Source organism: Streptomyces sp. NPDC052040, assembly GCF_044548405.1.
In the GTDB taxonomy this organism is placed as follows: domain Bacteria; phylum Actinomycetota; class Actinomycetes; order Streptomycetales; family Streptomycetaceae; genus Streptomyces.
Window position 1 is genome coordinate 1,197,089 of the sequence record NZ_JBIUBV010000001.1, and the last position, 54,898, is coordinate 1,251,986.

Here is a 54,898-nt window from a genome sequence, read left to right on the forward strand (position 1 = left end):
CGCCGAACGCCTCGCGGAGGCCGTCGACGCGGCCCGCTACGCGCTGGGCGGTGCCACGGTCACCGGGGACACGGTCGACCTGCTCGACCTCCAGTCCACCCGGGACTGGGCGAACCATGTCGAGAAGGACTTCGGGCGGGTCGACGGGCTGGTGCACCTGGTCGGCGGCTGGCGCGGCAGCGAGACCTTCACCAAGACCAGCCTCGACGACTGGGACTTCCTCGAACTGCTGCTGGTGCGCACCGTGCAGCACACCTCCCTCGCCTTCCACGAGGCGCTCCAGCGCAGCGACCGCGGCCGCTATCTGCTGATCAGCGCCTCCGGCGCGACCAGGCCCACCGCGGGCAACGCCGCCTACGCCGCCGCCAAGGCCGCCGCCGAGGCGTGGATCCTGGCCATGGCCGACTACTTCCGCAAGGCCGGGGGCGAGGAGGGGCCGACGTCTGCGGCTGCGATCCTGGTGGTCAAGGCGTTGGTGCACGACGCGATGCGCGCGGACCGCCCCAACGCGAAGTTCGCGGGCTTCACGGACGTGAAGGACCTGGCCGAGGCCATCACCGACGTCTGGAGCAAGTCCGCCGCGGAAGTGAACGGAAAACGCCTGTGGCTGACCGAGCAGCCGTGAACCCTCCCAAGACCGACGCGCACCGCCGTCACGATCCGGAGGTCCGCGGTTTCGCCAGTGACAACTACGCCGGGGCCCACCCGGAGGTGCTTGCCGCGCTGGCCGCGGCCAACGGCGGGCACCAGGTCGCCTACGGCGAGGACGTCTACACCGAGAACCTCCAGCAGATCATGCGGAGCCACTTCGGCGCCACGGCCGAGGCGTTCCCGGTGTTCAACGGAACCGGCGCGAACGTCGTCGCGCTCCAGGCCCTCACCGACCGCTGGGGCGCGGTGATCTGCGCCGAGAGCGCGCACATCAACGTCGACGAGGGCGGCGCCCCCGAGCGGATGGGCGGTCTGAAGCTGCTCACCGTGCCCACGCCCGACGGCAAGCTCACCCCCGAGCTGATCGACCGGCAGGCGTACGGCTGGGACGACGAGCACCGCGCCATGCCGCAGGTCGTCTCGATCACCCAGAGCACCGAGCTGGGCACCCTCTACACGCCCGACGAGATCCGTGAGATCTGCGAGCACGCCCACGCCCGTGGGATGAAGGTGCACCTGGACGGCTCCCGGATAGCCAACGCGGCGGCCACCCTGGACGTGCCGATGCGGACGTTCACCAACGCGGTCGGCGTCGACATCCTCTCCCTCGGCGGGACGAAGAACGGCGCGCTGCTCGGCGAGGCCGTCGTGGTGATCAATCAGGACGCCGTCAGCCATATGAAGCATCTGCGCAAGATGTCCATGCAGCTGGCGTCGAAGATGCGCTTTGTGTCCGTGCAGTTGGAGGCCCTGTACGCCAAGGACCTCTGGCTGCGCAACGCCCGTCATGCCAACGGGATGGCGCAGCGGCTCGCGGAGGGCGTGCGGTCGGTGCACGGGGTGGAGATCCTCTACCCGGTGCAGGCCAACGGGATCTTCGCCAAACTCCCGAACGAGGTGAGCGAGCGGCTCCAGCAGCGCTTCCGCTTCTACTTCTGGGACGAGGCCGCCGGTGTGGTGCGCTGGATGTGCGCCTACGACACCACCGAAGACGACGTGGACCGCTTCCTGGCGGCGCTCAAGGAGGAGATGGCGCGCTAGGGCCTCTCGTGTGGATCATGCCGGGCTCGCGGGGTCTGGCACCGCTCCCTGATCCGGCCCGATCCAACGAAAGACCCCAGGCGCGGATACGCATGAGTGAGGGGGCGTGGACCTCGGTCCACGCCCCCTCACTCATGCGCTCACAGCGCCTCGGCGGTGCGCAGCTGCTCCGGGGTGGGCGCCGTGCCGCCGAGGTGGGCCGGCATCCACCAGGAGTCCTCGGGCCCCTTGGGGCGCACGGGATAGGCGCGCTGGGCGGCGTCCAGCAGCTCCTGGACGCGCTCGCGCAGCTGGCGGGTGAGCGCGCCCGCGTACGAGTCCCGGGGCGCCTCCATGGGCTCGCCGACCCGGATGGTCACCGGGGTGTGGCTGCGCTTGAAGTTGCGCGGGTGGCCCTTGGTCCACAGCCGCTGGGTGCCCCACAGCGCCATCGGGACCAGCGGGACACCCGCCTCCTGGGCCAGCCGCACCGCACCGGACTTGAAGCTCTTCAGGGTGAAGGACTCGGAGATCGTGGCCTCGGGGAAGACCCCGACGACCTCGCCGGAGCGCAGCGAGTCCAGCGCGTGCGCATAGGCGGCCTCGCCCTGCTTGCGGTCCACCGGGATGTGCTTCATCGCGCGCATCAGCGGGCCCGAGATCCGGTGCCGGAAGACGGACTCCTTGGCCATGAACCGCACCAGGCGCTTCTGCGGCAGGGCCGCCAGGCCGTCGAAGATGAAGTCGAGATAGCTGATGTGATTGCTCACCAGCACCGCACCGCCCGAGCGTGGGATGTTCTCCGAGCCCTTGCAGTCGATCTTCAGGTCCCACGCCTTGAACATCGTGAGGGCGAGACCGATGACGGGACGGTAGACGAGCTCAGCCATGGACGGTAAGGACCCTTCTCTCTGCCTGGGAAGGGGCTCTCCCGGCGGAAGTTACGCAGCCGTAGGTGTACGGCGTCTCGCAGATCGTGCCCCAAGAACGGACAAGGGGCCAGTCCTGGTGCCTCCGCGCGGCGAGATCCTCATCACGTCGGAGGTATGCCCGTGATGGTGCTTTCGCTGCGTCATATTCCTTACGGACCTGCATGTGCTGTATGAGCCGGTTCGGCACGCTCCCGGGCGGGACGGCCCGGGCGTTCGGGCATCCTGTTCGTCATGGCCGGGCCCGTGGCGGCGGGAATCCCCGCGGCGCCCCGGGCGCTGCACGGAGGGACGGGCGGATGGGCGGCCGGCGGGCGCCCCCCGCGGGGCGCGCGTCGGCGGATGCCGCGGTGGCGGGAGAATCGGTGGATGCCGCGGTGGCGGAGGACCGGGAGAACGGGAGAGCTGGTGTGCGGGTGCGGGACGGCGGAGAGCGGCTCGGGGCGGCCGAGTTGGGCCGGGAACCGGGGGAGCGGGCGACACTGGTCCAGTTCTCCAGCGCCTTCTGCGCCCCCTGCCGCGCCACCCGGCGCGTTCTCACGGAGGTCGCCGCGATGGTGCCAGGCGTGGCCCTGGTGGAGATCGACGCCGAGGAGCGGCTCGAACTCGTCCGCGCGCTCGGTATCGCCAAGACCCCGACCGTGCTCGTCCTGGACGCGGACGGCCGTGTCGTACGGCGGGCGACGGGTCAGCCCCGCAAGGTCGATGTGATCGCCGCTCTCGGCGCGGCCGTCTGAACACCCCGGCGGGGGTGTGGGGAGCGGGGGAGAGGACCGTGAAAAGGCGGGTGACACATCTCCCGGTTGCCGGGACCCACTTGACTGCGCCCACCACCTATCGTCAGTCTGACCGTATGCCCCTGGAACTCCTTCTCTTCGAGCGTGTCCACGTGGACCTGGCCCGCGCCGCGAGCGCCCGCTGTCCGGCCTGCTGAGCAGCCGCGGTTCCCGACCCCACGCCCCCTCGAAGAAGGACATCTCCATGACGGCAACGCCCGGTCTCGGCGCCGCCCGGCTCGCCTCCCCGGACCTCTTCCGCGCGGTCTTCCGCCGGCACGCGGCGGGCGTCGCCGTGATCACCGCCCGCGGGGACGGCGGCCCGGTCGGCTTCACCGCCACCTCCCTCACCTCCGTCTCGGCCGAGCCCCCGCTCGTCTCGTTCGGCATCGGCACCGGTGCCTCCAGCTGGCCCGCGGTCGCCGCGGCCGGGCATGTCGGCGTGCACATACTCGGCGAGCACCAGGAGGGCCTGGCCGGCACCTTCGCCCGCAGCGGCGCCGACCGCTTCGGCGCGCCCACCGGCTGGCGGGAGGGCCCCGAGGGGGTGCCCGTGCTCGACGGCGTCCTCGCCTGGCTGGTCTGCCGGGTGGTGGCCCGGGTGCCCGCCGGGGATCACCGGCTGGTGCTCGCCGAGGTCGTCCACGGCGACCCCGCGGGCACCGGACGGCCCCTGCTGTACCACCAGGGCCGCTTCAACGGGCTGCGTGAGTGAACCTCCTGGACGGTTACGCAGCGTTGCCAAGGTCACAGTTCAAAGCGCTTGCTCAGCGGGCAGGCAGTGGTTGTACTGGCGAGTAATATTTCGTTCGGAGCGCGGGGTCGCCCCGACCGGGATCGGCCGCTTCAGGCGCCTATGCTGCCTGGAAGAAGGCAGCCCAGAAATAACGATGCAGTAGGAGAGCCGGCGTGAGCTTGAGGATCGTTGTCACTGTGAAGTACGTGCCCGACGCCACTGGCGACCGGCACTTCGCCGATGACCTGACCGTCGACCGGGACGATGTGGACGGTCTGCTCTCCGAGCTGGACGAGTACGCCGTGGAGCAGGCGCTTCAGATCGCCGAGGACGCCGACGACGCCGAGGTCACCGTACTGACCGTGGGCCCCGAGGATGCCAAGGACGCGCTGCGCAAGGCCCTCTCGATGGGTGCCGACAAGGCCATCCACGTCGAGGACGACGACCTGCACGGCACCGACGCCATCGGCACCTCGCTGGTGCTGGCCAAGGCCGTCGAGAAGGCCGGTTACGACCTGGTCATCTCCGGCATGGCCTCCACCGACGGCACCATGGGCGTCGTACCGGCACTGCTGGCCGAGCGCCTGGGCGTACCGCAGGTGACGCTGCTGTCCGAGGTGTCCGTCGAGGACGGCACCGTGAAGGGCCGCCGCGACGGCGACGCCGCCTCGGAGCAGCTGGAGGCGTCCCTGCCCGCCGTTGTCTCGGTCACCGACCAGTCGGGCGAGGCGCGCTACCCGTCCTTCAAGGGCATCATGGCGGCCAAGAAGAAGCCGGTGGAGTCCTGGGACCTTTCCGACCTGGACATCGAGGCCGAGGAGGTCGGCCTGGAGAACGCCTGGACCGCCGTCGAGGCCGCCACCGAGCGCCCGGCGCGCACCGCGGGCACCATCGTCAAGGACGAGGGCGAGGGCGGCAAGCAGCTCGCCGAGTTCCTCGCGAGCCAGAAGTTCATCTGAGGCTCCTCAGCCCGACCGCCCCTGACGCCGCAATCCGCAAGGAGATCCATTCCCATGGCTGAAGTTCTCGTCTACGTCGACCACGTGGACGGTGCCGTCCGCAAGCCCACCCTGGAGCTGCTGACGCTGGCCCGCCGCATCGGCGAGCCCGTCGCCGTCGCCCTCGGCAAGGGCGCCGCCGACACCGCCGCCGTGCTCGCCGAGCACGGCGCCGTGAAGGTCCTCACCCACGACGCCTCCGAGTACGCCGACTACCTCGTCGTGCCCAAGGTGGACGCCCTCCAGGCCGCCCACGAGCAGGTGTCCCCGGCCGCCGTCCTGGTCCCGTCCTCCGCGGAGGGCAAGGAGATCGCGGCCCGTCTGGCGCTGCGCATCGGCTCCGGCATCATCACCGACGCCATCGACCTGGAGTCCGGCGACGAGGGCCCGGTTGCCACCCAGTCGGTGTTCGCCGCCTCCTTCACCACCAAGTCCCGTGTCGCCAAGGGCACCCCGGTCATCACGGTCAAGCCGAACTCGGCCGCCGTCGAGGCCGCCCCGGCCGCCGGTGCCGTCGAGGAGCTGGCGGTGACCTTCTCCGACAAGGCCACCGGTACCAAGGTCACCGGCCGCACGCCGCGCGAGTCCACGGGCCGCCCCGAGCTGACCGAGGCCGCGATCGTGGTCTCCGGCGGCCGCGGCGTCAACGGTGCCGAGAACTTCGCGATCATCGAGGCGCTCGCCGACTCCCTCGGCGCGGCCGTGGGCGCCTCGCGCGCCGCCGTCGACGCCGGCTGGTACCCGCACACCAACCAGGTCGGCCAGACCGGCAAGAGCGTGTCGCCGCAGCTGTACATCGCCTCCGGTATCTCCGGCGCGATCCAGCACCGCGCCGGTATGCAGACCTCGAAGACGATCGTGGCGATCAACAAGGACGCCGAGGCCCCGATCTTCGACCTGGTCGACTACGGCGTGGTCGGCGACCTGTTCGAGGTCGTCCCGCAGCTGACCGACGAGGTCAAGACCCGCAAGGGCTGAGCGACAGCACGGCCGAGCAGGCCCCCGGAACCGCCACGGCGGTCCCGGGGGCCTGTTGCTGCAACGGGCGCGAACAGGGCGCCCCGCGCCCCCGGAAGGTGTTGACCCGTGGCGGAAGCCATGGATAGCGTCCTTCAACAGATTGTTGATTCATGGATGGTTGATTCCATGCGGCGGACAGCGGGAGGGCACGGGATGGGCGAGGACCGGCAGGAGCGGGTGACGACGACCTTCACGCGAGCCGTCAGCGAGGAGGTCGGTGCCTTCCTCGCCCCGGTCGACGACGAGCTGCGCCGCCGCTACCCCGGCGACCCCGGCACCCGCCAGCCCGTCCACACGGTCTACGTACCGGGCGACACCTTCGCCGCCGACACCGTCCGCTCCTGGGGCGCGACAGCCCTGGCCGCCCTCGACGAACACGCCCCGGACGCCGCCGCGCTGGCGGCCGTACTCGGAATCCCGGACCATCTCGCCGAACCCGTCCACGACCGGGTGCGCGCCAAGCTGGAGCGGGAACCGGTGGAGGACCTGCGCGTCGACTTCGAGGACGGCTACGGCGCACGGCCGGACGACGAGGAGGACCGGGCGGCCGCCCACGCGGCGCGGCTGGTCGCCGAGACCGTCCGGGACGGAACGGCCGTGTTCAGCACCGGCATCCGGATGAAGTGCCTGGAGGCGCCGGTACGCGACCGGGGCATCCGTACGCTCGACATCTTTCTGACGGGCCTGATGGACGCGGGCGGCCTGCCGCCGGGCCTGGCGCTCACCCTGCCCAAGGTGACCTGCGCCGAGCAGGTGACCGCCATGGTGCGACTGCTGGAGGAGTTCGAGAGGGCGCACGGACTCCCGTCCGGCCGGATCGGATTCGAGATCCAGATCGAGACCAGCCAGGCCATCCTGGCCGCCGACGGCACCGCGACCGTCGCACGCATGATCCAGGCCGCCGGGGGCCGCGCCACCGGACTCCACTACGGCACCTTCGACTACAGCGCCTGCCTCGGTGTCTCCGCCGCCCACCAGTCCAGCGACCACCCCGCCGCCGACCACGCCAAGGCGGTCATGCAGGTCGCCGCCGCGGGCACCGGAGTGCGCGTCTGCGACGGCTCCACCAACGTCCTCCCGGTCGGCCCGACCGCGAAGGTCCACGAAGCCTGGCGGCTGCACTACGGCCTCACCCGACGGGCCCTGGCCCGCGCCTACTACCAGGGCTGGGACATGCACCCCGGCCATCTCCCCACCCGGTACGCCGCCGTCTTCGCCTTCTACCGCGAGGGCTTCGAACAGGCCGCGGCGCGCCTGGTCCGGTACGCGGACCGGACCGGCGGCGATGTGATGGACGAACCGGCGACCGCGAAGGCGCTGAGCGCCTATCTGCTGCGCGGCCTGGACTGCGGAGCCCTCGGCATCGCCGAGGTGGCCCGGGCGACCGGTCTGACCCGGGCGGACCTGGAGGCCTTCGCGGGTCCGCGCCGGGGGGCTCTGGGCGCGCCGCCGCAGTGACGGGAGCTGCGCGGTGAGGGTGGCACCGGGGGAGGAGAGCGGGGGTTTGCGGTGAGGGCGGCTTCGGGCTGACGCGAGCGTCATGGTGAAGGGAGCTTCGGGGCGGGGGCCGGGCGGGGCAGCGCAGCCCGGCGCCCGTAGGCCGGTGGCTCCCGCCGTCGGCACCGTGGCCCACCGGTCAGTCCGCGGGCGGCAGTTCCCCCGAGCCCCGGGTGATCAGGCGGGTCGGCAGTTCGATGCGCTCCGGGGTGAGCAGGGTGCCGTCGAGCTGGCGGAAGAGCCGTTCGGCGGCCGTACGCCCGAGAGCCGCGGAGTCCTGGGCGACGACCGTGACACCCGGGTCCAGGAGATCGGCCAGCTCGAAGTCGTCGAAACCGACCAGGGCGACCGGACGCCGGTGCTCCGCGAGGACGCGCACCACGGTGACGGTCACCCGGTTGTTGCCCGCGAAGACCGCGGTCACGGGGTCGGGACCGCGGAGCATCTCCTCCGCGGCCCGCCGCACCCGCTCGGGGACGGTGACCCCGAGGGACATCCAGGAGGGCTCGACCGCTATCCCGGCTTCCTCCATGGCGGCCCGGTAGCCGCGCAGCCGCTCCGCCGCGGTGTGGATCCGGGGCATGTCGCCGATGAAGCCGATCCGCCGGTGGCCGTGCGCGATGAGATGGGCCACCCCGTCGCGGGCGCCGCCGAAGCTGTCGGTGAGCACCACGTCCGCGTCGATCCGCCCGGCCGGACGGTCCACGAACACCGTGGCGACGCCCGCCTTCAGTTCGGGCTCCAGATAGCGGTGGTCGTCCCCGGCCGGGATGACGACCAGCCCATCCACCCGGCGTGCGCACAGCGCCAGCACCAACTCCTGCTCGCGCTCGGGGTCCTCCGCGCTCGAACCGTTGATCAGCAGGGCGCCATGGGCCCGGGCCACCTCCTCGACCGCGCGGCTCAGCGGCCCGTAGAAGGGGTCCGCGAGGTCCTCCAGGACCAGGCCGATACTCGCGGTGCGCCCCTTGCGGAGCACCCGCGCACTGTCGTTGCGGCGGAATCCCAGGGCCTCGATGGCCTCCTGGACCCGGCGCTCGGTGTCCGGAGTGACTCCCGGCTCCGCGTTGACGACCCGCGAGACCGTCTTCAGGCCTACTCCGGCTCGCGCCGCCACGTCCTTCATCGTCGGACGATTGCCGTAGCGGTTACCGGAGATGCTGTCTCCCCGGCGGGCGGTCTCGGGCACGATGCGCTGTCCTGTCCTGTCGTCCACGGGGATGCGGCGGTCCCTGAGGTGGTATGAGGATGTGGCGTCGAGCATAGAGCCTGGACAACGTTGTCAGATGCGGGAGAGACTGTCCACCGAAATCTCCGGCCCGCGCCTTCCCTCAGGGGCGCCCCCGCCATACCCCAGCCGGAGGCCCGGACCCCGCGCGGCCGCCGCACCGCGCCGGGTCCGACGCGCCTCCGGTACGCCCTCAGCCTTGGGAGATCTGACTCTGATGCACACCGACCTCGTGGCCGCGCTCGACATCGGCGGCACCAAGATCGCCGGGGCGCTGGTGGACGGCCACGGCCGGATTCTGCTGCGCGCGCAGCGCGCGACGCCCGCGCAGGAGGACGGCGACACCGTGATGGACGCCGTGGAGGAGGTCGTCGCGGAACTGACGCTCTCCCCGCTCTGGTGCCGGGTGCACTCCGTGGGGATCGGCAGCGCGGGCCCCGTGGACGCCTCCGCGGGCACGGTCAGCCCCGTCAACGTGCCGGGCTGGCGTGGTTATCCCCTCGTCGAACGGGTCCGCGCGGCGACCGGCGGTCTGCCCGTCGAGCTGATCGGGGACGGCGTGGCCATCACGGCGGCCGAGCACTGGCAGGGCGCCGCACGCGGCCATGACAACGCGCTCTGCATGGTGGTGTCGACAGGCGTCGGCGGCGGTCTGGTCCTGGGCGGCCGACTCCACCCGGGCCCGACCGGCAACGCGGGCCACATCGGGCACATCAGCGTCGATCTGGACGGCGACCTCTGCCCCTGCGGCTCGCGCGGCTGCGTCGAGCGCATCGCGAGCGGACCGAACATCGCCCGCCGCGCCCTGGAGCGGGGCTGGCGGCCGGGCCCGGACGGCGACACCTCGGCCGCCGCGGTGGCGGCCGCCGCGCGCCGGGGCGACCCCGTGGCCGTGGCCTCCTTCGAGCGGGCCGCACAGGCCCTCGCGGCCGGGATCGCCGCGACCGCGACACTGGTGGAGATCGACATCGCGGTCATCGGCGGGGGAGTGGGCAAGGCGGGCGAGATCCTCTTCGGCCCCCTGCGCAGAGCCCTGTCCGACTACGCCACGCTGTCCTTCGTCCGGGGGCTGACCGTGGCGCCCGCCGTGATGGGCACGGACGCGGGACTCGTCGGCGCGGCCGCGGCGGTCCTGGGCGGCCGCGCCGACAAGCGGGTGGCGGGAGTGGCGACCTGACCGCACGGGAGCCACGGGGCGGGACGGCGAGCGGTGCGGGGGCAGTGGCCCTGGAGCGGTGGCCGGAAGACGCGGCTCCGGGAGTCGCAGTCCCGGAGCGGCGGCCGGGAGGCACGCTCCCGGGATCCGCAGTCCTGGAACGGCGTCCGGGAGTCGCAGTTCTGGAGCGGTGGCCGGGCGGTGCGGCCCCGGGATCCGCAGTCCCGGAGCGGCGTCCGGGAGATACGCTCCCCGGAGCCGCAGTCCTCCGGACTCAGGACGCGGACCGGCACCTGAGCCGGGCGTCCGCCCAGTCCGCATGGTCGGAGTCGATGCCGTCGCCGCCGTCGGTGACGACCAGGCGCACCACGTGGGCCCCGCTCACATCCGCGCTGAGCGGTGCGGCGGGCATCGTGTTGGTCAGCACCCCGGTCCCGGCGGCCCTCCTGCCGTCCGCGAGGATCTCGAAGGCCACCGTGCCGTGGCCGCCCTTCTCGTCGTCCACGCCGACGTCCGCGGTGACCCGGTCGCACGCTCCGCCCGTGTAGTAGGCCAGTTCGCTCTCCGCGTGGACGCCGAGCCCCTTGGCGTACACGGTCCCGCCGACCGTGAGCGGATGCCCGTCGCCCGCGGCGCTCTCCCCATTGCTGCGGTCCCGCTCGGCTGGTCCGAAACCGTTCGCCGCCGACACCCACGGCAGATCGCTCAGAAACGACTCCCCCGGCGGCGGAGGAACGACCACCGTCGCCGTGACCGGCAGTGTGCTGTCCGCCCGCACCCCCGACGGTGCCCGGTAGTCCACCCGCAGGGTCAGCCCGTACGACCCCGTCGGAGTCCCCGGGGGCGCACTCAACTCCCAGGAGGTGCGCAGGGTCCGGCCCGTACGGAGCGCGCGGGCCGTCCGTGGTGACGCCGCCCGGACCGTCCAGCCCTCGGGTCCGGACAGGGACACGGAAACCTGCCGGGCCGTCGTACGACCCAGGTCCGCAGCCGTCGACGTCAGGGGAACGGTCCTCCCGGCGACGGCCAAGGGGTCCCCGTCCAGGCCGGGTTCGACGGCGGGCGGATGCGCGGCCCAGCGCCGGTCGGCCGTGACCCGGAGGAGGACCGTGCCGTGCGCGGGAACCGTCGCCGCGACGGTGCCCGCTGTGTTGTAGCCGCGGTGCTGCCACAGGTCGCGCAGCGTGTATCCGGCCGTCCCCGGCAGGCCCAGGGCGGAGGCGTCGGTGGCGATCCGCTGGGCGCCGCCCGTCTCGTTGAAGAGGGCCACCACCCGGCTGCCGTCCTTCATCGGCTTGACGACCACCCAGCGCCCGCCCGACGAGGACACCACGGTGCCCTGGCGGCCCAACGGGTCCTGGTCCACGGCGATGACCTCCCGGTTGCCGAGGATGTCGAAGGTCGCCTGTGAACCCTTGCGCAGATCGGAGCCGACGAGCAGCGGCGCCGCCATCATCGACCACATCGAGAAGTGGGTGCGGTACTCGGTGTCGGTCATACCGCCGTTGCCGACCTCCAGCATGTCCGGATCGTTCCAGTGCCCGGGTCCCGCGTACGCGGCGAGCGGCAGGTTCTTCTTGAGGATCGACAACATCGAGCCCCAGCTGTCGCCGATGTCACCCGTGGTGCGCCACAGTTGGCCGAGCGCGGGTGCCCACTCCCAGGGCCGGTTCTGCCCCCATTCGCAGATGCTGTAGACGATGGGCCGGCCGGTCGCCCTCAGGGCGTCCCGCATCGCCGTATAGCGCTGCCGGGCGTCCTGCCCCTGGTTGTTGCAGTTGTCGTACTTGAGATAGTCCACCCCCCAGTCCGCGAACTGCCGTGCGTCGCTGCTCTCATGGCCGAGTGCGCCGGGAAAACCCGCGGTGTCGCAGGTCTTCGTTCCCGCGCTGGTGTAGATCCCGAGCTTCAGCCCCTTGCCGTGGACATAGTCCGCCACCGCCTTGATGCCATGGGGGAAGCGCACCGGATCGGGCACGAGTCTGCCGTCAGCGTCCCGCTCGGGCAGCGCCCAGCAGTCGTCCAGATTGACGTACCGGTAGCCCGCGTCCTTGAGCCCCTTGGCAACGAGGAGATCGGCGATGCCCTCGACCATGGTCTCGTTGAACTCCGCCCGGCAGTGGGTGGAGTTCCAGTTGTTGAAGCCCATGGGCGGGGTGAGGGCGAGCCCGTCCGCCGTGGTGGAGGCGGGCGCGGGCGGGGACGCCGGGGCGGGCGGCGGCAATCCGGGCGTGGACAGCGCCGGGTCCGGCGGTGATCCGGGCGCGGCCACGGCGGACGCGGTGAGGCCGGTGCACATCAGGCCCGCGGTCAGTACCCCGACCGCACTCCACCGGAGCGCATGGGCAAGAGGGTGACGCATCGTTACGTTCCTCCATCCCTGAACAAGACTGCCTGTACAAGACTGAGTGTCTGCGTGCTGGTGCCACAGGTGCGCGCTTACGGTAGGCAGTGTTCGACTGTGGTGGAAGATGCACGGCGCAGGCTGGCTGATATCCCACCAACCTCCTTGGATTTCGCACTCCTTGGGGGTGAGGTCCGGCCTTTGTGTTCGGTTCTGTTGGGTCGGGCGAGCGGGCCCGGCGCCCGCGTGCTCCGCGCGGGAGACTCCGGGGCGTGACCTGCTGCCGTCCGCGGCAGTTGGACCGGTCATGAAGAAGCGCAGCATGCTCGCCCTCGCCTCCCTCGCCACCGGCTTCGTGGTCGCGGCCGTCACCCCCTCCCACGCGGCGGACCACGACACGCTCGGCGGCCTGAACGTCAAGGACACCCTGAGCACCGTGGACCACACCATCGACCAGGACGGCGTCACCGCGGACGACGGCGCCCTGGGGCAGAAGGGCTCCCTGGGACAGAACGGCTGAGGGGGAGCCGGAGGACGCGGCGCCGGTGCCCCTGGACGCCAGCCAGGGGCACCGGCGCCGTGGTGTGCTCCCGGTGGCGCGATGCTTCCCCCCGACCGGCCGTGGACGCACCCTCATCAATGGCGGGTTTCCATGGCAGGGTGGAGCGGGCAAGCCACAGGGGGCCAACAGAAGAAGAGGGGGAACCGTGATCGTCTGGGTCAACGGCGCGTTCGGTGCGGGGAAGACCACCACCGCACGGGAAGTGATCGAGCTGATCCCGAACAGCACGCTCTTCGACCCCGAGGTCATCGGCGGAGCACTCGCGCACCTGCTGCCGCCCAAACGCCTCGCCGAGGTCCGCGACTTCCAGGACCTTCCGATCTGGCGGCGGCTCGTGATCGACACCGCAGCCGCCATGCTCGCCGAACTCGGCGGTGTCCTCGTGGTTCCGATGACCCTGCTGCGCCAGGAGTACCGCGACGAGATCTTCGGCGGCCTCGCCGCCCGGCGGATCTCCGTGTGCCATGTCCTGCTCGCCCCGGCCGAAACGATCCTGCGCGAGCGGATAGCCGGCCGGGAGGTGCCACCCGACCTCCCCGACGGCGAGATACGGATCCGCCAGTGGTCCTACGACCACATCGAGCCCTACCGTGCGGCCCTCGCCTCCTGGCTGGCCGCCGACGCCCACCTCATCGACACCGGCGGCCTCACCCCGTACGAGAGCGCCCTGCGCGTCGCCGAGGCCGTGCGCAGCGGGGTCGCGCCCGTCAGCGACATCGTGCAGACCCCCGAGCCGACCTCCGAGACCCTCGCCGCCGGAGTGCTCCTCTTCGACGAACAGGATCGTGTACTGCTCGTCGACCCGACCTACAAGCCGGGCTGGGAGTTCCCGGGCGGGGTGGTCGAGCCCGGCGAGGCCCCCGCCCGCGCCGGAATGCGCGAGGTCGCCGAGGAGACCGGGATCACCCTGGAAGAGGTGCCCCGGCTGCTCGTCATCGACTGGGAGTCCCCGGCACCCCCGGGCTACGGCGGACTGCGCCTGCTCTTCGACGGCGGCCGCCTCGACGACGCCGTAGCCGAACGCGTCCTGCTGCCCGGACCGGAGCTGCGCGCCTGGCGGTTCGTCACGGAGGAGGAAGCGGCGGACCTGCTTCCGCCCGTCCGCTACGAACGGCTCCACTGGGCCCTGAGAGCCCGTGAACGCGGCGCCGCGCTCTATCTGGAAGCGGGTGTCCCGCTGGGCTGACGGGCAGTCAAGCCATGTGCCGGGGCGAGCAGTTCACGTGTCCGTGGAGTGCCGCACCGGAACGGGGAGCGGGACCCCGTCCGCCGCTGAGGGCCCGGAAGCGGGCCCTCAGCGGCGGCGGAAACGCTCAGCCCGCCGCGTAGTTGCGCAGGAACAGCGCCTCGGCGACCGACAGGCGCTCCAACTCCTCCGGGGACACGCTCTCGTCCAGCGCGTGGATCTGCGCCTCCGGCTCGCTCAGCCCGATGAGGAGGATCTCGGCCCCGGGGTAGAGCGACGCGAGGGTGTTGCACAGCGGGATGGAACCGCCCTGACCGGCGAACTGCATCTCCTCACCCGGATACGCCACCGCCATCGCCTCGGCCATCGCCGTGTACGCCGGGCCCGAGGGGTCCGCCTGGAACGCCTGCCCCTGACCGATCTGCTCCGTCCGCACCCGGGCACCCCACGGCGTGTGCGCCTCCACATGCGCCTGGAGCAGCTTCGCCGCCTCACCCGCATCCACGCCCGGCGGCACCCGCAGGCTGATCAGCGCCCGGGCGCTCGCCTGCACCGACGGGGTCGCGCCCACCACCGGCGGGCAGTCGATTCCGAGGACGGTCACCGCGGGACGGCCCCACAGACGGTCGGCGACCGGACCGGACCCGATCAGCTCCACACCGTCGACCACCTTGGCGTCCTTGCGGAACTGCTCCTCGTCGTACCGCAGCCCCTCCCAGGCCGACCCGCCCGGCAGACCGTCCACGGTCGTCGAACCGTCCTCGGAGCGCAGCGAGTCCAGGACCCGGACCAGCGCGGCCAGCGCGTCCGGGGCCGCGCCGCCGAACTGGCCGGAGTGCAGATTGCCGTCCAGCGTGTCGATCCGGACGCGGACCAGGGCCATCCCGCGCAGCGTGGTGGTGACGGTCGGCATGCCGACCCGGAAGTTGCCCGCGTCGCCGACGACTATGGCATCGGCCGCCAGCAGCTCGGGGTGCTGCTCGGCGTACCGCTCCAGACCGCCCGTGCCCTGCTCCTCCGAGCCCTCCGCGATGACCTTCACATGCACGGGCACCCCGCCGTTCGCCCGCAGCGCCCGCAGGGCCAGCAGATGCATGATCACACCGCCCTTGCAGTCGGCGGCGCCGCGCCCGTACCAGCGGCCGTCGCGCTCGGTCAGCTCGAAGGGCGGCGAGGTCCAGCCGGCCTCGTCGAGCGGCGGCTGAACGTCGTAGTGGGCGTAGAGGAGCACGGTCTTCGCGCCCTCGGGGCCGGGCAGATACCCGTACACCGACTGAGTGCCGTCCGGCGTGTCCAGCAGCTCCACGTCCGTGAAGCCCTCGGCGAGCAGCGCGTCCGCGATCCAGCCCGCGGCGCCCTCGCTCTCGCTCTTCGGGAACTGGTCGAAGTCCGCCACCGAGGTGAACGCCACCAGTTCGGTGAGCTCCTCCTTCGCCCTGGGCATCAGCGCGGCGATGGTCTCGGCGACCGGATTCGGGGACATGGAAAACACTCCTTGAGGCGCGACGGTGCACCGATGGGTACTTCTGTGCAGGTCTGTACTTCTGTGTGCGGGTGGTCATCCCGGGGTACGCGTGTGCCGGTACGCAGTGCGCGTACGTTGCCGATCCTCCCACAGCGGCCTGCGACGATGCCGCCGTAGGATGCGGGGGACAGGTGCGGCAGGCGGCTTGATCGGGAGCAGTAGACCATCGTGAGCAGCGAGAACTCTTCGGCGGACGACGTGCAGCGGGTATGGGACGTCGTCGTGGTGGGCGCGGGACCCGCGGGGGCCTCGGCCGCCTATGCGGCGGCCGTCGCGGGACGCAGCGTGCTGCTGCTGGAGAAGGCGGAACTGCCCCGGTACAAGACCTGCGGCGGCGGCATCATCGGCCCCTCGCGCGACTCCCTGCCCCCCGGTTTCGAGCTGCCGCTGCGCGACCGTGTCCACGCGGTCACCTTCTCCCACAACGGCCGCTTCACCCGCACCCGCCGCTCCAGGCAGATGCTGTTCGGGCTGATCAACCGCCCCGAATTCGACCAGCAGCTCGTTGAGCACGCGCAGAAGGCGGGCGCCGAACTGCGCACCGGCGCGACGGTGTCGCGGGTCGAGCAGCACGGTTCGGCGGTGCCCGACCGGCGCACGGTCGCCGTCGTGCTCCAGGGCGGCGAGACCCTGCTGGCGCGCGCCGTGGTGGGCGCGGACGGCAGTGCCAGCCGGATAGGGGCACACGTCGGAGTGAAGCTCGACCAGGTCGATCTGGGCCTGGAGGCCGAGATCCCGGTCCCGGAGAGCGTCGCCGAGGACTGGAAGGGGCGGGTCCTCATCGACTGGGGACCGATGCCCGGAAGTTACGGCTGGGTGTTCCCCAAGGGCGACACGCTGACCGTCGGGGTGATCTCCCGCCGCGGAGAAGGCGCCGCGACCAAGCGGTACTTGGAGGACTTCATCGCCCGGCTCGGGCTCGCCGGTTTCGAACCGAGCATCTCCTCCGGGCACTTGACCCGCTGCCGCGCCGACGACTCGCCGCTGTCGCGCGGCCGGGTGCTGGTGTGCGGTGACGCGGCGGGACTGCTGGAGCCGTGGACCCGCGAGGGCATCTCCTTCGCGCTGCGCTCGGGACGGCTCGCCGGTGAGTGGGCGGTGCGGATCGCCGAGGCGAACGACGCGGTGGACACCCGCCGCCAGGCCCTGAACTACGCCTTCGCGATCAAGGCGGGGCTGGGCGTCGAGATGAGCATCGGCAAGCGGATGCTGGCGATCTTCGAGCGGCGTCCGGGGCTCGTGCACGCGGTGCTGACCGGCTTCCGCCCCGCGTGGAACGCGTTCAAGGACATCACCCGGGGGTCCTCCTCCCTGGGGGAGATGGTCCGCACCCGTCCGATCATCCAGCGCGCCCTGACCGCGCTGGACCGGACGCCGCCGCCGGTGGCGGACGAGGTCACTTCCGAGGTCACTTCCTGATCGTCGTGATCGCGACGCGGAATACCGGGTGGTCGGGAGCGATTCTGCGCAGTTCCTGGTCCGGGGAGTCGGGGCCGACGCCGTTGAAGAAGACCCCGACCTCCGCCTTCCAGCGCTTGAGGTAGGCCCGCAGCAGCGGGGCCTTGTCGTCGTCGGCGACCTCGCTGGCCGTGAACACGTCCACCCGCTTGCCGAGCCGCAGTTCGCCGCCGCCCGCCGCGCGCATGTTGTGCGTCCACTGCACATGGCCGCGGGGGGCGACCAGGTACTGCCGACCGTCCACGGTCAGCAGGTTCACGGGGGTGATGCGCCACTCCCCGCTCTTGCGGCCCCGCACCGCGAGCAGCCGGGACCCCCAGACGCTGACGCCTCTGTTGGTCATCCAGGCCACGGCGCGGTTGAGGACATGAACGGTGAACCAGCCGGGCTTCCGGACATGCGCGGGCGTGGGCATCGACGTGGGCATCGACGTGGAGACGGGCGTGGGCTGGGGCGTGGACTTGGGCGTGGGCTGGGACGGGGACTTGGGCGTGGACATGGGGGTCGTCCTCCAGGGGCCGCAAAGTGTGAGCAGTGCTCTCGCTGTCGAACAGTGTGGGGGAGGGCGGTGCTCTGTTGCAAGAGCAGTGCTCGCGTTTTGATGCGGTGTTCACGTTCGAGCTCTCCGTCGCGAATATCGCGTTGTGGCTCCGGGGGGCGCCGCATAGGGTCACCGGCATGTCTGTGCGACTTCGTATGCGTCAAGCGCTGCCGGAAGCGATGCGGGCCCGCGACAAGGCCGCGGTGAGCGCCCTGCGCGCAACACTTGCCGCGCTGGACAACGCCGAGGCGGCACCCGTGGGTGAAGCCGAGCTGCGCGGCCTGGCCCTCGAGCAGTCGCCGGTCGGTGCCGGTGCCACCGAAGTGGCACGTCGTGAGCTGAGCGAGCGCGGTGTGGTGGATGTCGTGCGCGCCGAGGTCGCCGAACGGCTTGAGGTCGCGGCGCGGTTGACCGCACCCGCACACGCCGACCGCGCCGCACGGCTTCGCGCGGAGGCCGCCGTGCTGCTCGGCTTCCTGGGCGATCCCGGCGCCGCATAGGGGGCTTCCGGTTCGGTCGCGTCGGTCGTGGGTGGCGGTCGGGGATCGTTTCGCCTGTCCGGGTCCGGGTGGTCGGCTAGGGACCCTGTCCGGAGGGATCGTGGGTGATCAGGTCTCCCGGCTGGCACCGCAGGACCTCGCAGATCCTCGACAGGGTCGAGAAGCGAATGGCCTTGGCTCGCCCGTTCTTCAGTACGGACAGGTTGACGACGGTGATGCCGACCTGTGCGGACAGTTCGGTGAGTGTCATGCCGCGCTCGACCAGAAGGCGGTCGAGGTGGATCCGGATGGCGTGGGCTTCCTCTTCGGGCATCAGATGGTCCCTTCGAGGTCCTCCCGCATGCGCACGCCCTCGCGCATGATCTTCCCCATGATCACTGCGGCGAGACCCGCGAGGATGAGTGCCATGGGACCGGAGGTCGTCGGTCCGGAACCCACGATGGGTGCCATGCTGCTGACGAGCCAGGACTGAGACCATCCGGCGACGAGTCCGGCCAGTGGTGTGCCCGCGGTGACGAACCAGCCGAGCAGGGAGAGTCGTTGGGCCACCGTCTCGGTGAACGGTCCGTTCCGCAGGACCGCCTTGAGCAGCCGGGAGAAGAGCAGCAGGGCGAGCGCGGCGAACAGCAGCCAGGGCAGTTCAACCCCGAGGTCGGCGGCGCGCTGGCCCGCTGAGGGGCTGTCCTGGCAGAGGCGTGTGGTGCTGCCGGACATCTTTACGCCCGCGCTCACCGGCAGGGGGCCCGCCAATGAGGAGTTCCGCCAGAAGTCGGTCTGCACGCAGACCGCCCCGTCATCGGTCCCGTGTGTGACCCCCTTGCCGATGAAGGCGAGCCCGCAGAGCACCGCCAGTGCAAAGGTCACCGAGGCGAGCGTCCTCGTGAGTCGCGTATTCATGACATCCCCCCCTGCCTATCGATTTTCGATATGTTCAAGGTAGCGGAGCATATCGATATTCGACAAGTCCCGGGCTGCTGATGCGCGTCGGCCGATGCGCGCAGCGCTACTTCGTGAGCGCTGCTCCGCCCGGCGGCGACTGCTCCGACCTGCGAGCACTGCTCCGCCCGGTGAGTGCTGCCTCGCCGAGTGTGCATCGTGTCGTCGCGCGAGTGCTGCTCCGTGCTGCGAGCGCCGGTTCGCACTGTGAGCGCCGGTCCGCCCTGTGAGCACTGCTCGGCCACGCGAGCATTGCTCGGCCCTGCGAGTGCCGGTCCGTTCCGCGAGCACCGCTTGGTCCTGTGAGCGCCGCCCCGCCGTGCGAGCATCGCTCGACCCCGCGAGCACCGCTCTGCCCCGAAGTGCCGCCCGGCCCCGCGAGCACCGCTCTGCCCCGAAGTGCCGCCCGGCCCCGCGAGCACCGCTCTGCCCCCGGATCGCTGCCCGGCCCTGCGAGCGGCGCTCTGCCCCGAGAGTGCTGCTCCGCCCCGCGCGCACCGCCCCGCGCGCACCACCCTGCGTGCACCACCCCGCCCCGCGAGCACTGCTCGCCATTGTGTGCACTGCTCCGGATTCATGGCACACTGCGGGGCATGAGCACCCAAGGAGCCCGTGCCCGCGCCCGGATCGAGGTCACCGCCGCCATCAAGGATGAGGCCCGCAGACAGTTGGCCGCCGAAGGTGCCGCGAGGCTCTCGCTGCGTGCGGTCGCCCGGGAGCTGGGCATGGCCTCCTCCGCGCTCTACCGCTACTACCCCAGCCGCGACGACCTGTTGACCGCGCTCATCATCGACGCCTACGACGCCCTGGGTGAGGCCGCCGAGGCGGCGGCCGCGAAGACCGGCGATGTCGCGCCCGCGCGGCGCTGGGTGGCCGTGTGCGAGGCCGTGCGCGCCTGGGCGCTCGCGCATCCGCACGAGTACGCGCTGATCTACGGCACGCCCGTGCCCGGATACTCCGCCCCCGAGGCCACCGTCCCGCCCGCGGCCCGCGTGGGGCTGCTGCTGGCCGGTATCGTGCGCGAGGCGTACCAGGAGCGCGGGGTGGCCCGTAACCGGCTGTCCGCCGAACTGGAGGCCGAGGGTCGCCGTATGGCCGCGGACTTCGCGCCCGATCTGCCGCCCGAGGCGGTGACGGCTCTGGTGGCCGCCTGGGCCCAGTTGTACGGGCTGATCGGTTTCGAGCTGTTCGGGCAGTTCAACAAGGTCGTGGAGAACCGTGAGGCGTTCTTCCGGCATGCGGCGGCCCAACTGGCCCACGGGGTGGGGCTGGTTTTCCCGTAGCCGCGGAGGTTCCGGGGCACCGGCGGCCACGGTGGTCGGCGGCCACGGTGGTCGGCGGCCACGGTGGTCGGTGGTCACGGCGGCGGTCAGTCCGATGTACTCCCCGGGGAGTACCTGTGATCACCTCGTCGGGCTGACGCCGCCCGCCGCCTGCTGCGTCTAGCGTGAAGAGCATGGAGCAGCAGAGCACACCGGGCCCACCGCAGTGGTCCGGACCGCCGTGGTCCGGACCGCCGTGGTGGGGCCGCCCGGGCGACGGGCCCCGCGGCTCCCGGCTGCCCTGGCGCTCCACCCTGCTCCTCACCGTGCTGGTGATCGCCGGTACGCGCGCCGCGGCTCTCGGGCGGCAGGGCGACCGCGCGCACCTGGATGCCCTCGCCTATGCGCTGCTGCTCGTGGCCGCGGGGGCGCTGCTGTGGCGGCAGCGGTACCCCGTGCCCGTGGTGTTTGTGACGGCCATGGCGGCGACGGTGTATCTGGGTGCCGGGTATCCGTACGGTCCGGTCTTCCTCACCGTCGCCGTGGGCTGCTTCGGTGCGCTGGCCGCCGGGCACCGCACGGCGGCATGGACGGCGGTGGGGCTGTTCTGGGCGGGGCATGTCCTGGTGTCGCACTGGCTGTACCGGTGGCTGCCGCCCGCCGGGGACTCGGCCGCCTCCTGGGGGCAGGAACTGGTGATCGCCACCTGGGTGGTGGCGTTCGTGGCGGTCGCGGAACTGGTGCGGGTACGGCGTGAGCAGTGGGCGCGCGAGCGGGTCGAACGGGCGCAGGCCGCACAGCGGCGCGCCGACGAGGAGCGGCTGCGGATCGCCCGTGAGCTGCACGATGTCCTCGCCCACAGCATTTCCGTGATCAATGTTCAGGCGGGGGTCGGCCTGGCGCTGCTGGACTCCGACCCCGAGCAGGCGCGTACGGCGCTCACCACGATCAAGGCCGCCGGGAAGGAGGCACTCGGGGAGGTGCGCCAGGTGCTCGACACCCTGCGGGCGCCCGGTGACGCGCCCCGCGCGCCCGCCCCCGGGCTCGGCCGGCTGCCGGAGCTGGTCGAGCAGGCCGCCAGCGCCGGACTGGCCGTCACGGTCGAGGGCACGGCACCCAGGCTCGCCCCCGGCGCCGATCTCGCCGCGTTCCGCATCGTTCAGGAGGCGCTCACCAATGTCGTACGGCACTCCGGATCGCGCCGCGCCCGGGTGCACCTCGACACCCGGGCGGACGCGCTGCGGCTCCGTGTCGACGACGACGGGCCCGCGACCGCGGCAGACGGCACCGCGACCGGCGCCGGTGCTGGCAGCGGCGGCAATGGACTCGCCGGGATGCGGGAGCGGGCCGCCGCGCTGGGCGGCACCGTCGAGGCGGGGGTGCGCCCCGACGGCGGCTTCCGCGTGGTCGCCGTGGTGCCCCTGACGACGTCGGCCGAGGATTCCGTCGCACCCCGGGAGGGCCGATGATCCGGGTGCTGCTCGCCGACGACCAGTCCCTGGTCCGGGCGGGGTTCAAGGCCCTGCTGGACGCACAGCCCGACATCGAGGTCGCGGGTGAGGCCGCCGACGGGGAGGAGGCGCTGCGCAGGGTCCGCGAACTGCGCCCGGACGTGGTGCTGATGGACATCCGCATGCCGCGGGCCGACGGGCTTGCGGCGACCCGCGGCATCACCGGCGACCCGGCTCTGGCCGCGGTCAAGGTGGTCATGCTCACCACCTTCGAACTCGACGAGTACGTCTTCGAGGCGATCCGCTCGGGAGCTTCCGGATTCCTCGTCAAGGACACCGAGCCCGACGAACTGCTGCGCGCCGTAAGGGCGGTGGTCGACGGAAATGCCCTGCTGTCGCCGAGAGTGACCAGGCGGTTGATCGCCGAGTTCGCCGCCCGTTCCAAACAGCCCGCGGCCGCCGCCTCCCTGTCCGCGCTCACCGAGCGGGAACGGGAGGTGATGGCACTGGTCGGAATCGGCCTGTCCAACGACGAGATCGCCCGCCGACTGGTCGTCAGCCCGCTCACGGCCAAGACCCATGTCAGCCGCACCATGATCAAGCTGGGCGCCCGGGACCGGGCCCAACTGGTCGTCCTGGCCTACGAGTCGGGACTGGTCCGCCCGGGCTGGCTGGGCTGACCGCCGGTCCCACACCCGAACCGCACCAGCACGCCGACCACCCGGACGCCAAAGAGCACGGCGGCCCCGACGGCACCCGTGACGAGGAGTGCGTGTCGCGCCCCGCCCGTCAGGCCGAACACGAACACGGGTCCGGCCACAGCTCCGAACAGCAGAGCCGCTGCGACGGCCGCCGTGCACAGCGCGTAGCCGATCTCGACCGTGATCGCGTCCCGTTCGGCCTGGGTGCGTCGTGGCGGCCCGCCGAAAGAATGTCCCCCCGGATTCTCCATGGAGCGCATCCAACAGGCGTGTGCCCGGCGGGGCAAGGAGGCGCCGCCGGGCACGTGTGGGGAGGTGTCGCGCTGCGTTCCTAGTCGCGGACCGCCACGCGGTGCGCGTCCGGCTCCCGGGTGAGGGCCTCGGCTTCCTCCGTGAGGGCCTCGGCCTCCTCCGTCAGGGGCTGGGTCCCGTCTATGAGGGGTTCGGTCTCGCGTCGTGGGGATCCGGCGACCACCAGGGAGTGGTGCGAGCGGCGTGACCGCAGGCCGGTGAGCGTGACCAGCAGTCCCGCGAGGGCGATACCGGTGACCACGATCAGGCCGGGCCGGTAGCTGTCGAGCACGGCCGCGGGTGAGGGGTGGTCGGGGGTGTGCGCGGTCACCACCGCGGTCACGACCGCCAGGAAGATCGCGCCGCCCACCTGGACCGAGGTGTTGAGCAGCCCGGAGACCATGCCCTGCTCGTGGTCCTCGACACCGCTGGTGGCCTGGATGTTGAGCGAGGGGAAGACGAGCGCGCAGGCCGCGCCGATCAGCAGCATGCTCGGCAGGACGGCGGTCGCGTAGACCGGGTCGAGGCCGACCCGCAGGAACAGCGCATAGCCCACGACCATGGAGGCGAAGCCCACCGCGATCAGCCGCTGGGTGCCGAAGCGGTCGACGAACGCACCCACCTTCGTCGAGGAGACGGCCACCAGTGCGCCCGCGGGCAGGAAGGCCAGCGCCGTGTGCAGCGCCGACCAGCCGAGCAGCGACTGCATATAGAGCGTCACCAGGAACTGGAAGCCCACGTACGAGCCGAAGAAGGCCATCGCCCCGAGCTGCGCCCGGACCTGGGTGCCCGAGCGGAGCACGCCCAGCCGGATCAGCGGCCCGGCGGAGCGCCGCTCGACGGCGACGAAGGCGGTCAGCAGGACGGCCGCGGCGAGGAAGGACAGCAGTGTCCGGGCGGACGCCCAACCCGCCTGGGGTGCCTGTACGACGGTGAAGACGAGCAGCAGCATCGACGCGGTGCCGAGTACGGCGCCGGGGATGTCGTAGCCGTTGTGGTCCTTCTCCCGTGCGCTGCGGGGCAGCAGCCTGAGGCCCGCGATCAGGGCGATCAGGGCGATCGGCGCGGGCAGCAGCATGGTCAGGCGCCAGCTGGCCTCGGTGAGCAGTCCGGAGAGCACCAGGCCCATGGAGAAGCCGGTCGCCGCGCAGGTGGTGTAGATCGAGAGGGCGCGGTTGCGCAGCGGGCCCTCGGCGAAGGTCGTGGTGATGATGGACAGCCCGGCGGGTGCCGTGAACGCGGCGCTCAGGCCCTTGATGAACCGGCTGGCGATCAGCAGCGGGCCCGAGTCGACGAGCCCGCCGAGCAGTGAGGCCACCGCGAAGACGCCCAGGGCGACCAGGAACACCTGGCGCCGGCCGAGCAGGTCCGCGGTGCGGCCGCCGAGGAGGAGCAGGCCGCCGTAGCCGAGGATGTAGCCGCTGACGACCCACTGGAGGGACGAGGTCGTCAGATGCAGATCGGAGCCGATCGAGGGCAGGGCGACGCCGACCATCGACACATCCAGGGCGTCGAGGAACATGGCGGCGCAGAGCACCAGCAGGGTGCCCCAGAGCCGGGGGGTCCAGCGTCCCTCGGGCACGGAGGTGGGGAGCGGAGAGGTCATGCCCCAGAGAGTTTCATGCGCATGCATTGAATGCAAATGCATTTAATTCAGATGCAACAAAGCGGGTTCTTTGCTACGGTGCGGCCATGACGGCTGTGGACAGGGCCGAACGGGCGCTCGTGGGCCGGTGGCGCGACATCCTGGCGCTGCATGCGCGCACCCAGTGCGAACTCGACCGCGCCCTGCACCCGCACGGACTGTGCGCCAGTGACTTCGAAGTGCTCGATCTGCTGTCCGAGCGGACCGCTCCGGACGGCCACCGCGCCTCTCGCGTCCAGGAGATCTCCGAGCGGGTCCATCTGAGCCAGAGCGCGCTGTCACGGCTCGTCGCCCGGCTGGAGAAGGACGGCCTTGTCGAACGGGCCATGTGTGCGGAGGACCGGCGTGGGGTGCGGGTCGCCCTCACGGACCGGGGGCGCGCCCTGCACACCGAGGTGCTGCCGGTGCACCGGGCGGTGCTGAGGGGAATGCTGGCGGACTGAGGCCGCGATCCCCGGGACCGCTCCGGCTTCAGCTCCAGGTGACGGCGGACCGCTCGTGCCACAGGGCGGCGAGGGAGGCGTCACCGCTCACCTCCGGGAAGGGCAGCCGGTTCCACAGCGACAGATACAACTGCCCTGCGGGGCCAGCCACTTCGCAGTCGGCCTGCCGCGCGGTCCCCGGGTCCCCGACCTCGTCCCGCTCGGCCACCGGCGGCTCCTGCGACAGCCGTACGTGCCACACGGCGCCTTCGGCATCGGTGGCCCGCACCCGCAGCACCCGGGGCTGCTCGCTGCGGACCCTGCTCCCGGCGCGGGCGTGGAAGCCGCACAGCAGCTCGTCGATGCCGTCGAGCGCGAAGTCCGTACCGACCCCGGCGGCCGTCCCGCCGCGCGCGGACTCCGCGTCGAACCGGTGCACGGCCGTCTCGTGGGCCTGCCGTCGGGCCCAGAAGGCCAGCGGTGAGGCGGCGGGCAGGAAGTGCCAGCACCGCACGTCGGGCGCGGCACCGGAGAGGGTGTCGACCAAGGCGCGGTGCCCCTCGCGGAACCAGGCCAGAAGCGCCGCCCCGTCCAGGTCCGGGAGCCCGCCGTCGGGGCGGTACCCGGTGTGGCCCTCGGCCACGAAGGCAGCCGCCCAGCGGTGCACCATGCCGATGTGCCGCACCAGGTCCCGCACCCGCCACTCCGGGCAGGTCGGCACCGCCGCGCCGGTACCCGTCTCCTCCGCGGCGGCCGCCAGCAGCCGCCCCTCCCGTTCCAGGGCCCCGATGAACCCGGCAGTCTCCATGGGGGCGAGTCTGCCGGACGGCAGCCGCCCGCGAGGCGTCCCGCCATGATCGGTGACCGGTGTCACGCAGGCCCCGCGGCACCGCACCGGCCTGCCGCGGGGCGCCGCGCGCCACCGCCGCCCCGCCGTCAGGGCCGAACGGCCCCCGAAGCGCCCCGGAGGGCCCATGGGACCAGCCCCCGAACCGCTGGATGCTCGAAGTCGGAGGCGGCCTCCCGGGAGGGCCGCCCTGCCCGGCGCACGCGCGGGACCTCCGTCGCACCGGCACCGGAACCCCCGGCCACTCCGACCCGCCGACCGAGGAGGGAACGCACATGAAGCACCACAAGGTCGGTTCCGTGATGACCACGGATGTCATCCGCGCCGAGTACGCCACTCCGTTCAAGGAAGTCGTCCGGCTCCTCGCCGACCGGCGGGTCAGCGGACTGCCGGTCGTGGACGACGACGACAAGGTGCTCGGCGTCATCTCCGAGACCGACCTCGTGTCCCGGCAGTCGGAGGCACTGGACGCCCCGGCGCCCCGGCGCCGCTTCCGGTTCACCGGGCTGACGGCGAGAGCGCGACGGCAGTCCGCGAAGTCCAGGGCCTTCAGCGCCGGTCAGCTGATGACGGCCCCGCCCGTCACCGTGCACGCCGAGGAGACCATCGCCGAGGCCGCCCGGACCATGGCACAGCGGCATGTGGAGCGGCTGCCCGTGCTGGACGAGGAGGACCGGCTCGTCGGCATCGTCACCCGCCGGGACCTGCTCCAGGTCTTTCTGCGGCCCGACGCGGACATCCGCCGCGAGGTGATCGACGACGTACTGGTGCGCACCCTGCGGCTGGCACCCGAGGCCATGGACGTCTTCGTGGTCGAGGGCGTGGTCACCCTGACCGGCCGACTGGAGTGCAGGAGCGAGAAGGAGACCGCCGTGGCCCTGGCCCGGGGCACCGACGGAGTGGTCACGGTGATCGACCAGCTCACCTACCGGTTCGACGACTCCCGTCTGCCGCCGGGGGAGCGGTCGCGCGGCGGGACGCCACCGGGGCCGCGGTGACGGCCGGTTCACCCCGACGCGGTCGCCCCGACGCGTTCACCCCAGCGCACGGTCCAGGTTGAAGGCCGCACTGATCAGGGCGAAGTGGGTGAACGCCTGCGGGAAGTTGCCCTGTTGCTCACCGGTGTGGCTGATCTCCTCGGCGTACAGGCCGAGATGGTTGGCGTAGGTCAGCATCTTCTCGAAGGCGAGCCGTGCTTCGTCGAGGCGTCCGGCCCGGACCAGGGCCTCGACGTACCAGAACGAGCAGATGGAGAACGTGCCTTCGTCGCCCCGCAGACCGTCCGGGCTCGCCTTCGGGTCGTAGCGGTAGACCAGTGAGTCGGACACCAGGTCCTGGGTGAGGGCGTCCAGGGTGGACAGCCACTTGGGGTCGGTGGGTGCGACAAACTTGGCCAGCGGCATCATCAGCAGCGCCGCGTCGAGCACATCGTCGTCCTCGTGCTGCACAAAGGCATGGCGTTCGACGGACCAGCCGTGCTGCATGATCCGCCGGTAGATCGCGTCCCGGCACTGCCGCCAGCGCACCAGATCGGCGGGCAGACCGCGGCGGTTGGCGAGCCGGATGGCCCGCTCGATCGCCACCCAGCACATCAGCCGCGAGTACAGGAAGTTCTTGCGGCCGCCGCGGGTCTCCCAGATGCCCTCGTCGGGCTGGTCCCAGTGGTCGCGCACCCAGTCCACCAGGAAGCAGACCTGGTCCCACTGGTCGCTGGAGATGGGCTGGGCCCACTTGTCGTAGAGATAGATGGAGTCGATCAGGGCGCCGTAGATGTCGAGTTGGAGCTGGGTGGCGGCGGCGTTGCCGACCCGTACCGGCGCCGATCCGCGGTGTCCCTCCAGATGGTCGAGTTCCTGCTCGGACAGATCGGTACGGCCGTCGATCCCGTACATGATCTGGAGCGGGCCGGAGGGTCCCCCGTCGCCGGGGATGATGTGCCGGGTCACAAAGCTCATGAACGCCTCGGCCTCGCTGCTGAAGCCCAGTCGCAGCAGCGCGTAGACGCAGAAGGCCGCGTCCCGTACCCAGACATAGCGGTAGTCCCAGTTGCGTTCGCCGCCGAGGCGTTCGGGCAGGCTGGTGGTCGGGGCGGCGACGATCGCACCGGTCGGAGCGTAGGTCAGCAGCTTCAGGGTGAGGGCGGACCGGTGCACCATCTCCCGCCAGCGTCCCCGGTAGCGCGAGGCGGACAGCCAGTGCCGCCAGAACGCCACCGTGGTGGCGAACTGCCGTTCCGCCTCGGTCCGTGCGCACATGCGCGGCGGCAGCGTGTCGCACAGCTGGTCCAGGGCGAACACCGCCGACTCGCCCTCGGCGAGCTTGAACTCGGCCCACACATCCGAGTCGTCGCCCTCCAGGGGCATGGTGGCGGTCAGGGCCAGGGTGAGGTCGGGGGACTCGAAGACCGCCACATCGCCGATCAGCCGGAGGGTGTGCGGTTGGCTCCCGTACCCGAACCGCGGGGCCACCTTGGCCCGGAAGGGAAGGGAGCCGCGTACGCACAGCACCCGGCGGATCAGCCGATGGCGCTCGGCCTCGACGCAGCCCTCACCGACGGGCATGAAGTCCTGCACCTCACCGACGCCGTCCTCGGTGTAGAACCGCGTGATCAGCACATTGGTGTCGGGAAAGTAGAACTGCTTGGTACGCGCGGGCACGGTCGCCGTCAGCTCGAAGGACCCGCCCCGGTCCGCGTCCAGGATCGACGCGAACACACTCGGATGGTCGAAGGCCGGGCAGCAGTACCAGTCGATGGTGCCGTTGGTGCCCACCAGGGCGACGGTACGGAGGTCTCCGATCAGCCCGTGGTCGGCGATCGGCAGATACCGGGAGCCTCCGGGCATATACGCTTCGCACGGCGTCTCGGCCATCGCAGCCTCCCTGAGCACCCGGCACGCCCCACCGCAGCACCCAGCTTAGGCGCGGGCGGGGGAGGGGGCACGTCCGGTCACCGGCGCGTATGTCACCCGTGCCTACGTCACCCGTGCCTACGTCCCTCCACGCGTACGTCCCTCCGGGGGACGCCCCGTCCGGCGGGGTGTACGGCCGACGCGGCGGGGTGACGCGTCAGACCGCGATCACCCGCACGCCCGCCTCCTCGAAGCGACGCACCGCCTCCGCCGTGACCGCCACGTCCGTGACCAGGGTGTCCACCGACTCCACCCCGCAGATCCGCGCGAACGCGCGCTGTCCCAGCTTGCTGGAGTCCGCCGCCACGACCACCCGCTCGGCGCGCTCGCACAGCAGACGGTTGATCGCCGCCTCCGCCTCGTCGTGCGCCGCCGCACCATGGGTGACATCCAGGGCCACCACCCCGAGCACGGCCACATCCAGGCTGATCCCGCCGAGCACCCCGTCCGCGAGCGGCCCGATCAGCTCGTACGACTGCGGGCGGGCGACCCCGCCCGTCACCACGATCTTGAACTGGGGCCGCACGGCCAGCTCGTTGGCGATGTTCAGCGCGTTGGTGACCACGGTCAGCGCGGGGGAGCCCGTCGCCAGGTCGCCGCGCACGGCCAGGGCGCGCGCCACTTCCGTCGTCGTCGTGCCCCCGGTGAGCCCCACCGCCTCCCCGTGCGCGATCAGACCGGCCACCGCCTCGGCGATGCGCTGCTTCTCGGAGACGCGCCGGGCCGTCTTGTAGCGCAGCGGCAGCTCGTAGGACACACCGTGCACCACGGCACCGCCCCGGGTGCGCACCAGCATCTGCTGCTCGGCGAGCTGGTCGAAGTCGCGGCGGATGGTCGCCGCGGACACCCCCAGCTCGGTCGCGGCCTCCTCGACATCCAGTCGGCCCCGCGCCACGAGCAGTTCCAGCAGCGCCTGCCAGCGGGCGTCGCGCGACATCCGCGTGTCTCCGTTCCTCGGCCCCTGTTCCCGGGCCCCTGCGGTGACCTTAACGCACCTTGCCTTCCTCCGAATGCTTGATTCTGCTCGAAAGCTGGCGATATCTTGCAGGAAATCGCACGGCTGGGAGGGGCGGGGCATGACCCATGTCGAGGACGAGCTGAGCAGCCAGCCCGAGTGCTGGACCCGCGCCGCCGCGGACGCGACGGAGCACAAGAGAGCGCTTCCGGCCGCCGGGGAGCGGGTCGCGATCGTCGGCTGCGGGACCTCCTGGTTCATGGCGCAGTCCGCCGCCGCACTGCGGGAGCGGTCCGGGCAGGGCGAGACGGACGCCTTCGCCGCCTCCGAGTTCCCCCACGGGCGCGCCTACGACCGAGTCGTCGCCCTCACCCGCTCCGGCACCACCACCGAGGTCCTCGGTCTCCTCGACCGGCTGCGCGGGCGGACCCGGACCACCGCGATCACCGCCGACCCGCGCACGCCCGTCATGGAGTCCGCCGACGACGTGGTGGTACTCGCCTACGCCGACGAACGGTCCGTCGTCCAGACCCGGTTCGCCACCACCGCGCTCACCCTGCTGCGCGCCCACCTCGGTCAGCACACGGACGCCGTGGCCGCCGACGCTCGCACGGCGCTTGCGGATCCCCTGCCCGCGGGGCTGACCGACCGCACCCAGTTCACCTTCCTCGGCCATGGCTGGACGGTCGGCCTCGCCAACGAGGCCGGTCTCAAGATGCGCGAGGCCGCGCGGGCCTGGACGGAGTCCTATCCGGCGATGGAATACCGCCACGGCCCGATCAGCATCGCCTCCCGCACCACCGCCACCTGGATGCTCGGCGAGGCGCCCGAGGGGCTCGCCCGGCAGGTGCGGGAGACCGGCGCACTGTGGGTGGCCGGCGGCCTCGACCCGCTCGCCGAACTGGTCCGCGTCCAACGGCTCGCCGTCGCCGTCGCCACCGCCCGCGGACTCGACCCCGACCGGCCGCGCCATCTGAACCGGTCGGTGATCCTCACCCCGGACGCGGACGGCACTCCGGGGTCCGTCGCGCACCCGAGTCCCGAGCCCGGCTCCCGGTGAGGAGGAGCCGTGCCCCTCGCAGCCACCGGTGAGCTGATCGCCGCTGCCGCCGCGGCGCACCGTGCCGTGCCCGCCTTCAACGTCATCACCCTGGAGCACATCGAGGCCGTGGTCGCGGGCGCCGAGCAGGCGGGCGCCCCGGTCGTGCTCCAGGTCAGCGAGAACGCGGTCAAGTACCGCTACGGGCGCCTGCTTCCCCTGGCCCGCGCCGCCACCGAGGCCGCGGAACGTGCCACCGTGCCCGTCGCCCTCCACCTCGACCACATACACAGCGACGACCTGCTCCGGCAGGCGCCCGGCGCGGGCTTCAGCTCGGTGATGTACGACGCGGCCCGGCTGCCGTACGAGCAGAACCTCGCCGCCACCCGTGCCGCCGCGGACTGGGCGCACGCCCAAGGGCTCTGGGTCGAGGCGGAGTTGGGGCAGATCGGCGGCAAGAACGGCGAGCCGCCGCCCGACCCGCACACCCCCGGCGCCCGGACCGATCCCCGGGAGGCCGCCGGGTTCGTGGCCGACACCGGTGTGGACGCCCTCGCCGTCGCGATCGGCAGCACCCATGCGATGACCACCCGTACGGCCGCACTGGACCACGCGCTGCTGGGGCGGCTTTACGCGGCCCTCGACGTACCCCTCGTCCTGCACGGCTCCTCGGGGCTGCCGGACGAGGAGCTGACGGCGGCCGTGGCGGGCGGCATCGCGAAGGTCAACATCGGGACGGCGCTGAATGTCGCGATGACGGGTGCGATCAGGGAGTTCCTCGCCGCCCGCCCCGAGGCGGCCGACTCGCGCGGCTATCTCGGAGTGGGACGGGAGGCGATGGTCCGTGCCGTGGCCCGGCTGATTCCTTTGCTCGGCGACGGCGACGGCGACGGCGACGGCGACGGTGCGGCGCCGCCGCTCGCGTACGGCTGACCCCGCTGCGGCGCTGCTGCGCTGCTTCGGCCCTCGGTGTTTAGTGCGGTGGTCGGTGGTCGGTGGACTGCGGCCGACTGCCGCACCTACCGCTTCTTGACGGCCCTCAGCACCACGAACTTCGCGTCGCTCGCGACCAGTTCGCTGTTCCCGAAGAGGCGGCGCAGCTTCAGGTGATAGCCGAGATGGCGATTGCCGACCACCCACAGCTCGCCGCCGGGCCGCAGGGCACGCCGCGCGCCGGTGAACATGCGCCAGGCCGTTGCGTCCGTCATCGCCTGATGGGAGTGGAACGGCGGGTTGTTGAGCACGAGGTCCACGCTTCCGGCAGGCACTCCCGCCAGACCGTCCCCCACCTCGAACCGGGCCGCGCCCGACGCGTTCTCCCGGTAGGTCGTCTCCGCCGAGGCCACCGCCTGGTACGACTCGTCGACGAACAGCACCTCGGCCCCCGGGTTGTCCAGCGCCGCCGCCAGACCGACCACACCGTTGCCGCAGCCCAGGTCCACGATGCGCGCGGCACCCGTGCCCCGGGGCAGCTGTCCGAGGAAGAACCGGGTCCCGATGTCCAGGCGGTCGGCGCAGAAGACCCCGGCGTGGTTGGTGACGGTCCGGCCCGACGGCGAACCGATGCCGTCGGGGAGCCGGTACCGGTACGGCCACGGGTTGGCGCCCCGGTCGAGCGCGGGATCCGGAGTGCAGAAGATCAGCCGGGCCTTCTGCTCGGCGAGCGAGGTACGGGTCGGGCCGAGGATCCGCTCGAACAACGTCAGGGTCGAGGTGTGGATCTCCTTGACCATCCCGGTGCCCACGATCACCGTGCCCTCGTGCACGGCGGGCGCCAGCCGGTGCAGTTGGTCCTCCAGCAGCGCAAGGCTCTTCGGGATCCGCACCAGCAGCACATCGATCCGTGACGGCGGGGTGTCCCGTGTCGTCAGCAGCCCTGTCGCGTCCGGATCGGCGCCGTTGCGCGCGAGATTCGCCCGGGTCGCCTCGCGGCCCAGGAACGAGTCGACGATCTGCGTGGGGCGGTGCCCCGCGAGTGCCGTGGTGAGCGCGCCCCACCGGTCACCGACGACCACGACCGTGCCGTCGAGCGGGGTGCCGCTCGCCGCGAGGTGCCGCAGCAGATACGCGTCGGAAGCGTCCCAGGCGCGCAGCCGGTCGCGGGGGTCCTCGGGAAAACGGGTCAGGGCGTACGTGCCCCAGGGCGTGCTCATACGGTCGTTCATCGTCCGTCCAGGCTAGCCGAGCCGCGGCTCGGCCCCCGTCCCCGGTGCCGCCCCCCCGCCGACGCACCGCGCCCCTCGTCCCGGCTCGCACGGCCCCACCGGTCCCCGGCTCGATCAAACCTGACGCGCGAAGGCCGGGTGCCTGATCACGCACACCGGACGCCTGATGACACGTGGACCGGATACCTGATGATGGGTCCATGGACGCCGAGCTGTTCCCGCGAGGCCGAGCGCAGGTCGCGCCCGGCGCGGTCCATGTGCCCGACTGGCTGGACCCGGACCGGCAGCGTCGGCTGCTCGACGCCTGCCGGGAGTGGGCCCGGCCACCCGCCGGACTGCGGACCGTGCGCACCCCGGGCGGCGGCACCATGACCTCCCGCCAGGTGTGCCTGGGCCTGCACTGGTACCCGTACGGATACGCCCGCACGGCCGTCGACGGCGACGGCGCGCCCGTCAAGCCCCTGCCGCACTGGCTGTCCGCGCTGGCCGGGGAGGCGGTGGAAGCCGCTCTCGGCCCGGCGGCCGTTCCGTCGGAGCGCTACGACATCGCGCTGATCAACTACTACGACGCCGACGCCCGGATGGGCATGCACCGCGACAGCGACGAGCGGTCCGGCGCCCCCGTGGTCTCGCTGAGCCTCGGCGACACCTGTGTCTTCCGCTTCGGCAACCCGGAGACCAGGGCGCGCCCCTACACCGATGTGGAACTGCGCAGCGGCGACCTCTTCGTCTTCGGCGGCCCCGCCCGGCTCGCCTACCACGGAGTGCCACGGGTGCATCCGGGCACGGCGCCGCCCGCGCTCGGGCTGACGGGACGGCTGAACATCACGCTGCGGGTCGGCGGCTTCCGGCCGGACCCGGAGCCGATCATGGGAGACTCGCCCTCATGACTGGCAAGGCGGCCCCCCGGACGGCAGGGGAAGGGACCACACGGACGCGGCTGGACCGGGGGCGGGGAGCGCTCGGACCCGCGCTGGAGCTGGTGCACACCGGACGTGCCCCCACGCGTGCCGTGCTCACCGCCGAGCTGGGTGTCACCCGGGCCACCGCGGGAGCGGTGGCCGCCGAACTGGAGGCTCTGGGCCTGATCCGGGTCGACGCCCGTCCTGGTGCCGCCGCCGGTGCGCAGGGGCGGCCCTCGCACCGGCTGGAGGTCGCCGAGGACGGCCCCGTGGCACTGGCCGCCCAGGTGCACGCGGACGGCTTCCGGGCCGCTCTCGTCGGACTCGGCGGCCGTATCGTCGCGACCGCGCCCGGCTGCGAGACCGTCGACGCCGACCCGGCGAAGGTGCTGGGCTCCGTGGTCGAGGCGGGAGCCGGGCTGCTGCGCGAGACCGGCCGCCGCTGTGTGGGAGCCGGACTCGCCGTACCGTCCGCGGTCGCCGAACCCGAGGGCCTGGCACTCAATCCGCTGCACCTCGCCTGGCCGGCCGGAGCGCCCGTCCGGGAGATCTTCGCCGAGCAGGTGCGGGCCGCGGGCATCACGGGACCCGCCTTCGCCGCCAACGACATCAACCTCGCGGCGCTGGCGGAACACCGGCACGGCGCCGGACGAGGCTCCCGGGACCTGCTGTGCGTGGCCACCGGCCACCGGGGTGTGGGCGGTGCCCTCGTCCTCGACGGGCGACTGCACACCGGGAGTTCGGGGCTCGCGCTGGAGGTGGGCCACCTCACCGTCAACCCCGAGGGCCGCCCCTGCTACTGCGGCAGCCGTGGCTGTCTGGACGTGGAGGCGGACCCGCTGGCCTTCCTGGCCGCGGCAGGACGGGACGCGGGCCCCGAGATGTCGCAGCTCCAGCAGGCCAACGAGCTGATCCGGGAGGCCCATTCAACCGATCCGGCGGTACGGACCGCCGTCGAGGTCCTGATCGACCGGCTGGGCCTCGGCCTTGCCGGACTGGTCAACATCCTCAACCCGGACCGGATCATTCTCGGCGGACTGCACCGCACTCTGCTCGACGCCGACCCCGAACGGCTGCGCGCCGTCGTCGCCGACCGCAGCCTCTGGGGCCGCAGCGGGGGCGTCCCCATCCTCGCCTGCACGCTCGACCACAACAGCCTGGTGGGCGCGGCCGAACTGGCCTGGCAGCCGGTGCTCGACGATCCACCGGGAGCCCTGGCGGGCGTCTAGCGGCACGCCGTGGCCGCCTCAACTTCCTTGATGTGCGGGTCGGTTGACCGGGTCAGGCCCATTCCGCGCCGTAGGCGCGCCCGGGGTTCACCGTGAGGATGCGGGTCATCAGGTCCGCGCCCACGGCGGCCTCCAGCCTCGGCCGCAGCCTGCGCAGCAGATACGGCATGCCGGGGCCGCCGTCGACCGAGCGGGCGGCGGCCGTCGTGGTGTCGCCGCCCAGGAGCAGCCGGTCGCCGAAACCGGCGTCCGCGAGGGCCCGCAGGGCGTCCGGCAGCCGCCAGTCCATGGCATGGTGGGCGCGGGACGGGCCGTCGAAGGCGAGATGGCAGCCGGAGGAGGCCGCCTGACGCTGCGTCATCAGGTCGGGGTAGCGGTTGAGATGGCCCAGGATCACCCGGTGCGGTGCCACCTCCAGCGTCCCGCACAGCAGGTCGAGTACGTCCAGGGCGGCCGTGCCCAGCTCCAGATGGACCGCGATGGGCGCGCCCGTGGCATGGTGCGCCTCGGCCGCGGCGGTCATCGTCCAGCGCGCATGTGCGTCGAGGGCGTGGAAGCCGCCCGCCACCTTGATCAGCCCGGCCCGTACCCCGGATCCGCCGATGCCCTCGGTGAGTTCGGTGACGAAGACGTCGGCGAGCCTGCCGCGCAGACCGTCGAGTGTCGCCTCGTCGTAGTGCACCGCCTGGTGAAGTCCGGTCGCGGCCACGATCCGCACGCCGGTCTCCCGGGACAACCCGGGCAGGTGCGCGGCCTGACGCCCGAGGCCGTACGGCGTCCACTGCACCACGCTCCCGCCGCCCAGGGAGCGGAAGGCGGCCAGCTCCGCCCGGGCCGCGGACACGTCCACCAACTCCTCGCCGGGCAGCCGGGGGCTGCGGAAGAACAGATGGTCGTGGGCGTCGCAGATGCCCAGGTCCTCGGGGGCCAGATCGCCCAGGACGGTGCGGACGCCGCCCCGGGCGATGTCCAGGTCGTCGTCGGCGGGCAGGGTCGGTTCGTACTGCATGGCGGGCAACGGACGTCTCCTCAGGCGGGGTAGGCGTCACAGCCGACGTGGGTGTCCCACTCGGTGGTGGTGCCGTCCTCGGCCGCCTCGACAACGGCCAGGTGGGTCATGAAGGTGCGCGGTGCGGCTCCGTGCCAGTGCCACTCGTCCGGGTCGATCCATACGGTGTCACCCGCGCGGATCTCCTCGATCCCGCCGCCCCTGCGCTGGACCAGTCCCTCGCCATGGAGGACGTGCAGGACCTGGCCGTGCGGATGGCGGTGCCAGGCGGTGTGGGCGCCGGGCGCGAAGTGGACGTTGAACATCCGCAGCCGGGAGCCGGGCGCGTGGGCCTCGATCTCGTCCAGCCAGACCGCTCCGGTGAACTGCTCTGCCGGTCCCCGCAGGGTGTCGGGACGGCGCCTGGTGATCTGCATGTGCGGGCTCCTGCGGAAGGTCGGCAAGGGAGAGGGGTGAGCGAAACCGGAGGGGCCGGTCGGGAGGTCGGACGGCCGGTGGAGGCGGGCGGAAGGTCAGCCGGTCGGCCGGAGCAGGGCGAGCAGGCCCCGGACCGCGGTGTCGAAGGCGGCCGGTGAGCCCGAGGCGCGGGCCAGTACATAGCCGCCCTGGACCGTCGCGAGGATCGTCGCCGCGACCTCCTCGTCGTCCAGGGAGGCGGCGAACTGGCCCTGCTCCCTGCCCTCTTCGACCAGCCGGGCGAGCTGCTCGCGCAGCCAGTCGAGCGTCTCGTCGACCGGGGCCCGCAGCGCCTCGCTGGCGATCACGTCGGGGTCCATCGTCAGCCGCCCGACGGGACAGCCGCGCAGTACATCGCGCTCGCGGCGCAGATACGCCTCGATGCGCTCATAGGGTGTCCCGGGACCGGCGAGCAAAGCCCCCGCCGTGGCCCGCATCTCCTCGGCGGTGCGGCGGATGGCTGCCAGGGCCAGGTCCGGCTTGCCCTTGAAGTGGTGGTACATGCTGCCCTGGCCGGTGCCGGAGCGCTCCAGGATCGCCTTGGGGCTGGTGCCCACATAGCCGCGCTCCCACAGCAGCTCGCGGGTGGACTCGATCAATCGCTCCGAGGTGCTCATGACCGCACTGTACATACTGGTAGTTACAGAAGTCGAGGGGCGCCCGAGGGAGCGATGCCCCGAGCCCGTACTCCGGAGGAGGTGTGCGCACTGCCGTCGGCCGTACGACGACCCCGGACCCCGTACGGGGTGAGCCTTGGGGCACCACCGAGCACACCGGGCACCACCGGGCACCACTGAAGGAGACGACCGACATGCTGACCCTGGCTCATGGCGGGAGCCCCGGCCCCTGGATCCTGTTCCTCCCGCTGGTCTGGGCGGTCGCGGCGGGCGGGGTGGTGACCGTCGTCCGCCGCGCCGTCCGGCGTGGCCGCGGTGTGCCGTGGCGGGGCGCGGACGCCCATCCGGCGGCGGACTCGCCGATCGCCGTGCTCGGCCGCCGCTTCGCCGCGGGCGAGATCGACGAGGACGAGTACTGGCGCAGACTGTCCGTCCTGGACGAGCAGTTCGGCCGTGCGGCCGGGAGCGGCGCGCGGTGAAGCGGCCCGTCGGCCGCGGGCGTGGCTGCGGGCCTGGGGCGGGGGTGCTGGGGGCGGACGGGGCGGACGGTCACCGCCCGGTCAGCCGGGAACGGCGGACCGGGCGGGAGTGGGGCGTGTCCTGCGCTCGTCGGCCGCGAGCGGACGGGACGGGGTCTCCAGTGCCTTCTCATAGGGCGTGAGACCGGGCACCGGACCGGCTGGGGGAGCCGGGGACGGTGCGGGCAGGGCGAACCAGACGACCTTGCCCGAGTCCCCGTCGGGCCGCACGCCCCAGCTGTCCGCGATCGCGGCGACCATCGCCAGGCCGCGGCCGCTGGTGGCGGTGGGATCCGGCTCGCACAGCACCGGCAGGCGCGGATCGTGGTCGTGCACCGAGACGGTCAGCCGGTCGAGCAGCAGTTCCATCTCCACGGTGCAGGTCTTGTCGGGCTGCGCATGCAGGTGGACGTTGGTCAACAACTCCGTCACACCCAGGGACGCCCGGTCGATCAACGGATTGAGATGCCAGTAGCGCAACTGCGCCGATACGATTCTGCGGACCTGTCCGATCCGCGACGGCAGGGCTTGGAGCTCCACCGTGCAGTGCCTGCTTGGCTGGCTGATCACGGCTGCGACTCCCCGAATTGAGGTCCGGAAGAAGACGAAGTTCGGATCCAGCAAAGGGCCGGGTGTACCCGCCGTCTGCTGTGCGGCTGATACTCCGGCCGCTCGGTGCGGTGCGGCTTCGTACGGGGGCCGCCCGCTGTCGTACCGGCGGGCTGGTTCTTCAGCGTGATTGCCGGTAAACCCAGAGTGATGTGAGACCAGCGTGACGCATGGGACGGCGGACCGCAAATCGCGTGTCTAGCCGCCCCGGCCGGCCGCCCTGCGCACCGCCTCGACGAAGCGCCGCGCGGACGGTGGCCCCGGCCGTCCCGGAGCGGTGTCTTCGGCGCCGAGCGTCAGCGAGTAGCGGGTGCCGTTGACATCCGCCAGCGCCCGGTCCTCCGGCGCGAACCAGGGCTTCGAGGCGCGCACCGCCTGCACCGGCGCACTGTCGATCTCGCTGCCGTAACTGGTCAGCAGACGCAGCCTGCCGTCGCTGATCCGGACCTCCCCGGCCCTGGTGAGCGAGCGCAGCCTCTTCCCGATCCGCACGCCCGTGGCCGTGAACTCCGGCTCCGCCATGATCCCCGTCCCCTCGTCCGTCCGGCCTCTTCCGGATCCCGCCGACCACGCGCCGCGCGCAGTGCGGTGCGGCGCCGACCGGGTCGGGTGGTGAGCGAGTACCCGGTTCCGCGCAGGCAGGTGCCCGGTGACGCCGGGCTGCACCGACCGGCGTTCCCCGCCGTGCAGTCTGCCCGCACGCGGCGCCTCACACCAGTGCACAGGGCGCGGGCGCGGCGGGCAACCGGCGCATTCGAGCGTATGCGCCCCATGGTTTTGCGCCGGTGCGCACAGCACCCCTTTGAGCTGCCAAAAGTCGCGTTTATGCAGGTGGGAAGCCCTGCAAAAGATGTTTATGATGCGAAGCGTCCGACCGTGTGAATCCGGCCCCGGTCCACCCGCTAAGGAGCCCCGCTGTGAGCATCCCGCAGATCACCAGCCGCGGCGAGACGCTCGACGTCGACCGCAGCGACGCCGCGTATCGCAGCTGGCTCAAAGAGGCCGTCCGCAAGGTGCAGGCCGACGCCAACCGTTCGGCCGACACCCATCTGCTGCGCTTCCCGCTGCCCGAGCACTGGGGCATCGACCTGTACCTCAAGGACGAGTCGACGCATCCCACCGGAAGCCTCAAGCACCGCCTCGCCCGGTCCCTGTTCCTGTACGGACTGTGCAACGGCTGGATCCGTCCCGGGCGCCCCGTGATCGAGGCGTCCAGCGGTTCGACCGCCGTCTCCGAGGCCTACTTCGCGGGGCTCATCGGGGTGCCCTTCATCGCGGTCATGCCCCGCACGACGAGCGCCGAGAAGTGCCGCCTCATCGAATTCCACGGTGGCCAGTGCCACTTCGTGGACGACCCCCGGAGGATGTACGAGGCCTCGGCCGCCCTCGCGGCGGAGACCGGCGGCCACTACATGGACCAGTTCACCTACGCCGAACGGGCCACCGACTGGCGCGGCAACAACAACATCGCCGAATCGATCTTCCGCCAGCTGGAGCTGGAGCGGTTCCCGGAACCCGCATGGATCGTCGCCACGGCCGGCACCGGCGGCACCTCGGCGACCCTCGCCCGCTATGTGCACTACACGGGCCACGACACCCGCATCTGTGTCGCCGATCCGGAGAACTCGTGCTTCTTCGCGGGCTGGACCACGGGCGACCCCGACGTCACCTGTGACAGCGGCTCCCGGATCGAGGGCATCGGACGGCCCCGGATGGAGCCCAGCTTCGTGCCCGGTGCCATCGACCGGATGATGAAGGTCCCGGACGCCGCGGCGGTCGCCGCGGTGCGTGCCCTGGAGTGTGCCATCGGCCGCAAGGCGGGCGGCTCGACCGGCACCGGACTGTGGAGCGCGCTGAAGATCGTCGCGGAGATGGTGGCCCAGGGGCGCACCGGCAGTGTGGTCACTCTGCTGTGCGACCCGGGCGACCGCTATCTGGACAAGTACTACTCGGACACCTGGCTCGCCCAGCAGAAACTGGACATCGCGCCCTACTCGGCCGCGATCAGCTCGCTTCTGGAGACCGGGGTGTGGCCGGGCTGATCCCGGTGGCGCGCTCCGGCGCCGCCAGCCTGCGGTCCAGGGCGGTCATCGCGCCCTTGAAGGCGCGTCCGAGACCGCCGCGCGACCGCCTCAGCAGGAACCGGAGCGCGCCCGGCCCGTCGGCGGTGAAGGTCCACTGCACCCGGGTGCCCGTGCCCGCCGGGGTCAGCCGCCACTCCTCCAGGAGCGCACGGAGCCCGGGGGCGTTCGTCTCGTCGACCCGGTAGGCATAGACCTGGTGCGGCACCGCCGCGACGACCGTCTCCCGGAAGCGGCCGCCGCCCGCCAGGCGTACCTCGCGCCCGGCGCCTCCGTCCACCGGACGGATCGAACGCACCGCGGGGAACCACTCGCTCCACCCGGAGACGTCCTCCGTCAGGGCCTGGAAGACCTGCTCCGGGGGTGCGGCGATCTCGCGTGTGAACACCAGGCGCACGGGAGCGGTCCGAAGGAAGTCCGGCTCCACCGGGCGCAGACGGCGTGCCATGGGCGCGACCTCCTCACGGGGCGGCCAGCGGCCCCGGATCGAACAGCGTGGCCCGTCACCCTAGCTGGCGTACTGTCAGATGTCAGTACCGTCCTCGGACTCCCCGGCCACCACCAGCCGCAGATGCTCCGAGATCTCCGTCCGCGCCCCGGCCGGCAGTCCCGCGTCGGTCACCAGGGTGTCCACCTGGTCCAGTGAGGCGAACGAACTCAGGCCCACCGTGCCCCACTTGGTGTGGTCCGCGACCACCACGACCCGGCGCGCCGACTGCACGAGCCGCCGGTTGGTCTCCGCCTCCGCGAGATTCGGTGTCGACAGGCCCGCCTCCACCGATATGCCGTGCACCCCGAGGAAGAGCACATCGAAGTGGAGGGAGACGATCGCCTGGTCGGCCACGGGCCCCACCAGCGAGTCGGACGGGGTGCGCACCCCGCCGGTCAGGACGACGGTGGCGGCACCCTGCCGGGGTCCCGAGGTGCGCTGCGCCGAGTGGAAGACGTCCGCCACCCGCACCGAGTTGGTGACCACGGTCAGCTCGGGCACGTCCACCAGCCGGTGGGCCAGCGCATAGGTGGTCGTACCGCCGGAGAGGGCGATCGCCGTACCCGGTACGACCAGCTCGGCCGCGGCCCGCGCGATGTCCTCCTTGGCGGTCGGCTCCAGGCCCGACTTCGCCTCGAAGCCCGGCTCATGGGTGCTCGCCTCCACCACCGGGACCGCACCGCCGTGCACCTTCTCCAGCACACCCTGACGGGCGAGCGCGTCGAGATCGCGGCGGACCGTCATGTCGGAGACGCCGAGCTTGCGCGTCAGCTCGTTCACCCGGACGCCGCCGCGCCGTCGCACCTCGTCGAGGATCAGGGCACGGCGCTGCTCCGCGAGGAGGTTCGGATTCTCACTCACGTCCGCTCCGTTCCCCTTCATCCCGTTCTCACCCGAATTCCTGTCGAGGGGACGCCCATCTCGGCTTCCACAAGGACATTCTCCCGTCACCGGCGGGCCAGGAGATCTCATCCTCGCACGCGTCGCCACGGCGCGGGCCACCACCCGCACCCCGCGTCCCTCCCGGCCGTCGTCCCCCGGCGTTACCCCTATCGGCGGGTCTCCGCGCCGACAGGTGGACGTACGCCACGGCCGCTGCCCGGGCCACGGCCCGAGGGGACGCCGCCGGATCCGGACGGCGAGGGCGCCGGGGGACCGCCTCAGGGCAGTTCCGGCAGGTCCTCCGGGTAGAGCAGGGTCAGGTCCTCCGTGCTCGGGTCCGCCAGCTGGGCGACCCGGCCCGCATGCCGCTCCACCATCGCCTCGAACGTCCCCCGCGCGGTGCGCCCATTGCCGAACGCCGGTCCCTTGGGCAGCTCCGTGAAGTACTTCAGCAGCGCCTCGGAGGCTCCCGGGCCCAGCCGGTACTCATGCTCCTCGACCTGCTGCTCCACGATCCGCAGCAGCTCTCCGGGCCCGTAGTCACCGAAGGTGATGGTGCGCGAGAAGCGGGACGCCACACCGGGGTTGACGGAGAGGAACCGCTCCATCTCCGCCGTATAGCCCGCGACGATCACCACGACCGCCTCCCGGTGGTCCTCCATCAGCTTCACCAGCGTGTCGATCGCCTCACGCCCGAAGTCGCGCCCGGAGTCCTCCGGCGACAGCGCGTATGCCTCGTCGATGAAGAGCACTCCGCCCCGCGCCCGGTCGAAGGCCTCCTGGGTACGGATGGCGGTGGAGCCGATGTGCTCGCCGACCAGGTCGACCCGGGACACCTCGACGAGATGACCCTTCTCCAGCACCCCGAGCGAGGCCAGGATCTCCCCGTAGAGCCGGGCCACCGTGGTCTTGCCGGTGCCGGGCGAGCCCGTGAACACCAGATGGCGCCGCACGGAGGCCGCCTTGAGGCCCGCCTGCTGCCGACGGCGGCCCACCTCGATCATGTCGGTGAGCGCGCGCACCTCGCGCTTGACGCCCTCCAGGCCCACCAGCGCGTCGAGTTCCCCGAGCACGGCCTTCGAGGTGCGCGTCGGCTTCTCCGGCGCCGGGGCGGCCGCAACGACGGGCTCCTGCTCGGTGGAGCGCTGGCCCGGGATGGCGCCCAGCAGGCCGGTCTGCCGGGTCGTCGGCTGCACCGCGGGCTCCTGGGCCACCGCGGGCCGCAGCCCGGCGCTCTCGTCGCTGGTGCAGTCCTCGACGATCGCGGCGCCGCCGGAGGCCCCCGGGCCGCCGTCCGCGAACTCGTAGCCCCCGCGCGAGCACCGCTCCGTGCGGCACTTGCGCAGCGTCGCGCGGCAGCCGTCGATCACATGGAAGCCGTAGCCGCCGCTGTCCGCGACCCGGCAGCTGAGGAAGCTGCCCCGGCCACCCGCGGAGACATAGAAGCCCGCCTCCGCCGACGAGGTCACGGTGCAGCGCTCGATGGTGGGATCGGCGCCCTTGGTGACGATCACGCCCGTCTGGGTGGCGTCGACGGTGCAGCCGGACAGGGTGCCGCCGCTGCCGTGGTCCCGGAACCAGGCGCCCGTCGCCGCCTCCCGGATCCGGCAGTCGTCCAGCTGCGCGGTGGCCCCGTCGCTCACCGACACCGCGGTGTTGCGCACCTGCGTGAGGTCGCTGTCCACCACGTCCACCCGCGAACCGCGGTCGAGGACGAACAGGGCGTCGGGCACGTCGTGCACCCGGCAGCCCTCCAGGACCGCGGTGGCGCCGTCACTGACCCACACCGCCGGATAGTCGCCGGTGGAGTCGAAGATCTCGCACTGGTTGGCGTCCACCCGGGTGCCCGGGTCCCACACCGACAGGCCGTTGCGCCCGAACTGCCGCACCGTGGTGCGGGTGAGCGTCAGCACCGAGCGGGAGCGCAGGTCGACCGCGTTCTCCGGGATGTCGTGGATACGGCAGTCGGCGAGGGTCAGCACCGCGTCGGTGTCCAGCGTGATGCCGTCCGCGGTGGTCCGGTGCACCTCGCAGTCCGTCAGATGCGCGGCGGCCCGGCCGGTGATCTGCACCCCGGAGCCCCGGACCTCGTACACCTCGCAACCGACCGCCTCCAGCGCGGAGTTCTCCCCGGTCGCCGACAGTCCGGCGCCCGAGGTGTGGTGCACCCGGCAGCGCTCCAGCCGGGGATGGGCACCACCGCGGACCGCCACGCCGGACTGGGCGGCCGCCACGACCTCGCACTCCTCGAACACCCCGCCGCCGCCGTCGACGACGGCGATGCCGATCCCCGCCGGGTTGTCGACCGTGCAGCGGCGGACCGTGGGGCGCGCGCCGCCCCGGACCTCTATGCCGGCCGCCGACCGCGTCATGATCCGCACGCCCGTCAGCTCCGGGGTGCCCGCCTCCACGAGCAGCGCGGGCGCGGCGGCGTCCTGGCCCTCGATGTGCAGGTCCTGCACCACGGCGGAGGCCCGCACGGTCAACGGCACACCGTCCACCGGCGCGATCCGCACGGAGCCGGGGGACCCCTCCGGACCGCGCAGCGTCACGGCCCGCTGCACCACCAGGTTCTCCCGGTAGGTGCCGGGAGCGACGGTGAGCACATCGCCATCGCCCGCGGCCTCCAGGGCGGCGGCGAGCGACGGGTACTCACCTGTGCGGCGCCGCCACCGCGAGGTGCCGGTGTGCGTCACCTGGACCGTGCCCTGTGCCATGGCGCTGTTGTGCCCCCACCTCTGTTCACGCGGGATCTCGCGAAGATGCCGGACAGCGGAACAGCCCGGCCCGGTCCACCGTAGCGTGCGCGGACGCGCCTGGTTGACCGGAGTCCGCGGGCCGTCAACTGCCCGCCTCGGTGCGGCCCCAGTCCGGGCCCGTCCTGTTCCACGCCTGGTCCCACAGCGCGTACCGGCGCAGCCGCATGCGCCAGAGGATCAGCAGGCGGCCGCACTCCACGAGGCCCGCTGCTCCCGCCGCCGCGCCGACCCCGGCCAGCAGGGCGTGCGACGTGGCGGTGGCACGGTCCAGCGGGCGGGGGGTTATTCGGCCGTGCTCGTCGGTCCAGATGGCGAACCGGTCGCCCCGGTGCGGGGTTTCGAGGTCGGCCAGGGTCGTGCCCTCGCGGGGGGTGCCGTCGGGGGCGGTCCAGTGGGCGAGTACCCGGCTCTGCGTCCGCCGTGTCGACGGCGAATCGGGATCCTCCAGCGCGGTGAGGCCGAGTGATCTGACGACAGTGGCCGCCACGAGGTGGCGAGTGCGCTGCTCGTCCCGTACCGACCGCTGAAGGGAGTCCTGGGCGGCCGTCCCGATTGCCGCTCCCGCCACCGGCACTACGATCAGGGTCACGACCAGCGCTACCAGGGCCAGCCAGGCCTCGGCCAGGTCGGTCGGACGGCGCAACGGATTGCTCCGCCACCGCCACAGACCACGAATCGCTCGCATCGTCCCGCACCCCCTTCCCGCCCGTCTTAGCGCCCCGGCCACCCCCGTGTGTGCGGAACCGGTGAAGAGAGGTCGATGTCACCCCTCCTTGCGTTCACTGATCCTTCATGAACGTCACCCACGGGCACAACGACCACACAGGCCGCCCCGGTTCCCGCCCGCGGGGCGAATACCGAGGGGTGTGCCCCAGTGAGGGGGTGTGTCCCGGCGAAGGGGGTGCCTCGTCGCGGGGGCCGCGTCTCAGCGCGGAGCCAAGGCCGACCTCAGGCGAGGACCACGACCGGATCGCCCACGCGGATCGTGCCCGGGGTCAACGGCACCAGGTTCTGGCCGAAGATCAGTCGGCCGTCGATGCGCCGATGGCGGCCCAGGGTGCGCAGGGGTTCCTTGCCGCGCTCGGCGGTTTCCTGGTCGGTGGTGGTCACGACGCAGCGCCCGCACATCTTGGCGACCCGGAACTCCACCTCGCCGATCGCGACCCGCTCCCAGTCGTCCTCGTCCCAGGGCGCCGTGCCGGACACGACGACATTCGGCCGGAACCGGTTCATGGGCAGCGGAGCCTCATGGGGGTGGTCCCCCTGGGCGATCAGGGAGTTGAGGGATCGCAGTGAGGCGAGGGTGGTGAGCAGCAGGGGGAAGCCGTCGGCGAGGCTGACGGTCTCGCCCGGCCGTCCGAAGGGCGGCTCGATGGGGCGGCGGTGCGAGGGGTCGTCGAGATGGACGAGGGTCACCCGCTCACCGAGGTACGCGCTGAACCACTCGCTCGCCCCGGAGCCGGCCGGAACGGTCTCGATCTTCTCGCCCGACCACTTCGCGATCGTCGTGCCGAAGGGCTCGGGCACCTCCACGATCAGCTCGTCCCGGCCGGAGGCGGACACCCGGACACCCCCGTCGGGCAGGGTCTCGGCCGTGGCCAGCGCAAGGCGCGGCTGCTCGCGCTGGGTGACCACCTTGCCCGACTCGTCGATGAGCGCCCACCGGCGGTCCCCCGCCAGACCCCACGGCTCCACGACAGCCTGGGGGAGTTGCCGGCCCCGCAGAGCCTTGACGGGATGGACGTGGATCGAGTGCAGCGTCGGCATCGGCATCGGCATGAGGCCATCGTGCCACTGCGCACCGACGGCCTCACGGCGTGACGTGCGTCAGTATCCGCGGTACTGCTGACCGTTGTTGTACGGATCCTGGTAGGGCGCCGGGGCCGGGCGCTGCGCCGCGGGGCGCATCGCCTCGTACCCGCCGGGGGCGGCCATCGGTCGCGGCTGTTGCATCTGCTGCATCTGCTGCGGTCCGGGGTAGCCGCGCGGACCCGTCTGCTGCGGGATGTACGCGGTAGGGGCCTGCTGCATCGGGACGGGCTGCGGAACCTGGGGGTAGCCGTAGGCCGGGACCTGGGGGGACGGAGCGGCCGGCAGGGCCGGAAGCGCCGACGGCAGCGCGGGCAGATTGCTGCCCGGCATGTCGTACGCGGAGGGTACCCGGATCGGCGCGATCTGCGGGGTGCCCCGCTCGGCGACGAGCTTGTCGTAGATCGGAGTGTCCGGGAAGGGCGACGCGGAGTAGTAACCGCCGCCATAGGTGGAGCGGGGGGAGGTCATGGCACATAAGTTAAGCCCACGATGTGCTGGTTGGGGAGACCGATAAGAGGGTTGTTTTCCGTGCCCGGGGTGACGCCGGATCCCCAATGCGAGCGAACGTGGCAAAAAAGGGCAGCAATCGATGTTTGGATCGTGTAAAGGCCGAGTTCCCAAAGGGTTACCGGCGGTTGGCCGCGGGTGTCCGGTGCGGGTGTGAGGTGTTCCGCGCCCGGGAGAATAGGTTGTCCGCAGCGGATACGGCGGACCCGGCCGGACCACTTCCCGGCGGGGCGACAGGTAATGGGGGTGGACATGTCAATGTCAAAGGGATCCAACCTCCCGGTGCCGGCCACGGCCCTGCGCGTCGAATTGAGCCGGAGCTCCGGACCGGGCGTTCCCGACGCGGACGCCTCGGCGCTGCTGCTGGTCGCCGGGAAGGTCCGTACCGACGGCGACTTCGTCTTCTACAACCAGCCGGTCCACGCCTCCGGCGCGGTGCGTCACGACGGCAAGCGGAGTCTGGACGGCCAGGTGACCGACACCCTGCTCGTCGACCTGGCGCGCCTCGAACCCGCGATCGAGACCGTGGTGCTCGCCGCCTCCGCCGACGGCGGGACGTTCGGGGAGGTGCCCGGCCTCTCCATCCGCGTACTCGACGCCGAACGGGGAACGGAGGTGGCGCGCTTCGACCCCACCGCGACCGTGGAGACCGCCTTCGTCCTCGGGGAGTTCTACCGCCGCCAGGGCGCCTGGAAGTTCCGTGCCGTCGGGCAGGGCTACGGCAGCGGTCTGGAGGGCCTCGCCACCGACTACGGAATCACGGTCGACGAGCCGCAGCACACCGCCCCCGGACAGCCTGGCTCCCGACAGCCCGGCCTCCGACAGCCCGAACCCGGGCAGCCCGAACCCCGGCAGCCCGGATCCCGACACCCCGAGCCGCAGCGCCCCGAGCCGTCCGCCGTTGCCGCCGACGCGGGTACCCCGCCGTCCGCCGCCCCGGTCCGCCTCACCAAGGTCACGCTCACCAAGCAGGCGCCCTCCGTCTCGCTGGCCAAGCAGGGCGGCACCTCCGGAGCGCTGCGGGTGAACCTCAACTGGCAGACCCGGAGCCAGTTCCCGGGCTGGGGGAAACGCGGCCGGGCCGCGGACCCGCACGCCACCCTCGACCTGGACCTGTGCGCGCTCTACGAGCTGTCCGACGGCAGCAAGGGGGCCGTCCAGGCCCTCGGCAACGCCTTCGGCTCCTTGCACCGGCCGCCGTACATCCATCTCGACGGCGACGACCGCACCGGCGGTGGCGAGTCCGGCGAGAACCTCACCGTCAACCTCGACCACACGCAGAGCTTCCGACGCATCCTCATCTTCGTCACCATCTACGAGGGCGCCCGCTCCTTCGCCGATCTGCACGCCACGGTGACGCTCCGGCCGCAGCACGGCGCACCCGTCGAGTTCTCCCTCGACGAGTGCACGGTGCCCTCGACGGTGTGCGCCCTCGCTCTCATCACCCACACCGGCGGCGAACTGGTCGTCCGGCGCGAGGCCCGCTATCTGGTGCCCGAGCGCGGCGTGAGCCCCCAGCGCACGATCGACGCCGCCTACGGGTGGGGCATGAACTGGACCCCCGGCAGAAAGTGACCCCACCGCCCGCCGCCCCGGCGGGCGGCCCGCTCACCCCTCCTCAAGTGCCGCGTCGGGCCTGGCATAGGTGCGGCCCTTCCAGGCCGCGCCGCGCCCCCGGTGGTGCTGTAACGCCGAATCGACCGTCATCAGCAGATAGAGGAAGGCGGTGACCGGAAGCAGCACCGCCAGCCACACCGGCTGCCGGTAGTGGCGCAGCATCGGGATGTACGTCACCGTCATCACCAGCTTCGCCAGGCCCCCGACCACCATCGCGGTGGTGACCCCGCTCACCAGGCCCGCCACGATGGTCAGGGACGGCACCAGATACACCAGGGTGAGCCCCAGCACCGTGCCCACGAGCAGCAGCGGGCTGTGCCTCAGCTGCGCGTAGGCGCTGCGCGAGACCATCCGCCACAGGTCGCGCAGATGCGGATAGGGGCGCACGCTTTCGACCCGTTCGGCCAGCCCCAGCCAGATGTGGCCGCCCCCGGCCTTGACCGCGCGTGCCAGCGCCACATCGTCGATCACGGCCCCCCGGATGGCGTCGGGGATCCGTGCCCGCTCGGCCGCCTCGGCCCGCAGCAGCACACAACCGCCCGCGGCCGCCGCCGTCCGTGCCCCGCGCACCGCGATCCACCGGAAGGGATACAGCTGCGCGAAGAAGTAGACGAAGGCGGGCACGACCAGCCGCTCCCAGACGCTGTCCACCCGCAGCCGGGCCATCTGCGAGACCAGATCGAAGCCGCCGGTGCGCGCGGCCGCCACCAGCTCCCGCAGACTGTCGGGCGCATGCGCGATGTCGGCGTCCGTCAGCAGTAGATACTCCGGATCGCGCGCGCGTGCGAGAGAGATGCCGTGCCGCACGGCCCACAGCTTGCCCGTCCAGCCCGCGGGCGGCTCACCGGGCGAGGCGACCGTGAGCGGCAGCCCCCCGTGCCGCTCGGCCAGCGCCCGGGCCAGTTCTCCGGTGCCGTCCGAACTGCCGTCGTCGATCAGAAAGACCTCGGCCCGGCCGGGATAGTCCTGCGCGAGCAGCGACGGAAGGCTGTGCGGCAGGACGGCGGCCTCGTCCCGGGCCGGTACGACCACACAGACGGACGGCCACGACTCCGGCTCCCGGCGCGGGGGCAGCCGTAGATCCGTGCGCCAGAAGAAGCCCTGGCCGAACAGCAGCCACAGCCAGGAGAGCAGTGACACGACGGCGATCCACACAAGGGCAGTCACCCGTCGCAGTCTGCCCCACGAAGGGGCCCGTCGAGGCTCATCGACTATGGTTGCGGGGTGAAGATCGCGCTGATGGACTCCGGAATCGGACTGCTGCCGGCTGCCGCGGCGATGCGGCGTCTGCGGCCCGACGCAGATCTCGTGCTCTCACTGGACCCCGAGGGGATGCCCTGGGGACCGCGCACTCCCGAGGACCTGACCCGGCGGGCCCTGGCCGTCGCCGAGGCCGCCGCCGCGCTGCGGCCCGACGCCCTGATCGTCGGCTGCAACACCGCGTCCGTGCACGCCCTGCCCGCCCTGCGCACCCTGCTGGAGCCCGGAGTGCCGGTCATCGGCACGGTTCCCGCGATCAAGCCCGCCGCTGCGGGCGGCGGACCGGTCGCCATCTGGGCGACGCCCGCCACCACCGGAAGCCCCTACCAGCGCGGTCTGATCCGGGACTTCGCGGACGGCGTCGACGTTGCCGAGGTCCCGTGTCCCGGACTCGCGGACGCCGTGGAGAAGGCGGACGAGGCGGCGATCGACGCGGCCATCGCGGCGGCCGCCGCACGCACCCCGGCCGAGGTGACGACCCTGGTCCTCGGCTGCACCCACTACGAGCTGGTCGCCGAACGGATCCGCGCCGCCGTGCAGCAGCCCGGCCGCCCGCCGCTGGTGCTGCACGGTTCCGCGGGCGCGGTCGCCGCACAGGCGCTGCGCCGCCTCGGCGCGGACGTGACTCCCGGGGTCACCGCGGCCGCCCAGGTCACCGTGCTGCTCAGCGGCCGCGAGGGCGCACTGCCGCCCGCGGCGCTGGCCTACGACGAGGGCAGGCTCCTCCAGGCGGTCCGTACGGGCGGGTGAGGACCGGCCCCCGGGCCGCACGTCCGACCGCCGCGCCTTCCGGGCCGGTGACGCTGTGCGACGCCATGCCTGTGCTCCGAAACATGGGTACCCTCAAGGGCATGAGGGACCACCCCGACGGTGACCGGGCCTCGCAGTCCGAGATCTGGACCGGACGCGCCACGAACCGCGTCCAGTGGCTCGCCGCGCTCGGCGGTGCCGCCTGCCTGGGACTGGGGGTCGAACTCGCCGTCGACTCGGCCTGGTCCTCCGGTGTCGTCCCGCTGGTCATGTCGGTCGTGGGCTGTATCGCGGCCGGTCTCCTCGTTCTCTTCGGCACGCTGGCGTTCGTGCATGTCGCCGTCAAGGTGGACAGGGAATGCCTGGAGGTGCGCTGCGGCCACATCGGACTGCCGCGCCGCCGCATCCCCCTCTCCCTCGTCGCCGGGGCCGACTTCGCCCCCCGGGTGACCCCGCGCCAGTGGGGCGGCTGGGGCTATCGCTGGCGGCCCGAGAAGGGCACCGCCGTCGTCGTACGGCGCGGAGAGGGTGTGGTGCTGCGCCTGTGGGACGGCCACACCTTCACGATCACCGTGGACAACGCGGAATCCGCGGTACGGGTCATCCGCGCCCGGCTCCAGCGGAGCCTGCCGGGCCCCACGCACTGACCACATCGGTCCGCCGGCCCCCTTCTCCTTCTCCTCCTCTTTCTTTACTGCTGCGCCGGTGACCTCTTTCTCTGCTGCTGCGTCCGTGGGCAGAAACGTTGCGGCAGAAAGGTAGGAACAAAACGGGCGAAAGGGTGATGAAGGCCACGTGCTTCGGGGCGGGCCCGAGCTGTCCGGCCCTTGGTCACCGGCCGTACACTCACCCGGGTGACCGTCACCGCAACTCCCGTGGACGAGCCGGAACAGCTCGAACCCCAGGCCGCACCCGCACCCCGTGGTGTCCGCCGGGCGCAGCGCCTGATTCCGGCCGCCGCAGCCGCCCTCGCCGGAGTACTGCTCTACGTCAGCTTTCCGCCCCGGCATCTGTGGTGGCTCGCCCTCCCGGCCTTCGCCCTCTTCGGCTGGGTCCTGCGCGGCCGCACCTGGAAGGCGGCCCTGGGCCTCGGCTACCTGTTCGGCCTGGGCTTTCTGCTGCCGCTGCTGGTGTGGACCGGCGTGGAGGTGGGCGCCGGTCCATGGCTCGCGCTCGTCGTGGTGGAGGCCGTCTTCGTCGCGCTCGTCGGTGCGGGCATCGCGTGGGTCTCCCGGCTGCCCGCCTGGCCGGTGTGGGCGGCCGCCGTGTGGATCGCGGGAGAGGCGGTCCGCGCCCGGGCGCCCTTCGGCGGCTTCCCCTGGGGAAAGGTCGCCTTCGGCCAGGCGGACGGCGTCTTCCTGCCGCTCGCCGCGGTGGGCGGCACCCCGGTGCTCGGCTTCGCCGTCGTCCTGTGCGGATTCGGTCTCTGCGAGATCCTGCGCCTCGTCCTGGAGAGCAGGCGCCATGCGGGCGCCCTGCGACGCGGAGCGGCCGTCGCCGCCCTGCTGAGCGTCGCCGCCCCCGTGGCCGGAGCCGTCGCCGCGCGCTCCCTGGTCAGCGACAAGGCCGAGGACGGCACCACGACCGTCGCCGTCATCCAGGGCAATGTGCCGCGCTCGGGCCTCGAGTTCAACGCCCAGCGGCGTGCCGTGCTCGACTACCACGTACGCGAGACCGAGCGCCTGGCCGAGCGGGTGCGGGCGGGCCGGGTGGCGCGGCCGGACCTGGTGCTGTGGCCGGAGAACTCCTCCGACATCGACCCCTTCGCCAACCCCGACGCCGCCGCCGTGATCAGCGGCGCGGCCCAGGCGATCGGCGCGCCCATCTCGGTGGGCGGTGTCGTCGAGCGCGGCGGCAAGCTCTACAACGAGCAGATCCTGTGGGACCCGGAGAAGGGCCCCGTCGACACCTACGACAAGCGGCAGATCCAGCCGTTCGGCGAGTACCTCCCGCTGCGCTCGCTGCTCGGCGACATCAACAAGAACTGGACGTCCATGGTGCGCCAGGACTTCAGCCGCGGACACAAGCCGGGCGTCTTCACCATGGCGAACGCCAAGGTCGGCCTGGTCACCTGCTATGAGGCCGCCTTCGACTGGACGGTGCGCTCCACCGTCACCGACGGCGCCCAGCTCATCTCGGTCCCCAGCAACAACGCCACCTTCGACCGCAGCGAGATGACCTACCAGCAGCTCGCCATGTCCCGGGTGCGCGCCGTCGAACACAGCCGGACTGTCACCGTCCCGGTGACCAGCGGTGTCAGCGCCGTCATCATGCCGGACGGCAGGATCACCCAGCGGACCGGCATGTTCGTGGCCGACTCACTCGTCCAGAAGGTGCCGCTGCGCTCCTCGCAGACCCCCGCCACGCGGATGGGCACCCTGCCCGAGGCGGCGCTCGTGCTGCTGGCGGCCGCCGGGCTCGGCTGGGCCGCGGCATCGGCGGCGCGCGGCCGCCGCACCCGCACCGCCCAGGACGGCGGTGTCCAGGACGGCGGCACCCGGGGCGTCGGCGCCCAGGACCAGGAGGTCTCGGAGGACGCCCGATAGGGTTCCCGTATGGCTACTCCGGAATTCATCAGGACCCTGCGCGCCTCCGCGGGCCATCAGCTGCTCTGGCTTCCCGGAGTCACCGCCGTGGTCTTCGACGACGACGGCAGGGTCCTGCTGGGGCGCCGGGCCGACAACGGGCAGTGGTCGGTGATCGGCGGCATACCGGAACCGGGGGAGCAGCCCGCCGCCTGCGCGGTACGCGAGGTGTACGAGGAGACGGCGGTCCGGTGCGTCGCCGAACGCGTCGTCCTCGTCCAGGCATTGACCCCGGTGACCTACGCCAACGGGGACACCTGCCAGTACATGGACATCACCTTCCGCTGCCGCGCCGTGGGCGGCGAGGCGCGGGTCAACGACGACGAGTCGCTGGACGTGGGCTGGTTCGCGGTGGACGCGCTGCCGGACCTCAACGAGTTCGGGCTGCTGCGCATCAAGCAGGCGCTGTCGGACGCTCCCACCTGGTTCGATCCCACACAGCCGCTGAATACCCCGGATCCGCTGTAAAACAAGGGGGTTGACCCCATGCCGGATGGCGGTGCCGCTGCCTAGGCTGACCGTATGACCGTCTTCCGCCCCCTCCCGGCTTCCGATGCCCCCTCCCTCGACCTCGACGGCCGGACCGCCCTGGTCACCGGTGCCGCAGGCGGCATCGGCCGTGCCTGCGCGCTGCGCCTCGCGGCCGCCGGGGCCAAGGTCAGAGCGGTGGACCGGGACCCGGCCGGGCTCGACGCGCTCACCGACGCGGCCGCCGGTCTGCCCGGCGCCGTCGAGTCCCACGTCCTCGACCTCACCGACCTGGACGCGGCCGAAGCCGCCGCCTCGGGCACGGATGTCCTGGTCAACAATGCCGGGCTCCAACTGGTGCGCCCCCTGGAGGAGTTCCCGCCCGAGGTCTTCCACACCGTCCTCACGGTGATGCTGGAGGCGCCCTTTCGGCTGATCCGCGGCGCCCTGCCCCATATGTACGGGCAGGGCTGGGGCCGTATCGTCAACATCTCGTCGGTGCACGGACTGCGCGCCTCCGCCTTCAAGTCGGCGTATGTCGCCGCCAAGCACGGGCTCGAAGGGCTCTCCAAGACCGCGGCCCTGGAAGGCGCCCCCCACGGTGTCACCTCGAACTGCGTGAACCCGGCCTATGTCCGCACGCCTCTCGTGGAGAAGCAGCTCGCGGACCAGGCGCAGGCGCACGGGATATCCGAGGAGCGTGTGCTGTCCGAGGTGCTGCTCCAGGACACGGCCGTCAAGCGGCTCATCGAACCGGAGGAGGTCGCCGAGGCCGTGGCCTATCTGTGCGGCCCAGCGGCATCCTTCATCACCGGTACCTCACTGGTCCTCGACGGCGGCTGGACGGCCCACTGAGTCACACCTCCACGTGGGCCACGTGGGCGGGCCGCGACGAGAGGATGCGCCGGAGGGCCGCCCGCAGTTCCGTGTCGTCGGCGGGCGGCTTCGGCGCCTGCCAGGCGATATGGGCGTCGGGACGGACCAGGAGGGCTCCGGTCGCGGCGACACCGAACCTTTCCGTCCAGTCCTCCCTGCTCCACGGGGTCGGGGTCCGTTGGCCGGAGTCCGCCGGTGACCTCAGGACGACGGGCAGACCGGCTGCCCGCGCGGTGTCCGCCTGCCGCTGCCAGTCGGCGTCGGGCGTACGGGTGAGCAGGGTGAAGCCGCGGCCGACGAGGTCCAGCGTGGAGGTTCCGGGGGCGCTGGCGATCCGCAGGTGGGGGAGGCGCGTTCCCGGCCCGCTGCCGGGGTGCTCGTTCTCCGGGTCCAGCGGCGGACGCTCAGCGGTGTCGGTGTCGGTGTCGGTGTCGGTGTCGGTGTCGGTGTCGGTGAGGACCGCGGTGGAGCGGTAGGCCGCGGTGAGCAGCAGTTGGTCGTCGATCCGGTAGCTGGTGCGGGCGCGGGAGTTGGCCAGGGACAGGTCGATGACCTGCCGGGCGACGGGACGGCGTTCAGCCTGGTAGGTGTCGAGCAGTTGCTCACCGGCCGTTCCCGCAGTGACCAGGGCGAGCTTCCAGGCCAGGTTGTCCGCGTCGCCGATTCCGGTGTTCATGCCGTGCCCGCCGGTCGGGGGTGCCACATGGGCCGCGTCGCCCGC

At 72.1% G+C, this 54,898-nt stretch carries 55 protein-coding genes (2 of these 55 cut by a window edge); 29 read left to right on the plus strand and 26 right to left on the minus strand.

What is annotated here, in order from left to right:
* Both ACIHAA_RS05060 and ACIHAA_RS05065 read left to right on the plus strand, forming a co-directional pair.
* Positions 1 to 625 carry the 3' portion of an SDR family NAD(P)-dependent oxidoreductase gene (locus ACIHAA_RS05060; protein ID WP_399813234.1) on the plus strand. The gene continues 128 nt to the left of window position 1, outside the view, so only the last 625 of its 753 coding nucleotides appear in the window; its start codon lies off the left edge, out of view; the stop codon is at positions 623 to 625.
* Positions 622 to 1,692 (plus strand): threonine aldolase family protein, encoded by a 1,071-nt coding sequence (locus ACIHAA_RS05065; protein WP_399813236.1) that lies wholly within the window; start codon positions 622 to 624, stop codon positions 1,690 to 1,692. The genes ACIHAA_RS05060 and ACIHAA_RS05065 overlap by 4 nt, the downstream gene beginning before the upstream one ends.
* A gap of 140 nt (positions 1,693 to 1,832) precedes the next feature.
* Here ACIHAA_RS05065 and ACIHAA_RS05070 read toward each other — a convergent pair whose 3' ends face one another.
* On the minus strand, positions 1,833 to 2,561 hold the full coding sequence (locus ACIHAA_RS05070) for a lysophospholipid acyltransferase family protein (protein WP_399813238.1): 729 nt from the start codon (positions 2,559 to 2,561) through the stop codon (positions 1,833 to 1,835).
* Between the two features lie 404 nt (positions 2,562 to 2,965).
* Here ACIHAA_RS05070 and ACIHAA_RS05075 point away from each other — a divergent pair, with 404 nt between their 5' ends.
* The 5 genes from ACIHAA_RS05075 to ACIHAA_RS05095 all read left to right on the plus strand — a co-directional run bounded on the left by ACIHAA_RS05075 (position 2,966) and on the right by ACIHAA_RS05095 (position 7,588).
* Positions 2,966 to 3,337 carry a TlpA family protein disulfide reductase gene (locus tag ACIHAA_RS05075; RefSeq protein ID WP_399813240.1) on the plus strand — a complete coding sequence of 124 codons (372 nt, stop codon included), beginning with the start codon at positions 2,966 to 2,968 and terminating at the stop codon, positions 3,335 to 3,337.
* 244 nt (positions 3,338 to 3,581) lie between these two features.
* Positions 3,582 to 4,091 (plus strand): flavin reductase family protein, encoded by a 510-nt coding sequence (locus ACIHAA_RS05080; RefSeq protein ID WP_399813242.1) that lies wholly within the window; start codon positions 3,582 to 3,584, stop codon positions 4,089 to 4,091.
* Between the two features lie 194 nt (positions 4,092 to 4,285).
* Positions 4,286 to 5,071: an electron transfer flavoprotein subunit beta/FixA family protein gene (locus tag ACIHAA_RS05085; protein WP_399813244.1), complete on the plus strand. Its 786-nt coding sequence runs from the start codon at positions 4,286 to 4,288 to the stop codon at positions 5,069 to 5,071.
* 54 nt (positions 5,072 to 5,125) lie between these two features.
* Positions 5,126 to 6,088 (plus strand): electron transfer flavoprotein subunit alpha/FixB family protein, encoded by a 963-nt coding sequence (locus ACIHAA_RS05090; RefSeq protein WP_399813246.1) that lies wholly within the window; start codon positions 5,126 to 5,128, stop codon positions 6,086 to 6,088.
* A 195-nt stretch (positions 6,089 to 6,283) separates the two neighbouring features.
* On the plus strand, positions 6,284 to 7,588 hold the full coding sequence (locus tag ACIHAA_RS05095; protein ID WP_399813249.1) for a DUF6986 family protein: 1,305 nt from the start codon (positions 6,284 to 6,286) through the stop codon (positions 7,586 to 7,588).
* Between the two features lie 178 nt (positions 7,589 to 7,766).
* Here the strand turns inward: ACIHAA_RS05095 and ACIHAA_RS05100 are convergent, their stop codons facing one another.
* Entirely contained in the window at positions 7,767 to 8,816 is a 1,050-nt protein-coding gene (locus ACIHAA_RS05100) for a LacI family DNA-binding transcriptional regulator (RefSeq protein ID WP_399813731.1), read from the minus strand.
* 256 nt (positions 8,817 to 9,072) lie between these two features.
* Here ACIHAA_RS05100 and ACIHAA_RS05105 point away from each other — a divergent pair, with 256 nt between their 5' ends.
* Positions 9,073 to 10,032 carry an ROK family protein gene (locus ACIHAA_RS05105; RefSeq protein ID WP_399813732.1) on the plus strand — a complete coding sequence of 320 codons (960 nt, stop codon included), beginning with the start codon at positions 9,073 to 9,075 and terminating at the stop codon, positions 10,030 to 10,032.
* Between the two features lie 253 nt (positions 10,033 to 10,285).
* On the opposite strand, the gene ACIHAA_RS05110 is transcribed toward ACIHAA_RS05105, so the two are convergent.
* Positions 10,286 to 12,373 (minus strand): NPCBM/NEW2 domain-containing protein, encoded by a 2,088-nt coding sequence (locus ACIHAA_RS05110; protein ID WP_399813251.1) that lies wholly within the window; start codon positions 12,371 to 12,373, stop codon positions 10,286 to 10,288.
* A gap of 289 nt (positions 12,374 to 12,662) precedes the next feature.
* On the opposite strand from ACIHAA_RS05110, the gene ACIHAA_RS05115 reads away from it, so the two are divergent.
* A complete protein-coding gene (locus tag ACIHAA_RS05115; RefSeq protein ID WP_399813253.1) occupies positions 12,663 to 12,875 on the plus strand; it encodes a hypothetical protein in 213 nt (70 codons plus the stop codon).
* A 187-nt stretch (positions 12,876 to 13,062) separates the two neighbouring features.
* The gene (locus ACIHAA_RS05120; protein ID WP_399813255.1) at positions 13,063 to 14,103 is read left to right on the plus strand and encodes an NUDIX domain-containing protein; all 1,041 of its coding nucleotides are present in this window, start codon (positions 13,063 to 13,065) and stop codon (positions 14,101 to 14,103) included.
* 127 nt (positions 14,104 to 14,230) lie between these two features.
* On the opposite strand, the gene ACIHAA_RS05125 is transcribed toward ACIHAA_RS05120, so the two are convergent.
* Positions 14,231 to 15,586 carry a dipeptidase gene (locus ACIHAA_RS05125; RefSeq protein WP_399813257.1) on the minus strand — a complete coding sequence of 452 codons (1,356 nt, stop codon included), beginning with the start codon at positions 15,584 to 15,586 and terminating at the stop codon, positions 14,231 to 14,233.
* Between the two features lie 210 nt (positions 15,587 to 15,796).
* Between ACIHAA_RS05125 and ACIHAA_RS05130 the strand changes: the two genes are divergently transcribed.
* Complete coding sequence (locus tag ACIHAA_RS05130; RefSeq protein ID WP_399813259.1) at positions 15,797 to 17,047, plus strand: geranylgeranyl reductase family protein; 1,251 nt, start codon at positions 15,797 to 15,799, stop codon at positions 17,045 to 17,047.
* Here the strand turns inward: ACIHAA_RS05130 and ACIHAA_RS05135 are convergent.
* Positions 17,037 to 17,501, minus strand: coding sequence for a nitroreductase family deazaflavin-dependent oxidoreductase (locus ACIHAA_RS05135; protein ID WP_399813734.1), 465 nt, complete (start codon positions 17,499 to 17,501; stop codon positions 17,037 to 17,039). The genes ACIHAA_RS05130 and ACIHAA_RS05135 overlap by 11 nt on opposite strands.
* Positions 17,502 to 17,806: 305 nt before the next feature.
* On the opposite strand from ACIHAA_RS05135, the gene ACIHAA_RS05140 reads away from it, so the two are divergent.
* A complete protein-coding gene (locus tag ACIHAA_RS05140) occupies positions 17,807 to 18,127 on the plus strand; it encodes a hypothetical protein (RefSeq protein ID WP_399813735.1) in 321 nt (106 codons plus the stop codon).
* 76 nt (positions 18,128 to 18,203) lie between these two features.
* Here the strand turns inward: ACIHAA_RS05140 and ACIHAA_RS05145 are convergent, their stop codons facing one another.
* Together ACIHAA_RS05145 and ACIHAA_RS05150 are read right to left on the minus strand one after the other, a co-directional pair.
* Complete coding sequence (locus ACIHAA_RS05145) at positions 18,204 to 18,440, minus strand: helix-turn-helix domain-containing protein (protein WP_399813262.1); 237 nt, start codon at positions 18,438 to 18,440, stop codon at positions 18,204 to 18,206.
* Complete coding sequence (locus ACIHAA_RS05150; RefSeq protein ID WP_399813264.1) at positions 18,440 to 19,024, minus strand: DUF2975 domain-containing protein; 585 nt, start codon at positions 19,022 to 19,024, stop codon at positions 18,440 to 18,442. The genes ACIHAA_RS05145 and ACIHAA_RS05150 overlap by 1 nt, the downstream gene beginning before the upstream one ends.
* A gap of 632 nt (positions 19,025 to 19,656) precedes the next feature.
* Here ACIHAA_RS05150 and ACIHAA_RS05155 point away from each other — a divergent pair.
* From ACIHAA_RS05155 to ACIHAA_RS05165, 3 genes are all read left to right on the plus strand, one after another.
* Entirely contained in the window at positions 19,657 to 20,346 is a 690-nt protein-coding gene (locus tag ACIHAA_RS05155; protein WP_399813266.1) for a TetR/AcrR family transcriptional regulator, read from the plus strand.
* Positions 20,347 to 20,519: 173 nt separating this feature from the next.
* Complete coding sequence (locus ACIHAA_RS05160; protein ID WP_399813269.1) at positions 20,520 to 21,794, plus strand: sensor histidine kinase; 1,275 nt, start codon at positions 20,520 to 20,522, stop codon at positions 21,792 to 21,794.
* Positions 21,791 to 22,456 (plus strand): response regulator, encoded by a 666-nt coding sequence (locus ACIHAA_RS05165; RefSeq protein WP_399813272.1) that lies wholly within the window; start codon positions 21,791 to 21,793, stop codon positions 22,454 to 22,456. Before ACIHAA_RS05160 ends, ACIHAA_RS05165 begins: the two co-directional genes overlap by 4 nt.
* Here the strand turns inward: ACIHAA_RS05165 and ACIHAA_RS05170 are convergent.
* Entirely contained in the window at positions 22,417 to 22,728 is a 312-nt protein-coding gene (locus ACIHAA_RS05170) for a DUF6332 family protein (protein ID WP_399813275.1), read from the minus strand. The two genes, ACIHAA_RS05165 and ACIHAA_RS05170, sit on opposite strands and share 40 nt — an antisense overlap.
* An 80-nt stretch (positions 22,729 to 22,808) precedes the next feature.
* Entirely contained in the window at positions 22,809 to 24,374 is a 1,566-nt protein-coding gene (locus tag ACIHAA_RS05175; RefSeq protein ID WP_399813278.1) for an MFS transporter, read from the minus strand.
* 86 nt (positions 24,375 to 24,460) lie between these two features.
* Here ACIHAA_RS05175 and ACIHAA_RS05180 point away from each other — a divergent pair, with 86 nt between their 5' ends.
* Positions 24,461 to 24,856: a MarR family winged helix-turn-helix transcriptional regulator gene (locus ACIHAA_RS05180; protein WP_399813281.1), complete on the plus strand. Its 396-nt coding sequence runs from the start codon at positions 24,461 to 24,463 to the stop codon at positions 24,854 to 24,856.
* Between the two features lie 28 nt (positions 24,857 to 24,884).
* Here the strand turns inward: ACIHAA_RS05180 and ACIHAA_RS05185 are convergent, their stop codons facing one another.
* Positions 24,885 to 25,643, minus strand: a complete 759-nt coding sequence (locus ACIHAA_RS05185; RefSeq protein WP_399813283.1) for a maleylpyruvate isomerase family mycothiol-dependent enzyme — start codon at positions 25,641 to 25,643, stop codon at positions 24,885 to 24,887.
* A 314-nt stretch (positions 25,644 to 25,957) separates the two neighbouring features.
* Between ACIHAA_RS05185 and ACIHAA_RS05190 the strand changes: the two genes are divergently transcribed.
* A complete protein-coding gene (locus ACIHAA_RS05190) occupies positions 25,958 to 26,680 on the plus strand; it encodes a CBS domain-containing protein (protein ID WP_399813285.1) in 723 nt (240 codons plus the stop codon).
* Between the two features lie 36 nt (positions 26,681 to 26,716).
* Here the strand turns inward: ACIHAA_RS05190 and ACIHAA_RS05195 are convergent, their stop codons facing one another.
* Positions 26,717 to 28,552 carry a glycoside hydrolase family 15 protein gene (locus tag ACIHAA_RS05195; RefSeq protein ID WP_399813288.1) on the minus strand — a complete coding sequence of 612 codons (1,836 nt, stop codon included), beginning with the start codon at positions 28,550 to 28,552 and terminating at the stop codon, positions 26,717 to 26,719.
* Positions 28,553 to 28,748: 196 nt separating this feature from the next.
* Positions 28,749 to 29,528, minus strand: a complete 780-nt coding sequence (locus tag ACIHAA_RS05200) for a DeoR/GlpR family DNA-binding transcription regulator (protein ID WP_399813291.1) — start codon at positions 29,526 to 29,528, stop codon at positions 28,749 to 28,751.
* Between the two features lie 139 nt (positions 29,529 to 29,667).
* Between ACIHAA_RS05200 and ACIHAA_RS05205 the strand changes: the two genes are divergently transcribed.
* Positions 29,668 to 30,606 carry an SIS domain-containing protein gene (locus ACIHAA_RS05205; protein WP_399813294.1) on the plus strand — a complete coding sequence of 313 codons (939 nt, stop codon included), beginning with the start codon at positions 29,668 to 29,670 and terminating at the stop codon, positions 30,604 to 30,606.
* A gap of 9 nt (positions 30,607 to 30,615) precedes the next feature.
* Positions 30,616 to 31,518, plus strand: coding sequence for a ketose-bisphosphate aldolase (locus ACIHAA_RS05210; RefSeq protein WP_399813296.1), 903 nt, complete (start codon positions 30,616 to 30,618; stop codon positions 31,516 to 31,518).
* An 86-nt stretch (positions 31,519 to 31,604) separates the two neighbouring features.
* Here ACIHAA_RS05210 and ACIHAA_RS05215 read toward each other — a convergent pair whose 3' ends face one another.
* Entirely contained in the window at positions 31,605 to 32,738 is a 1,134-nt protein-coding gene (locus ACIHAA_RS05215) for a methyltransferase (RefSeq protein ID WP_399813299.1), read from the minus strand.
* Between the two features lie 212 nt (positions 32,739 to 32,950).
* On the opposite strand from ACIHAA_RS05215, the gene ACIHAA_RS05220 reads away from it, so the two are divergent.
* Both ACIHAA_RS05220 and ACIHAA_RS05225 read left to right on the plus strand, forming a co-directional pair.
* Complete coding sequence (locus ACIHAA_RS05220; RefSeq protein ID WP_399813302.1) at positions 32,951 to 33,640, plus strand: alpha-ketoglutarate-dependent dioxygenase AlkB family protein; 690 nt, start codon at positions 32,951 to 32,953, stop codon at positions 33,638 to 33,640.
* Complete coding sequence (locus ACIHAA_RS05225) at positions 33,637 to 34,881, plus strand: ROK family protein (protein ID WP_399813305.1); 1,245 nt, start codon at positions 33,637 to 33,639, stop codon at positions 34,879 to 34,881. The genes ACIHAA_RS05220 and ACIHAA_RS05225 overlap by 4 nt, the downstream gene beginning before the upstream one ends.
* Positions 34,882 to 34,933: 52 nt before the next feature.
* Here the strand turns inward: ACIHAA_RS05225 and ACIHAA_RS05230 are convergent, their stop codons facing one another.
* The 3 genes from ACIHAA_RS05230 to ACIHAA_RS05240 form a co-directional block, all read right to left on the minus strand.
* Positions 34,934 to 35,890, minus strand: a complete 957-nt coding sequence (locus ACIHAA_RS05230) for a phosphotriesterase (protein WP_399813307.1) — start codon at positions 35,888 to 35,890, stop codon at positions 34,934 to 34,936.
* A gap of 20 nt (positions 35,891 to 35,910) precedes the next feature.
* Entirely contained in the window at positions 35,911 to 36,306 is a 396-nt protein-coding gene (locus ACIHAA_RS05235) for a cupin domain-containing protein (protein WP_399813310.1), read from the minus strand.
* Positions 36,307 to 36,402: 96 nt separating this feature from the next.
* Complete coding sequence (locus tag ACIHAA_RS05240) at positions 36,403 to 36,963, minus strand: TetR/AcrR family transcriptional regulator (RefSeq protein ID WP_399813312.1); 561 nt, start codon at positions 36,961 to 36,963, stop codon at positions 36,403 to 36,405.
* A gap of 194 nt (positions 36,964 to 37,157) precedes the next feature.
* Between ACIHAA_RS05240 and ACIHAA_RS05245 the strand changes: the two genes are divergently transcribed.
* On the plus strand, positions 37,158 to 37,442 hold the full coding sequence (locus ACIHAA_RS05245; RefSeq protein ID WP_399813737.1) for an SHOCT domain-containing protein: 285 nt from the start codon (positions 37,158 to 37,160) through the stop codon (positions 37,440 to 37,442).
* 81 nt (positions 37,443 to 37,523) lie between these two features.
* Here the strand turns inward: ACIHAA_RS05245 and ACIHAA_RS05250 are convergent, their stop codons facing one another.
* Positions 37,524 to 38,051, minus strand: coding sequence for an ATP-binding protein (locus ACIHAA_RS05250; RefSeq protein ID WP_399813315.1), 528 nt, complete (start codon positions 38,049 to 38,051; stop codon positions 37,524 to 37,526).
* 237 nt (positions 38,052 to 38,288) lie between these two features.
* Complete coding sequence (locus ACIHAA_RS05255) at positions 38,289 to 38,612, minus strand: hypothetical protein (protein ID WP_399813318.1); 324 nt, start codon at positions 38,610 to 38,612, stop codon at positions 38,289 to 38,291.
* Positions 38,613 to 39,007: 395 nt separating this feature from the next.
* On the opposite strand from ACIHAA_RS05255, the gene ACIHAA_RS05260 reads away from it, so the two are divergent.
* A complete protein-coding gene (locus tag ACIHAA_RS05260; RefSeq protein ID WP_399813321.1) occupies positions 39,008 to 40,132 on the plus strand; it encodes a PLP-dependent cysteine synthase family protein in 1,125 nt (374 codons plus the stop codon).
* Here the strand turns inward: ACIHAA_RS05260 and ACIHAA_RS05265 are convergent.
* The 6 genes from ACIHAA_RS05265 to ACIHAA_RS05290 all read right to left on the minus strand — a co-directional run bounded on the left by ACIHAA_RS05265 (position 40,095) and on the right by ACIHAA_RS05290 (position 46,582).
* Entirely contained in the window at positions 40,095 to 40,619 is a 525-nt protein-coding gene (locus tag ACIHAA_RS05265; RefSeq protein WP_399813324.1) for an SRPBCC family protein, read from the minus strand. The two genes, ACIHAA_RS05260 and ACIHAA_RS05265, sit on opposite strands and share 38 nt — an antisense overlap.
* A gap of 75 nt (positions 40,620 to 40,694) precedes the next feature.
* Entirely contained in the window at positions 40,695 to 41,522 is an 828-nt protein-coding gene (locus tag ACIHAA_RS05270; protein WP_399813327.1) for a DeoR/GlpR family DNA-binding transcription regulator, read from the minus strand.
* Between the two features lie 299 nt (positions 41,523 to 41,821).
* Entirely contained in the window at positions 41,822 to 44,260 is a 2,439-nt protein-coding gene (locus ACIHAA_RS05275; protein WP_399813330.1) for a right-handed parallel beta-helix repeat-containing protein, read from the minus strand.
* 124 nt (positions 44,261 to 44,384) lie between these two features.
* The gene (locus ACIHAA_RS05280; protein WP_399813333.1) at positions 44,385 to 44,987 is read right to left on the minus strand and encodes a hypothetical protein; all 603 of its coding nucleotides are present in this window, start codon (positions 44,985 to 44,987) and stop codon (positions 44,385 to 44,387) included.
* A 263-nt stretch (positions 44,988 to 45,250) separates the two neighbouring features.
* The gene (locus ACIHAA_RS05285; protein ID WP_399813738.1) at positions 45,251 to 46,075 is read right to left on the minus strand and encodes an MOSC domain-containing protein; all 825 of its coding nucleotides are present in this window, start codon (positions 46,073 to 46,075) and stop codon (positions 45,251 to 45,253) included.
* Positions 46,076 to 46,129: 54 nt separating this feature from the next.
* Positions 46,130 to 46,582, minus strand: a complete 453-nt coding sequence (locus tag ACIHAA_RS05290; RefSeq protein ID WP_399813336.1) for a DUF6643 family protein — start codon at positions 46,580 to 46,582, stop codon at positions 46,130 to 46,132.
* Between the two features lie 291 nt (positions 46,583 to 46,873).
* Between ACIHAA_RS05290 and ACIHAA_RS05295 the strand changes: the two genes are divergently transcribed.
* Positions 46,874 to 48,196 carry a TerD family protein gene (locus tag ACIHAA_RS05295; RefSeq protein WP_399813338.1) on the plus strand — a complete coding sequence of 441 codons (1,323 nt, stop codon included), beginning with the start codon at positions 46,874 to 46,876 and terminating at the stop codon, positions 48,194 to 48,196.
* A gap of 33 nt (positions 48,197 to 48,229) precedes the next feature.
* On the opposite strand, the gene ACIHAA_RS05300 is transcribed toward ACIHAA_RS05295, so the two are convergent.
* Complete coding sequence (locus ACIHAA_RS05300) at positions 48,230 to 49,405, minus strand: glycosyltransferase (protein WP_399813341.1); 1,176 nt, start codon at positions 49,403 to 49,405, stop codon at positions 48,230 to 48,232.
* A gap of 57 nt (positions 49,406 to 49,462) precedes the next feature.
* Between ACIHAA_RS05300 and ACIHAA_RS05305 the strand changes: the two genes are divergently transcribed.
* The 5 genes from ACIHAA_RS05305 (at position 49,463) to ACIHAA_RS05325 (ending at position 54,156) form a co-directional block, all read left to right on the plus strand.
* Positions 49,463 to 50,248: a glutamate racemase gene (locus ACIHAA_RS05305; protein WP_399813344.1), complete on the plus strand. Its 786-nt coding sequence runs from the start codon at positions 49,463 to 49,465 to the stop codon at positions 50,246 to 50,248.
* A gap of 101 nt (positions 50,249 to 50,349) precedes the next feature.
* On the plus strand, positions 50,350 to 50,895 hold the full coding sequence (locus ACIHAA_RS05310) for a hypothetical protein (protein WP_399813347.1): 546 nt from the start codon (positions 50,350 to 50,352) through the stop codon (positions 50,893 to 50,895).
* 207 nt (positions 50,896 to 51,102) lie between these two features.
* Positions 51,103 to 52,794: an apolipoprotein N-acyltransferase gene (lnt, locus tag ACIHAA_RS05315; RefSeq protein ID WP_399813349.1), complete on the plus strand. Its 1,692-nt coding sequence runs from the start codon at positions 51,103 to 51,105 to the stop codon at positions 52,792 to 52,794.
* A 9-nt stretch (positions 52,795 to 52,803) separates the two neighbouring features.
* Positions 52,804 to 53,301, plus strand: a complete 498-nt coding sequence (locus ACIHAA_RS05320; protein ID WP_399813352.1) for an NUDIX hydrolase — start codon at positions 52,804 to 52,806, stop codon at positions 53,299 to 53,301.
* Positions 53,302 to 53,355: 54 nt separating this feature from the next.
* A complete protein-coding gene (locus ACIHAA_RS05325) occupies positions 53,356 to 54,156 on the plus strand; it encodes a 3-hydroxybutyrate dehydrogenase (protein WP_399813355.1) in 801 nt (266 codons plus the stop codon).
* 1 nt (position 54,157) lies between these two features.
* On the opposite strand, the gene ACIHAA_RS05330 is transcribed toward ACIHAA_RS05325, so the two are convergent.
* Positions 54,158 to 54,898, minus strand: partial view of an FAD-dependent monooxygenase gene (locus ACIHAA_RS05330; RefSeq protein WP_399813358.1) — the 3' end only. It continues 900 nt past the right edge of the window; the window shows 741 of its 1,641 coding nt (coding positions 901–1,641); its start codon lies beyond the right edge, outside the window — the gene reads right to left on this strand; it ends in the stop codon at positions 54,158 to 54,160.

Coding starts and splice junctions, on each gene's coding strand:
- ACIHAA_RS05070 (WP_399813238.1), bottom strand. CDS start 2,561: ATGGCTGAGCTCGTCTACCGTCCCGTCATCGGTCTCGCCCTCACGATG.
- ACIHAA_RS05080 (WP_399813242.1), top strand. CDS start 3,582: ATGACGGCAACGCCCGGTCTCGGCGCCGCCCGGCTCGCCTCCCCGGAC.
- ACIHAA_RS05090 (WP_399813246.1), top strand. CDS start 5,126: ATGGCTGAAGTTCTCGTCTACGTCGACCACGTGGACGGTGCCGTCCGC.
- ACIHAA_RS05095 (WP_399813249.1), top strand. CDS start 6,284: ATGGGCGAGGACCGGCAGGAGCGGGTGACGACGACCTTCACGCGAGCC.
- ACIHAA_RS05105 (WP_399813732.1), top strand. CDS start 9,073: ATGCACACCGACCTCGTGGCCGCGCTCGACATCGGCGGCACCAAGATC.
- ACIHAA_RS05110 (WP_399813251.1), bottom strand. CDS start 12,373: ATGCGTCACCCTCTTGCCCATGCGCTCCGGTGGAGTGCGGTCGGGGTA.
- ACIHAA_RS05115 (WP_399813253.1), top strand. CDS start 12,663: ATGAAGAAGCGCAGCATGCTCGCCCTCGCCTCCCTCGCCACCGGCTTC.
- ACIHAA_RS05125 (WP_399813257.1), bottom strand. CDS start 15,586: ATGTCCCCGAATCCGGTCGCCGAGACCATCGCCGCGCTGATGCCCAGG.
- ACIHAA_RS05135 (WP_399813734.1), bottom strand. CDS start 17,501: ATGCCCACGCCCGCGCATGTCCGGAAGCCCGGCTGGTTCACCGTTCAT.
- ACIHAA_RS05140 (WP_399813735.1), top strand. CDS start 17,807: ATGCGGGCCCGCGACAAGGCCGCGGTGAGCGCCCTGCGCGCAACACTT.
- ACIHAA_RS05145 (WP_399813262.1), bottom strand. CDS start 18,440: ATGCCCGAAGAGGAAGCCCACGCCATCCGGATCCACCTCGACCGCCTT.
- ACIHAA_RS05150 (WP_399813264.1), bottom strand. CDS start 19,024: ATGAATACGCGACTCACGAGGACGCTCGCCTCGGTGACCTTTGCACTG.
- ACIHAA_RS05155 (WP_399813266.1), top strand. CDS start 19,657: ATGAGCACCCAAGGAGCCCGTGCCCGCGCCCGGATCGAGGTCACCGCC.
- ACIHAA_RS05160 (WP_399813269.1), top strand. CDS start 20,520: ATGGAGCAGCAGAGCACACCGGGCCCACCGCAGTGGTCCGGACCGCCG.
- ACIHAA_RS05165 (WP_399813272.1), top strand. CDS start 21,791: ATGATCCGGGTGCTGCTCGCCGACGACCAGTCCCTGGTCCGGGCGGGG.
- ACIHAA_RS05170 (WP_399813275.1), bottom strand. CDS start 22,728: ATGGAGAATCCGGGGGGACATTCTTTCGGCGGGCCGCCACGACGCACC.
- ACIHAA_RS05175 (WP_399813278.1), bottom strand. CDS start 24,374: ATGACCTCTCCGCTCCCCACCTCCGTGCCCGAGGGACGCTGGACCCCC.
- ACIHAA_RS05180 (WP_399813281.1), top strand. CDS start 24,461: ATGACGGCTGTGGACAGGGCCGAACGGGCGCTCGTGGGCCGGTGGCGC.
- ACIHAA_RS05185 (WP_399813283.1), bottom strand. CDS start 25,643: ATGGAGACTGCCGGGTTCATCGGGGCCCTGGAACGGGAGGGGCGGCTG.
- ACIHAA_RS05190 (WP_399813285.1), top strand. CDS start 25,958: ATGAAGCACCACAAGGTCGGTTCCGTGATGACCACGGATGTCATCCGC.
- ACIHAA_RS05195 (WP_399813288.1), bottom strand. CDS start 28,552: ATGGCCGAGACGCCGTGCGAAGCGTATATGCCCGGAGGCTCCCGGTAT.
- ACIHAA_RS05200 (WP_399813291.1), bottom strand. CDS start 29,528: ATGTCGCGCGACGCCCGCTGGCAGGCGCTGCTGGAACTGCTCGTGGCG.
- ACIHAA_RS05205 (WP_399813294.1), top strand. CDS start 29,668: ATGACCCATGTCGAGGACGAGCTGAGCAGCCAGCCCGAGTGCTGGACC.
- ACIHAA_RS05215 (WP_399813299.1), bottom strand. CDS start 32,738: ATGAGCACGCCCTGGGGCACGTACGCCCTGACCCGTTTTCCCGAGGAC.
- ACIHAA_RS05220 (WP_399813302.1), top strand. CDS start 32,951: ATGGACGCCGAGCTGTTCCCGCGAGGCCGAGCGCAGGTCGCGCCCGGC.
- ACIHAA_RS05225 (WP_399813305.1), top strand. CDS start 33,637: ATGACTGGCAAGGCGGCCCCCCGGACGGCAGGGGAAGGGACCACACGG.
- ACIHAA_RS05230 (WP_399813307.1), bottom strand. CDS start 35,890: ATGCAGTACGAACCGACCCTGCCCGCCGACGACGACCTGGACATCGCC.
- ACIHAA_RS05235 (WP_399813310.1), bottom strand. CDS start 36,306: ATGCAGATCACCAGGCGCCGTCCCGACACCCTGCGGGGACCGGCAGAG.
- ACIHAA_RS05240 (WP_399813312.1), bottom strand. CDS start 36,963: ATGAGCACCTCGGAGCGATTGATCGAGTCCACCCGCGAGCTGCTGTGG.
- ACIHAA_RS05245 (WP_399813737.1), top strand. CDS start 37,158: ATGCTGACCCTGGCTCATGGCGGGAGCCCCGGCCCCTGGATCCTGTTC.
- ACIHAA_RS05255 (WP_399813318.1), bottom strand. CDS start 38,612: ATGGCGGAGCCGGAGTTCACGGCCACGGGCGTGCGGATCGGGAAGAGG.
- ACIHAA_RS05265 (WP_399813324.1), bottom strand. CDS start 40,619: ATGGCACGCCGTCTGCGCCCGGTGGAGCCGGACTTCCTTCGGACCGCT.
- ACIHAA_RS05275 (WP_399813330.1), bottom strand. CDS start 44,260: ATGGCACAGGGCACGGTCCAGGTGACGCACACCGGCACCTCGCGGTGG.
- ACIHAA_RS05280 (WP_399813333.1), bottom strand. CDS start 44,987: ATGCGAGCGATTCGTGGTCTGTGGCGGTGGCGGAGCAATCCGTTGCGC.
- ACIHAA_RS05285 (WP_399813738.1), bottom strand. CDS start 46,075: ATGCCGATGCCGACGCTGCACTCGATCCACGTCCATCCCGTCAAGGCT.
- ACIHAA_RS05290 (WP_399813336.1), bottom strand. CDS start 46,582: ATGACCTCCCCCCGCTCCACCTATGGCGGCGGTTACTACTCCGCGTCG.
- ACIHAA_RS05295 (WP_399813338.1), top strand. CDS start 46,874: ATGTCAATGTCAAAGGGATCCAACCTCCCGGTGCCGGCCACGGCCCTG.
- ACIHAA_RS05310 (WP_399813347.1), top strand. CDS start 50,350: ATGAGGGACCACCCCGACGGTGACCGGGCCTCGCAGTCCGAGATCTGG.
- ACIHAA_RS05320 (WP_399813352.1), top strand. CDS start 52,804: ATGGCTACTCCGGAATTCATCAGGACCCTGCGCGCCTCCGCGGGCCAT.
- ACIHAA_RS05325 (WP_399813355.1), top strand. CDS start 53,356: ATGACCGTCTTCCGCCCCCTCCCGGCTTCCGATGCCCCCTCCCTCGAC.